Here is a 57,671-nt window from a genome sequence, read left to right on the forward strand (position 1 = left end):
AGAGATGTGTATAAGAGACAGCTCCTGCAACGTCCGCATCATGCGATCGACCTTCGCCTCCATCGTCTCGGAGCCGAAGAACTTCTCGGGCGGCGTGTAGTAGACATTCTGCGAGACGGTGTTATCGGATACGACGTGCGGGTGGGTCTTGATAACGTCGTGGATGACCGATGTCGGGAACCGCTCTCGGTTGTACTGACACATGACGGCGTAGTCCTCGTTCTGGTAGAGCGGATTAAGCACGGCCTCGTACTCGACCAGTTCATCGGCGTCGGTGTCACCCTCCAGCGCCCACGTCATCTCGGCGGCCGCTCTGAGTCCCGTGTAGCCGTCCTCGTCTCTCGCCTGTTCGAGCGACTCCTCCCAGAACTCCAGCATCGTGGTCCGATCGAACTCGCCGGTTCGGCGGTACGTGTCCGTCGGTGCGAGGACGGAGAGTGCACCCGATTCGAGGGCGGCATCCACGTCGATGCCGTATGCTCGCATCGCCCTCAGGACATCGTCCCTGGCGTTGTCGTCGGCGACGTACAGACACCGCTCGCCTCGTTCGAGCCCCTGTTCGATGAACGGAATCGCCGCTGCGAACTGGTCATCGCGGTCCTCGTAGATGAGTGCGAAATGATCGTTCGAGTGGTCGTGGTCGTCGGGGTGTTCAGCGGGTCCACGAAACTCCGTGCTCTGACGCAGTGCCTCAAGCCCGCTCTCGTGGCCCAGCGCGGCCCGCTGGTTGCTGCGCTCGAGTTCGTTACTCACTAAAAGGGAGTAGCCGACGAGGATCCTTAACTTTGGTCATCACCGGAACAGGTGACAACCTCTTAGCTTTGCACCTAAACGCGCTAGTAATTCTTATACGCTGGACAGGAGCAATACCACGCCCTTAGGGCGTTAGGACGTGACTATCGGTCTTCTTCGCCATCGGCAGCGATGGAGAGAAGATGTTGAACTCGTTCACTCGTTTCCGAGGTCCGTACCAGATCTCGATCCTGATCGTATTCGACGGCCCCTGCCTCGACCAGTTTTGGAATATGTGTATGGTAGAGCGACGTATGGATAGTTCGAACTTTTTCTTTCGAGATCTCTGTAATTGCCCCTTTGTTCCCGCGGACAGCAACATCCTCGGCCAAATCAGCCAGTGCGATCGCCTCCGAGTGATCTATTAGACACATAAGAACGTACCGACGGCGCTGGTTGGCGAGGAGGCCGAAAACTACCTCAAGCGATTGATTGTCTGAGTCACTGTACCTCACCACATCTCCTTCTGGGGAATGCCCAATCATATCTACTAGGAGGGCCCAGACACGGAAGGTAACTGTGGAAGTCGTATCTTCACGTGCTCGGGATTAAACAGCTATAGTCGAGAATAGAACGAATGTAGCAGTCCGCCGGTATTTTTGATCAATTGTCTCCTGACTCTTCATCCGACGACTCGTCCGTTTTTGCTTCTGATGGTTTTATTTATTCCGTAGTGACTTGGACGACATTTAAAATGCATCAATCTTTAACTAGGTCCGCCCCAAAGTGGTTGAACGGTTGAGTGTGAAAATCATTGATGATCTGCGTGGACACGATTTCGAGATCATCAAGACCCTCAAGTCCCGCACGGGTTTCATCGGCCGTGTCGGAATCGACGGCCACCGACTCGATATGGAGATTGTGAGATCCGGTTGTCATTTCGCGGACGTTGATCACGCCGGAGAGTTCTAACGCTTCCTTCGCCAGCTCGGTTCGTCTTGCAGTCGGCGCTCGACACACCATGAATAGGTGGAGCTCGAACCCGGCTTCCTCGTAATCGAGCTCCGGATGGTAGCCACGAATCACGCCTTCCTCGAGATAGTCGATGCGGTTTCGGACTGTGCTGGCCGAGGTACCGACCATATCGCCCATCTCTGCGGCAGTCGCCTCTCGTGCGTTCCCTTGGAGAACGTGGAGAATACCTCGATCGACATCGTCGAGATTATGAACCATGGTGGGGATAACGGGTTGATCACAAAAAGTAGCGTCGTCCGGATCAGGAGGGATTCTTCTCTGTATTTGGCATGCCGCTATTAACAAACTCGGGGTCATAGAGGTGCTGGCAGAGTACGGAACTCTATTCGATAGGGACTCCACTAATTTCTCTCTGGAACTCTCTCCGGTCCTCGCCGTATGCTCGCATTCGAACTGGGGCATTGTTCGCCGACCATTACGATATTCCCGAGGGCGATATCGAGGCTCATATTGACGAGAATTGAAACGGCAGCAAGCGATAATATCTCCCTTTCTCGAGTAGCTAACTAATTCATCGGCTTTCGAAGAGCCATATCTCGGTAGTCTGGAGAACGTTCAGATTCAAAATTAACTATTTTTGAAATATATCCAGAACCGATAGAACGCCACAGACGATGGATGATTTGTCCGGCTTCCAACGGAACCTGCTGTTCGTGAGGTGGTTGTTTGCACACTCAGCCACTATCGTGGAATTGTAATTGTATATCATTATACAGGTTCGGTATCTGTTACGACGGACTGGAGAACGGTGGTCCAGCGGGCTATTTTAACCTGGAATTCAAACGAAGGAACAATGAGCCGACCCGAACGGACTCGAGCAATCACGAACCGGGGTCTCCACCGAGAGACTCACAGAGAGAGACGGACAGAGCCATCGGACCGATGAGCGGGTGCCGGCGACGGTTTCTGGCGGCGGCGGGGACGGCAGTGCTCGGCGGCTGTACCGCGCCCGTAGCCGAGCCGGCCGCGTTCGAGGACCACGAGCGCCACGACACGACAATCGGATTCGCCGGCGACACGATGCTCGGACGGGACCTCAATAGACACTACGGGCAGGACGATGTCGATCCCGCGTCCGTCTGGGGCGACCTCCAGCCCCGGCTCAAGTCCCTCGACGCCGTCTGCTGTAACCTCGAGTGCTGTCTGTCGACGCGTGGTGAACCGTTTCCCGACCGGACGTACCACTTTCGGGGCGATCCCGAGTGGGCCGTGCCCGCACTCAGCGCTGGGAACGTCCGGTTCGCGTCGCTGGCGAACAATCACGCGATGGATTACGGAACGGTTGCGCTGACCGACACGATCGACGCGCTCGAGGCGGCGGGGATCGACGTCGCGGGCGCCGGTGAGTCGCCAGCGGCGGCCCGCGAGCCGGCCACGTTTTCCGTCGGCGCTGTTACCGTCGCCGTCGTCTCGTTCGCGGATCGCTACGTCGGCTACGCCGCGACCGACGACCGCCCCGGAATCACCCATATTAAGCCCGATCCGGCGAATCCCGAAACCCAACAGGTCGTCGAGGAGGCGCTCGAGCGCGCGCAAGCGCACGACCCGGATCTACTCGTCGCGTCGGTCCACTGGGGGCCGAACTGGGCCGAGCGTCCCAGCGAACTGCTCATCGCGTTCGGCCACTGGCTCGTCGATCAGGGTGTGGACCTCGTTCACGGCCACAGCGCCCACGTCGTTCAGGCGATCGAGCGGTACGGCAACGGGGTCGTCCTCCACGACACCGGCGACTTCGTCGATGATTTCGGAACGAAAGACGACCTCGGCAACGACCAAAGCTACCTCTTCGAAGTCACGCTCGAGGACGGGCGTCTCGAGGAGATACGGCTCGTTCCCATCGCGATCAACGACGGCGTCTCTCGCGCCAGTGAGGACGAGGCAGCTTGGCTCCGGAAGACGATGCGCGACCGCTCCGAGACCTTCGGGACGACGTACGAGCGAGACGGCGACGGTCTCGTGGTCTCGCTGTGAGTCGTTTCGTTCCCGGTCGGACGAGCGAACGGGACGATCCGCGGGATTATGAGTGAAGCCGCCCCACTGCTCCCCGATCGCAGGGCCGGTTCCCGAACTCGAAGATCGAGCGGTAGCGTGTGCAAAGCGGCTGTGCGAGGCCGATCGCGTGCTGCTCGCCTCGCGCATCGACGCCGGCGGGACGCCAGCGCCGCGATCGCTGCACAGGCCCTCAAGCGGGTGGTGATTCGAACGGAAAGCAACACGTTCACAGCGGTCAGTGTGGACGTTTATTGGCCTGAACGACTAAGCGAGTAACGCAGGGTCAATGCATTGCGTCGCCGCCGTCTGGACTGAGCGTTTGGCCTGTATAATAGTCACCACCGTCTCCGGCGAGTAGTACCGCTGTCGGCACAACCTCATCGACAGCTCCAATCCGACCGAGAGGGACCTCTGCTTCCTTGTTTTCACGCCACTCTTCGGTCGTATCGCCGAGCATGTCCGTTTCAATGGGCCCTGGTGCAATGGCATTCACCTGCACGTCGGGTGCAACCTCTCGAGCAAGTGCACGTGTGAACGAAATAACACCTCCTTTTGCAGCCGAGTAGTGCGTGAGTTCCGACGCACCCTTGATCCCCAACTGCGACGCAATATTGATGATCCGGCCACTGCCCTGATCGAGCATCCCTTCAATGGTGAATCGTGTCACCAGGAACGTGCCACGGAGATCGACGGAAATAGTCTGGTCCCACGTCTCGACGTCCATCTCGTCAAGTGTCGACGGTTCGAGGACGCCTGCGTTATTCACGAGTATATCGATACGGTCAAATTCCTCATCAACCGCCTTGACAAGTTGTCGGGCTTCGTCCTCGTTGCTTACGTCGGCCTGCACGGGGATGGCAGTACCACCTTCGTTCTCGATAGTCTCAACCGTCTCTTTGGCACCCTCTTCGTTTGAGTGATAATTCACTGCCACTGCAGCGCCCTCATGACCGAACGCTTCCGCTATTCCACGTCCGATGCTTCGCGATGCGCCAGTGACTAGGGCCGACTTCTCCTCGAGCGCTCCCATAGTGTCTCTGTCCGGTTGAATCATTGTTAAAATCCACCCGGCGACTTCAGCCTCCAATCTGGAATACAGGCCGTTGAGATCCGCATGAACGATTTTAAGAAAATATTCAGTAAACGATGTGACGGAGCTAACTTTCGACCTGCGAAGGAATAACCGCCACGCCGATACGGTCGCGATGAGACCGCCGACCACTCTGCTACTAGACATGCGAAACGACGACGTGAGCAGAAAGTATTTGTCCGTGACACGTCGTTACCCGAGCGATGCCCTCTAGACGTCGCGTCCTCGTGTCTCTCACAACCGGCCTCTGCGCCGCGTTCGCCGGGTGTAGTATCGATCCGGCCGGCGTCCTGCGGATGTCTGACGCCACGACGGATGAGATCCTCGAACCAGCGACGTTCGACGTCCGCTCGAACGATGGAGGGAACGATGACGGGATCGACGAAATGCGCGAACTCGCCGCCGAGGTCCTCGAAACCGGATCGGCGACCGCATCGGGCGAGCACCCGCCGCTCCACGTCTCGTACCCGGTTCGCTTCGAAGACGAGGTGGTCGCACTCGACCGGACCGTACTGACCACCGAAACGCGCAACAATTATCACCTCCTGCTCGATTTCGATGTCGCGACCGAGGGGACCGAACGGTCGGCCGACACCCTTCCGTCCGTCGATATCGAGTGGATCGAGTCAGCCCTGTCGGATCGGCGGTCCGGCGTCGACGCCGTCAGCGGCGAGCGAACCTACACTGAGGACGAACAGGCGACCTCGGTCCTCGTCCCCGAACCGGCATTCGACGTCCTCCTGGTCGACGGCGAACGGATGGGCGTCGAGGTCGAACCGATCGAGACGACGGTGACGACTTACGAGTATACCTTGGCCGAACGGCTTGGGAGTGGCGAAGAGTACGCCGAGACCCTCGAATCACGGTATCGGTTTTCCGTCACTGAACTCTCCGATGACGAACGGGACGTCGTCGACGAGGCGGTTGCCGAGGGCGGGTACTACGCATCCTCGACTGACGACGGGGCGTTCGAAGGCGTGGCCCACACGCTCTTCGAGCACGAACCGGTCGCGAGTACCGATAGCGAAGGTCACTGGATCGTCGCCTACGAGGGAACGACGTACGTCGCGATGCTCGATCCAGGCCGGTACGAGAGTCTGCGATGAGATTTGCCGACGCCGTCGTGACCGGCGGAGTCCGCGCCGAGCGAACGAAGGAACAGTGCTACGAACAGGTCCGTCTCGGCGTCAAAGTCCTCGGTACGACTCGCGAGCCGGGACGCTCTCGCCGGACTCGAGGTTGATCTTCGTCTCGGCACACGAGACGACCGTAAGGACTGACGGGCCGCTCATCGACGAGACCTACTAAGACCGCATTTGCTCGAGGAAAGAGGAACGCATTCGACGGACGAAAATCAGCTATCTTCAGCAAGCGCGTAAAGAGATCCGTCGTCACTTCCGACGAATGCCGTTCCATCGACGACAGCAGGTGACGTACGGAGTTGTCCACCGGTTGCAAACTGCCACAGTATTTCACCTTCAGTTTGATCGATGGCGTATACAGCACCATCGTTGTTGCAAACGTACACGGCAGTATCAGTGACCGCTGGAGACGGGGTGATCCAGTTTCCAGTGTCGGCCTGCCACAGTCGCTCTCCATCGTCCGTCGCCAGGCAGTGAACCGTCCCCTGGGTATCACCAAGATAGACCGCACCACCGATCACAGCCGGTGACCCCTCTGAGACACCCGGTAGCTGTTCGGCCCAGTGGATCGTGCCATCGGACGGGTCGAATGCGCGAAGGGTCGCGTCGATATCGACCACATAGACCGTCTCGTCGGCCAGGGCAGGCGGTCCGACGAGCCCCAGTTCGACGTCGGACGACCACTTCACGTCTCCGGTCTCAATATCATAAGCAGAGAGAGACCCCTCCTCACTGCCGACGTACACCGTCTGGTCGCCGACGGCTGCAGCAGTGAGCCCTCCAGTCGTGTCGGTCGCGAACTTCGATTGCACGTCTCCGTTGCTGGAATCCAGTTTTGCAATCCCACCGATCCCGAAGGCCGCACCTTGTCGGCAGACGTAGACAGACTCCCCCTGGACGACGGTCGGATTTGATCCACCAGGAGCGACATCGACTCGCCACTGCTCCGAGCCGCTGGCGGCATCGAGAGCGAGCATCTGGTCGTGCAGACCAACGTAAAGTGTCCCGTCGACGACTGCCGGGGTCGATCGAACTGCGTCATTCGTTTCGAACCGCCACCGTTCCTCGCCGGTATCCGCAGTCACCGCGTAGATCACCCCGTCGTCATTACCAAAAAAGACGACTCCGTTGGTTCCGCCGACAACCACTGGCGAAGACCGAACAGCGCTATCAGTTTCAAACTGCCACTGTTCTCTAACGTCCTTACGTGGACCAGTCGTTCCCGCATAGCCCGTCTGTTCTGGATTTGCCTTGTACTGGGGCCAGTCAGGGCCATTCTCAGGGAGTGACTCGTCGCTGACCAGTCCCAGACATCCTACGATACTGATCAGACCAGCACTACCACAGCACTGCAATACCCTTCGTCGAGTGAAATCCAATTGTCCGCCTCCCATACTTATCATGTTCGACGAAATTCGTGTTAAAAAACTGTTCGAATTAGCTATTCAAGGGATGTCACCCGGCAAGACACGATAATGAAATCGCGTTTAGTAACATTGTGCCAGACGGCAAGTCCCGTCTCGATGCTAAGCTCTCGCCTTCCGCAGGAGGGAACGGCGCGACGGCCGTCTTCGTCTCCCACCTCGCCACCGATCTCTGCGAACGGGTTACTGAACTCGAGTACCCACCGTAGCTATTCTATTTGTGCCCGCTGTTGCGATGCATCCTCGAGCGTAAGTCCGTGCGCTTCGGCGAACGCGGTCGCGATAAGTTCAGCGCGGTAGACACGATCGAGCGATCCGATTGGGGACTATAAATTGCATTCAACAGAGCGTCGTATGAAATACATCACGTTCGTCGTCCCTCCGGTCGAGTACGAATCAGAAGATGAGACCGATTCTCCGAATGAACTTACAAGAGAAGCCGAGGTGACATACAATCTCAATCTCTCAGACGACGGAGCGACAATCGAACACACCTACCTTCATGGTGACCAGCACGTATTCGGACTGTTTTAGAAACGAATCCATTGAATGTGACACGACACAATAATCATCAAAAATTGAGAATGGCTGTCAACATATACTCCGAGCGGACTCACTGTCGATGAGACTCCCTCCTCAGTACTAACCGAATTTTCATCGGCTCGTGACACCCATCCACTCCATAAATAACAGTACAAAGACGCTATCTGAAAATTTACTGAAATAGATCACAGGAAACAGCTAATATCGCATTTCCCATCGCTCAACATGCAGCGGCACGTCACGAACGGACGAAGCGTGCCGTCTGAGGAGGTTACTAAATGGACCACCAACAGATTAACCCATGGGAGTGGCAAGACGAGTTCGGCTATTCCCAAGCGATCGAAACCAAAGACGGTGAGCGCGTTCTGTACTGCGCTGGCCAGACGTCGATGGACGCCGACGGGAACCCTGTCCATCCCGACGATATGCGTGCTCAGACCAGCAAAGTAATAGAGAACATCGAAACGGTCCTCGCTGACGCTGACTTCGGTCTCGACGACGTCGTCCGAATCGACTGTTATACCACGGACGTCGATCGCCTCTTCGAAAACTGGGACCTAATCACGGATCGCTTCGAGCAGCCGGGATGCACGCTACTGGGCGTAGAGCGTTTAGCCTTCCCAGAACTACTGGTCGAAATCAAGGCGACGGCGGTGCGATAACGTGCGAATCTTCATCGCAGGTTCGACGGGCGTCATCGGGCGACGGCTCGTCGCCCAATTCGTCGACCACGGACACACCGTCGTTGGATTGACACGCGACGACCGCGGTGATGACATCGTCGAAGCACGCGGCGGTGACCCCTACCGCGGTGACTTGTTCGACGAGGAGTCGATGATCCGCGGCGCGAAGGATGCGGATGTCGTTGTTCACGCGGCCACGGCGATTCCAACCGACGACCCAACGCCTGAAGAGTGGGCTCTCAACGACCGAGTCCGGCGCGAAGGGGCGCACGTACTTACCACAGCAGGTGCGGAAGTCGGTGCCGATCAGTACCTCCAGCAGAGCATCGTCTGGGTGGCTCGCCAGCCAGGTGGAGCGGCGTTCGACGAGGAGTCGCCACTCGATCCCGACTCGATAACGCAGTCTGCAGTCGATGCCGAGGAGATCGCGCTGGAGGCTGGCGAAAACTACGGCTTCGACGTCGGGGTGGTTCGGTGTGGGTATTTTTACGCGCCAGATGCCTATCACACTCGAGCACACGGCGAAGCCCTCGTTCGGGGGAAGCAACCGATCATCGAAGGGTCGGAAGATGCGAAAATCTCGCGTATTCACGCGAGTGACGCTGCCAGCGCATTTGTTGCTGTGGCAGAGGCGGGCGAGAGTGGGGTCTGGCACGCCGTCGATGACGAGCCGGTCAGTGCCGCCGCGTTCTCTACGTCGCTCGCAGAGCACCTCGACGCGCCCGTTCCGAAGCGAGTGTCGGCGGAGACTGCTCGTCGATCGGTCGGCGATATTCAAGTAAAATTGCTCACGAATCCGATGCTGACGTCGAACAGTAAATTACGAACCGAGGCCGGTTGGGAACCAGCGTATCCAACGTATCAAGACGGACTGAACGACGTCGTCGAAACGTGGGGAGAAGAAGGATATCTTCCGTGATTCCTATGAGAACAGTAGACTCGAAAGATGGAACTTCGATCGCATTCGACCGTTCGGAAGACGAATCGCCAGTCGGCTTAGTATCCGGTGCATTAGGAGTCCGCTCGGCGCCGGTGGTGAGACAATGGCTTCGAGTCTCGCTGTCGACTTCACGGTCGTCACCTGCGACCGACGGGGCGAGGCGATAGCGGGGACACGGAACCAATATGGTCGAGCGGGAAGTGGAGGGCCTGACCGCACTCGTGGACGGAGCGAGCGAGTCAGCGTTCGTGTACGGAATGTCATCTGGTGCGGTCCTCGCCCTTGAGGCGGCGAACCGCGGGCTCAACATCATGAAACTCGCATTGTACGAACCACCGTTCATCGTCGAGAGTAGTCGGCCACCAATTCCCGAAGAACACTTGACACGACTTGACGAATCGATTTCGTCCGATCGCCGCGGCAACGCGGTCGAGTTCTTCACGACGGACGCAGTCGGCGTTTCTCCCGAGGCCGTCGCTCAGATGCGAACCGTAATAAGCGGCTGTCGTGCGACGGCGGTCGACCCAGCCCCGATATGATCGAGCTGACGCGATGCAACAACAGCGATGCGGTTGAAGCCGATAGACTGGCTGTTCGCGACGCGAGTGCTGAAAACTTGCCGTTTCCTGATACTACGTTCACGTGCGCTACGATGACGGAGGTTCTCGGACACCTCTCAAATCCGGTCGTGGTACTGATCGAGATGTATCGGGTTCTCGAAATCGGTGGCCGAATCGTGATCGTGGTAGCGACACAGAACTGCGCGGAACGGACGCAGCACCCGAACCAGCGGCGTCCCGAATGCACTTTTACGAAAGTGATGCTCTCGAACGGTTGGCTATTGAAGCAGGATTCGGGAACGTGCAGGTCGAGCGTCGCAATTTACGACCATCCGCTCGGGACGTCGGAATCCCGGACCAGTATCTCTCTCTATTCGACTACCCTGTTCGATTTTTGCTCGCTCTGAAGAAATGAGAATGAACCAGTATGTTACTATTCTGGCATTCAATCGAGGTCGTAGCGGGCCGCCCACGCGTAGAGGAATTGGAATGCGGGGTCTAGCTCTTTCGCTTTCTGTGTCGGTTCGTATTCGACGTGCGGTGGTATTTCGTCGTAGGAGTGTCGGGAGACGAGTTCGGCATCGGTGAGTTCGGTCAGACGCTCTGAGAGGACCTTCGGGGTCGCACCGGTCGCGTCTTCTAATTCGTTGAACCGCACCGGTCGCCGTTCGCAGAAGAGAAAGTACAGGATCGCCATGGCGTGAGCGTTGGTTACCAAATCGAGAAGCTCACAGACTGTCGTATGCAGTTCCTCCGGTGTTTCATCGATGTGCGGCACATCGTCGAGCAAGTCGAGGTGCGCTTCGACCACAGCGTGAGAATCGAGGTCCGGTGGAGCCGCCGTCGACTGCTCTGGTGTTTGCGGTGACTCGGTCTCGTCTGAGCGGTTCATGTCGTCGTTTTCGCAGAGCGCGAATTTAGCTGTTCTGTGGTCGCCGTAACGACACTAGTACTCCACTCACCAGGGGGTCGCTTTCTTCGGAGTAAGTTGCATTCTACCAGGATACTTGACAATATATATTCACCGCCAGCATAGGTCATCGTAGGTAGCATGAACGAGAGCAACACTTCGAGCGTCCTCGTCACTGGCGCGAGCGGCCGTACAGGGCGTGAAATCCTCCGCGAGTTGAACGATACATCGTTTCACGTGCGTGCACTCACTCGGTCGGCGACGAACCGCGAGTCATTGAGGGAGGCCGGTGTCGACGAGGTCGTCATTGGCGACCTACTCGAGCAATCGGATGCACGGAGAGCTGTTGAGAACTGTGATGCCATCCTGTTCGCCGCAGGTTCGAGCCTTTCGACTGGGCTGTTGCGACCAAGTCGGGTCGTCGACGGGGACGGGGTACTCAATCTCGTCGAAGCCGCGGTTCGCGAGGACGTTGGTACCTTCGTATTTCAGAGTTCGATCGGCGTCGGTGACTCACGGTTGGGAATGCCGCTGTGGGCCCGACTGATCGTTCTTCGGTGGACCGTGCGCGAGAAAGAGCGTGCTGAACGAGCCCTTCAAGACTCGGGACTGGAATACGTCGTTATCCGTCCCGGCTGGTTAACTGATGACCCTGCGACGAACGATCTCCTGATCACCGAAGGTGGAGGACGCATGACTGGATCGGTTCCGCGAGCGGATGTTGCTTCGCTCATGGTAACTGCACTCTCCACCCCCGATGTGCTCAATCGGACGTATGAGGTCGTCGCTCGAGACACGGCGGAGCAGTTCAACCCGAGCAGACAAACGACCGTTGAGTGGAACCACAATGCTCCATCTCGAACGTAGTCAACAGATGGACGCTCTTCCGTAGGAGATTGCTGACACTGTTGAGTGGCGACTGTCGAGTCGAAGGGACAAGAGCACCCCCTCAGCGGTGCTCGACACAAATGATTCCGCTAGATGTGTTTGAGTCGGAATCGGTCACAGCGGACCTGTTGGCGCAGGTTCGCTGGCGCGACGGTGTGACCCGTCCTCGCTGCCGTTCTGACCTGACGGCAGAAACGGCAGCAATGGACACTTCCAGCGGTAGCTCTGTGAGAATTGCAACCGCACGTTCAATGACAAAACCGGCACAATTTTCGCTCACTCGAAGATTGCCCACCGCCGGTGGTTGTTCTCGATCTACGCGTTCCTCCGGTTTAACGCGAGTCTCCGACAACTACAGTGCGAAATCGAGGTCACACAAAACGATGTACCGGCGACCGAGTGCCCATTCGGGATGACTTTCTCGATGCCGTCGGGGTGCTATTCCTACGCGGCCCCGCTGGGCGTGACTGGACGCTTGAGCCGATCTTTGAAGCGTTGACGCGGTACGAATTGAGTGTATCGACGAACTGCGCGAGTTGCGGAATGAGGTATGCACAGTCGACGGCCCGACGGCGTCGCTCAAGCCGTTCCTAAACCTCGAGACCTACAAGCCGGTGTTCTCGTTCAGCTGACTGTCACACCCCCGACTCTGGGACGCGGTTCGACAGTGTCCAATAAAGTTGGAAAACGGAACACGTCCGAACGGCGTCCGACACCGCCGATCGCGGAACGCGAGATGTTCTTTTCTGTCTATCTCTGAACGCGGCCGCAGGATTACAAGCATATGGTTGTAATTCCAGAGGACCGATCCGTGTGGATCCGTCCCACTCCTTGTCCAATATCGTTAGACCTGGATGTGAGGGGTATTCTCGTACGCCTTGATGAACGCTACCACGGCGTTCGACCGGTTGCCGTCGTGGATTAGTCCACCCTGTACTCGTCCGCGCCCGCAAAGGCCATCCCGTGGCCCGGCTGGTCCGGCGGCTGGATCTCGCCGTCCTCGACCGAAACGGGGGCGGCGAGCAGCTCGTCCAATACGGTCGAATGGTGCTCGATGTAGGGGACGTTGTCGACGGCACGTGCGAGGTGGGCGTGGAGCGGTTCGATGTAGTGGGGCGACACGGCGAGGCCGGTCGCGGCCGCCTGCTCGGCGACGTTCATCCACGGCGTGATCCCACCCACGCGGCAGACGTCGGGCTGGACGTAGTCCACCGCGTCCTGCGCGATCGCCTGCCGGAACTGCGTCTCGTTGTAGAAGTTCTCGCCGGTGGCGATCGGGACATCGATTCGGTCCCGGAGGTCGGCATACGACGCGTAGTCGCCCTTGGGGAGCGGTTCCTCCAACCAGGTTATCGCGACGTCGTCCAGGCGCCCGGTCAGGTCCCGCGCCTCGGGCACCGTGTACGAGCAGTTGGCGTCGAGCATCAGGTCCAGGTCGGCCGGGAGCGCGTCCCGGACGGCCCGCACGCGCTCGACATCGCGGTCGACCGACGACCCAACCTTCATCTTCATCCCCGCGAACCCATTCTCGGCAATCTTCCGCGCGTTCTCAACGAGGGTGTCGGCATCGTACTGGAGCCAGCCACCGTCCGTCTCGTACATCCGTACCGGTTCCCGGCTCCCGCCGAGCAGTTCACACAGCGGGAGCCCCGTGACCTTCCCGAGTAGGTCCCAGACGGCGACGTCGACGGCCGCGGCGGCGAACTCGCTGATGCCCTCCCGTCCGATGAACGTCGTCTCCCCGCGCAGGTTCGAGCGCACGGTCCGCGGGGCGACTGGCTGTCCCTCCAGTAGCGGGACGAGTACGTCGTCGAGGAACTGCTTCGTCGCCGCGCCGCCGCGGCCGATGGTGTAGGTGAATCCGAGGCCGCGGTGACCGTCCTCCGATTCCAGGGTGACCGCGATGACCTCCAGCGTGTCGAACGACTGCGTGGCGTCCTCCAGTGCCTGCTCGTTCGGGACGCGGTAGAAGTCGGTGTCGGCTGTGCGTATCGTATCCGTCGCTGTCCAGCTCATGGCTCGTTCAGACGTCTCCTTCCCGGTACAAATCAGTTTCCCGCGGCCGGAGGCGACCCGTGGCTGCGACTACCGGCGTTCGGGGTCGAGCAGCTCGACCGGGTGGCGCGTCCCAGGGGACAGCAGCGAGTCGAGTTGCTCCATACAGGAGGTGCCGCTAGCGATAACCGTCCGCTCGGCGGCGGCCTCCTCGAACTGGTCGGCCAGCGTCTCTCCGACGTCTATGCTCAGGTCGTAGTACTCGCTCTTGTAACCGAAGCTCCCAGCCATCCCACAGCACTCGACGTCGGAGGTGAGCACGTCGTACCCGAGCCGCTCAAGCACCGCCTCAGTGTACCCCTCCAAGCCGAGCGTTCGCTGCTGGCAGTGGCTGTGGTACGCGACGCCGTCGCCGTCTCCCGCGGGCAGGACGTCGGAATCCGCACCGTTCTCCAGCAGGCCGTAGGCGTACTCCAACACCTCGTAGCTGTTCCCGTCGAGCCGCTCGTACGCAGCTTCGGGGAGCAGCTTCTCGTACTCCCGGCGGAACATCGCCAGGTCGCTGGGCTCGACGGCGACCACGTCGTACCCGTCCTCGACGTACGTCAAGAGCGACGCCGCGACGGTCTCGGCCTTCTTCTCGGCCGTGGCGATCATGCCCTGGGACAGCGGTGCGCGGCCGGAGCCGCCCACGTCCGGGACGACGACCTCGCAGTCGAGCGCCTCCAGCACGCGAACTGCGGCCTTCCCGCGCTCCGCCCGGACGTAGTTCGTGTACACGTCCGGATACAGCGCGACGCGGCGTTCCGGATCGGCGACGCGGGGCTCGCGCGACGCCGCCCACTCGCGGAGCGTCGTGCGCCGGAACTCCGGCAGGTCGCGCCGGGCGTCGATCCCCAGAACCGACTCCATCGCCTTTCGCGCGAGCCCCGTCGAGGCGACGGCGTTCGACAGCGGCGCGGTCGCGCTACCTATCCTCGCCACCGTCTCGAAGTTCCCGAAGAAGCGCTTGCGGAGCGGCGTACCGGGCTCCTCCTCGTCCGGCACGAGGCCGTCGACTAGCACGTCGTCGAAGCCGGGGTCCTTCCCGCGGTTGATGCGGTCCCGAACGACCGTGTTAATCCCCGGGATGTCGATCTTCACCGGACAGGCGTTCACGCAGCGGGAGCAGCCGGTACAGAGGTCGTTGAACTCCGCCGCGACGTCGTTGCTCTCGATCCCGGCCTCCCAGCCGGTGGCGATGCCGCCCGTGTACGTCTCGCCGCCGAAGGCGTGGCCGCCGACGGACTGGAAGTTCGAACACGAGTTCGCACAGGCCCCACATCGGATGCAGTACAGCGTCTCGCGGAGGTCGTCGTCCTCGCGCATCTCTCGCCGCCCGTTGTCGAGCAGCACGAGGTGGAAGTCGCGGTCCGCATCGCCGTTCCCGAAGTGCGGCTCGTCCCTGCCGTCGAAGCCGATCGCAGGCGTGTCGACCGGCGGTGTCAGCAGCGACAGGTACTGCGGGATGTCTTGACCCGTCGCCGACCGCGAGATGAGCTCCGCGAACGGCTCCAATTCCGCGATCGATGGGATGATCTTCTCGATCCCGGCGACGGCGACGTGCGTGTCGGGGATCGACGCGCACTTGCGGGCGTTGCCCTCGTTGGTCACCAGCGCTATCGATCCGCTCTCGGCTATGACGAAGTTCGCGCCCGTGACCCCGACCTCGGCGTCGTCGATGCACTCGCCGAGGTACTCCCGTGCAAACGCCGTCAGCTTCTCCGCGGAGTCGAGCGGCTCGTCCGGGTCGAACTCCTCCTCAAACAGCTTCGTGATCTCCTCGCGGGACTTGTGGAGTGACGGGCCGACGATGTGCGACGGCACCTCCTCGGCGACCTGAATGACGAACTCGCCGAGGTCCGTCTCCCAGACGTCGAGCCCGTCGGCCTCCAGGGCCTCGTTCAGATCCATCTCCTCGGTAGTCATTGACTTCGACTTCACGACGCTGTCGGCGTCGACGTTGTCGGCCACCTCGGCGATGTACCGGTTCGCGTCCTCGGCGTCGTCGGCGACGTACACCGTCCCGCCGTTCGCCTCGACGGCCTCCCGTGTTCGGTTGATGAGTTCGGGGAGGCGCTCGATCGCGTCCTCTTTTATCGCTCGCGCCTGGGAGCGGTTGTCCTCGTGTGCGCCTTCCCCGACGGCTTTCACCGCGTCGTACCGTTCCGTGTTGAATAGGCGCGTGTTCTCCTTTATCTCGTCGCCTTCCGATTCGAGCAGCGTGCGGATGCGGTCGGCATCCAGTTGTTGTGAGTCACTCATTATCCCTGACGATGATGACGTGGACCTCCTCCGGTCCGTGGACGCCCTGGACGAGCGCGCCCATGTCGCCCGTCGAACTCGGCCCCGTCGCGAGGATGAACGACTGCCGATCCGCCTCGAACTCCGCCCGGAGCCAGCCGAAGGCGTCCGACAGATCCGTCCGCAGGTCGCTCGCCCTGACGACGACTACGTGCCGCTCCGGGTACAGCGCGACGAACTCGTCGCCCTCGGCCCGGGACTCGACCGCGACGGTCCCCAGCGAGGCGATGCCCATGCGCGACCCGCTCACGCCTGTCACCGCCTCCCTGAGCCGGGAGGGCGACGGATCGAGCGTCACCGGCGCATCCGCGAGCGAGAGACCGTCGAACGGTAGTTCGGCCCCGACTGCGGGGGGCTCGATCAAGTCGGCCACCGTCGACGCCAGCTCGTCGGGCACAACGGCGGTCGACGCCGTATCTAGGCGTGACAGCGACTGCTGAAACTGCTCCACCGAACCCGTGCTCATACCTTCTCCATGGATTGTATCGAAATAAGTCTTGCATTGTTCCCGTCCGTCCCGTCCAAGGGTCGGCCCACTGGACCAACGGTTCGTGGCGACTTCACAGTCGACCCCACGGCCGCCTACTCCGCCTCCATGACAGTGACGACCGGGCGCTCTGTGTTCAGCAGGATCGACTGCGTGACGCTGCCGAACAACGCCTTCCCGGTCGGGGACCGCGCCCGCCCGCCGACGACGACGTACCGCGCGTCGGCCTCGTCGGCGTACTCGACGACCTTCTTTCTCGGAGTTCCAACCCGGCCGACGACCTCGTAGTCCGCGCCGAGTGCCTCGTCTATCCCCCCGGCCGCGGCGGCCGCAGCGTCGTCCTCGATGGAGCCCTCGGACCCGGTCTCCCGCACGCTGGACCGTTTCTCCACCAGCCGCGTGTACTCGGTCTCCTCGATGACGTGGACGAGGTGGAGTTCGGCGTCGAACGCCCGCGCGAGTTCGTCGGCCTGCGCGGCGATCGCCGTCGACTGATCGGAACCGCTGATCGCTGCAACGATGACCATGCTGAATGGAGGTATCCATTCGAATATAAATGTTAGCCTGGGGGTCGGCCTCAATCCATCGAGATCATGCCCTTGACCACGACCGGCTCCGCGGCCCGCTCGAACGCGTCGCTCACGCGGTCGAGCGGCAGGTCGAAGTCGATGATGTCCGCCGCGTCCACGTCACCGCCCGCTATCAGGGATATCGCCGTCGGGTACGCGTTGGCGAACCGGTAGCTCCCCCGCACGTCGACCTGCCGCCGAACCAGTTCAAACGTGTCCACCGGCACCTCGGCGTCGGGCGCGAGGCCGACCAGAACGACGGTGCCGTCCGGCCGCGTAACGTCGAGTACCGACTCGATCGCCGGCGGGGCCCCGGTCGCCTCTATCGCGGCATCGACGCCCGTGCCAAACGCCTCGCGGACCGCCGCCGCGACATCCGCCTCGCGGCCGTCGATAGCCAGGTCGGCCCCGCGGTCGACGGCCCTGTCGAGTTTCGAGTCGACGACGTCGACGACGGCCACGTCCGCCGCGCCCGCCGCCCGCGCCACGTCTGCGGCGAGCAGCCCGATCGGACCCGCGCCCATGACGAGCACCGAGTCTCCCATTCCCACGTCGGCGCGCCGCACGGCGTGGACGCCGACGCTGGTCGGCTCGCACAGCGCCCCCTCTCAGGCGGAGACGGCGTCCGGGAGGCCGTAAGCGTACTCTGCGGGCCAGGCGAGGTACTCCCTGAACGCGCCGTCAGTGCCGGGCGTGGCCATGAACTCGACGTCCCGGCAGAGATTGTACGTTCCCCGCCAACAGTACTCGCACTCGCCGCACGGGACGCCGGGTTCGATCGCGATCCGGTCGCCGACAGCGTGACCGTCGACGTCCGCACCGGCTTCGACAACCGTGCCCGCGCTTTCGTGGCCGAGCACCAGCGGCTCCTCGACAGCCCGGTCACCCATCCGGCCGTGCTCGTACCAGTGGACGTCGGAGCCGCAGATGCCGACATCGCTCACCTCGACGAGCACCTCCGACGGGCCGGGCTCAGGGCGCTCCCTGGCGTCCAGTTCGAACGTCCTCGACTCGACGAGCGACACCGCTCTCACGCTCGCCACCCCTGCACCGCAGAGACATCTCCGTGGATCCGTTCCGTCGCGTCGTCGCCGGGCGTCGGCTCCCGGCGCTCCCGCTCCGCCGTTGCCTGCCGTTCGAGCAGTACCATCTCATCCAGTACTCCGCGAGCGGGCGTCCTAAGCTTTGTGTCCGGCCGCCGCCCAGCGGTACATGGCCTCTACAGCGACGGCCCGATGCGGCTGATGGCGAACGACGTGAGCCCGTGCTCCTCGCTGGCCGTCCGGCCGCCGGCGGCGACGCGAGCGATCTCGGACAGCAGCGCATCCGCGTCGGCCCCGCGGGCGTCGAGGTCCACGTCGTCGGCGAGCGCGTCCGCCGTGGTCCCGTCGCCGGTCACCTTGAGGACCGGGACGACCGGGTGGCCCGTCGGCACCCCGTCGGCCGTGACGTGGATGACGACCGACGCCCCGGCCGCCGCGAGCGTGGTCGCCGCCTCCTCGAAGCGGGCGGGAGAGTCGACCAGCGTCACCCCGGCGTCGGCCGACGCCCGGCCGCCGTACGGAACGAACTCGTCGACGCTCGCGCTCCCCCACACGCCGACGACCTCGTCGAACGGTGCGTCCGCAGCGTGGCGGGCGATCCGTCGTACGTTCCCGGGGCGGCCCGCGTGGCGCTTTCCGACCTCGCGGATCGCGTCGGCGACGTCCGCCGTCGTGGCGCGGTCGGCGGCGGCGTCCGCGTGGGGGGCGAGCCGCTCCGTCCCGGCGACGATGACGCGCGCCCCGGCGTCGACCAGCGCGTCGACGGCCTCGCCCACGAGCGGATCCGCGACCGCGCGCGTCGAGCCATCGAGGTCCGAACTCACGACGCCGACGGTGAGGTCCGCGAGCCCAGCGCCAGCGCGGTCCGCGTCCGCCGCGGCGTCCGCGAGGTCGGCGGTCGCGGCGACGCCCTCCTCGACGCAGGGCTCCGTACCGCCCGCGTCCTGGATCGCCGTCTCGCGGACCGCTACACCCCGCTCCCCGATCCTGTCGGCGAACGGGCCGCTCTGGAGGTGTTCGCAGCCCAACCCCACGACGGTCGCGCCCGCGATGTTCGGGTTGCGGGCGAGGTTCAGGAGCGTCCGCTCCGTGCGCTCGTGGTCATCGCCGACCTGACCGCAGCCGTGGTCGTGCGGGGCCGCGACAGCGTCGTCGTGCTCCGCGGCGATCCGCTCGGCGACGAGGTGCGAGCAGATCACCGACGGGACGACCAGCACGCGGTTCCGCACGCCGACGCGCCCGTCCGATCGCCGGTACGCGTCGAACGACGTCCGCGGGACGCGCCGCCGTGAGGTTCCACTCGGCGACGACATCAGGCCGCCTCCCTGTCCGCGGTGCGGTCGCCCCGACCGCGCCTGCTCTCGCAGTTGTGCGTGTGCACCCACTCGCCGGGGGCGATCGGCTCGACGGCCTCGCCGATCGTCTCGCCGTACTTCATGACGGCATCCCCCGGCTCCAGTGGGACCAGCGCGACCTTGTGACCGAACGGGATGGCCTCCGCGAGTTCAACCGTCCGGTCGTCGTACGGTATCTCCGTTCCTGCATCTAGGTCGTCGATGGCCGTGACGACGTTGTCCTGCGCGGCCATGTGCAGCCCCGCGTCGCCGAGGACCGCCCCCTTCATGCGTCCCCCCGCAGCTCGGCGAGCTCGTTCGGCTGGAGCTCGTTGACCGCGAACTCCTCCAGTTGGCGGCGTTCCGCGGCGGTCCGCTCGCCGCTGGCGACGTCAAGCAGCGTCCGGTAGATCCGCTCGCCGACCGAGTCGATCGGCTCGCCGTCGATGACGCCGCTCGCGTCCACGTCCATGTTCGCCGCGAGCCGGTCCGCTGTCTTCGGGTTCCCGGTCACCTTGATCACCGGGGCTAGCGGGTTCCCGGTCGTCGACCCTCGCCCGGTGGTGAAGGCGACGACCTGCGCCCCGCCCGCGACCTTGCCGACGACGCTCTCGATATCGTACCCCGGCGTGTCCATCAGCACCAGGCCGCCGCCGACCGGGAGCCGCTCGGCGTAGTCCACGATGCCGCGGACCGGGGTCGTCCCACCCTTCGAGATGGCCCCGAGGCTCTTCTCCTCGATGGTCGTCAGGCCGCCCTCCTGGTTGCCGGGGCTAGGCTGTGCGCCCCGCAGGTCCACGTCCATCAGTTCGGCCGTCGCCTCCCGGCGCTTGACACGCTCCAGAAGCCGCTCGCGGACCGCCTCGTCCACACACCGCTCCGCAAGGACGTGCTCCGCGCCGATGAACTCCGGAGTCTCCGAGAACGTCGCCGTGCCGCCGTCTCGGATGAGGCGGTCACAGGCCGCACCGACCGCGGGGTTCGCCGCGATCCCGCTCGTCGCGTCGGAGCCGCCGCATTCGACGCCGAAGACGAGTTCGCTCGCGTCGCGCTCCTCCCGGCGTAGGTCGGCAATCTCGGCGTGGAGGTCGCGGGCCAACTCGGTTCCCTCGTCGACCGCTGCGGCCGTTCCGCCCGTCTCACGGATCGAGAGGGTCTCGACGGCACGCCCGGCGGCCGCCGCCGCATCGGCGACGGCGTCGGCGTCCACTGTCTCCGTGCCCAGCGACACGACGAGCGCTGCCCCGACGTTCGGATTTCGGGCGACGCCCGACAGCGTCCGCTCGACCTGTTCGCGAGCCGCCTCGGGCGGATCCGTCCCCATCTGGTGGGGCGTGGCGCTGACGTTTTCGGCCGTCCGGTCGGCGACAGCCTCGGCGACCGGCGACGCCGTGACCGATATCGGTATCACTGCGACGTAGTTTCGTACCCCGGCGGGACCGCTCTCCCGTGGGTATCCATCGAACGTTGCCATGGTTGGGTCTCGCCGTCAACCAGGAAAAACGTTTCCGTCAGCGCAGCCGTCGCCGGGTGACGGGGCGAACGACCGAGGGTGATCGCCGCATCAGGCGCCCATCAGCTTGGTTACCGGGTACGTGACGATCTCCGGGATGAAGATGGTGAGCAGCAACACCAGGAGGATCGGCACGTAGTAGGGCAACACCGCTTTCATCGCCTCCTCCAGTGTCGCGTCGGTCACCTTCTCCAGGACGAAGAGAATGACGCCGAACGGCGGGGTCAACAGCCCGAGCATCAGCGTGAGGATCATCACGATGCCGAAGTGGAGCGGATCGATGCCAGTGATGCCCAGGATCGGCATGAAGATAGGGACGAGAATCGTGATCGCGGCGATCGTCTCCATGAACGTCCCGACGACGAGGAGAAGCCCGACCAGCAGCAACATTACGACCGTCGGATCGCTGGAGAAGTTCGTGATCGAATCGGCCATCAGGATCGGCAGGCGGAGCTGGAGGGCGACGAGGCCGTACAGCGACGCGACGCCGACGATGAACGTCAGCGAGAACGTCTCGACCATCCCGTACTGGAGTTCCTCGAAGAGTCCCTCGAGGGTGAGATCTCTGTAGACGAACATTCCGAGGAGGATGGTGTATACGACGGCTATTGCGCCCGCTTCGGTGGCGGTGAATGTGCCGGAGAGGATCCCGCCGATGATGAGGAGCGGCGCGAACAGCGGGAACACCGCCTCCTTCAAACTCTTCCAGAAGTCAGCGAGGTCGAAGGAGTCCTCGGTCTCGTACTCCCGCAGGTACACGAACAGGAAGACGAGCGCCATCAGGAAGACGCCGATCAGGATACCGGGGATGATCCCGCCCAGGAACAGCTTGCCGATCGACTCCTCGGCCAGCACGGCATAGATGATGATAGGAACGCTCGGCGGGATGATCGGACCGATGATGGCCGACGACCCGGTGACGCCGAGCGAGATGTCTTTTTCGTACCCCTGGTCGCGCATCGCGGCGTACTCGACGCGACCAAGCCCCGCAGCGTCGGCGACAGCGAGGCCCGACATCCCGGAGAAGATCATGCTCGCGACGATGTTGACGTGGGCGATCCCGCCGCGGAACTGTCCCACCATCGAGTTCGCCAAGTCGAAGATCCGCTGAGTCATCCCGATCCGGTTCATCAACCGCCCGAGAAGGAGGTAGAACGGGATCGCGAGTAGCGTGAAACTGTTGAGCCCGTAGAGCAACTGCTGGGAGATGAGGCCGTAATTGAGGCCCCTCCCGAAAGGGGAGAGCATCACTGCGACGCACGTCGCGCCCATCGCGATCCCGACCGGGACGCCGAGCGCGTACAGGACGAGGAGTATTCCGAGGAACAGGGCGCCGATTACGAGCAGTTCACTCATCGGCTATCCCCTCCTCGAACTGGCCGGCGGCGTTGTCGGTCCTGGACGCCGCTATCTCGCGGACCAACGTTACGATGTCGACCAGAGCGTAGATCAGCATCAGCGCGATGCCGATCGTGATCCCGAGATAGAGGTGCCCCGACGTAACGGCCTCGATCCCGCCGATCGACGTCGTCCAGTCGCCGATGGTTGTAAGGACGGCTCCCCAGAGGGCGACCGACAGGAAGCCGATGACGATCAGTTCGCCCAGAATTTGGACCATCAGACCGACACTGGAGTTCCACCTCGTAAGGCGTTCGAGGAGGAATCGTATCGAGATGTGTTCGTTGTTCCGGACGGCAACGGCAGCACCCAGGTACGTCGCGACGATGAGTACGAACCGTGCCGCCGGTTCGGTCCAGTGAAGGAACCCGAACGTGGGGAGGCTCAACAATCGAATGAACACTTGAAGCGTGGTCAAGACGATCGTGAACGTAAACAGTCCCGTCGCGCTGTAGAGCACGATCCTGTCGAAAACGTGATCGCGCTTCAGATCGAGTGATTGGTCGATTTCCATGATGAGTGAAAGGATGGTAATTGTAGGTACGTAACGTGCGTCGCCGGTTCACAGTTACATGTTCCGGACGGTTTCCCAGTCGAAAGCCCACGTCTCGTCGAACAGCTGTTCCACGGCGGGCGCCGCCTCCTCCTGAAACGCTTCAGTGTCGACGTCTTCGATGAGCTCCATATCCTGACCGAGCTCGTCGATCAGTTCTTGCTCGCGATCCTGGGACTTCTCGGCGGCGGACTGCGTCGTTTCTTGGCCGATCTCCATGATCAGGTTCTGGTGAGTCTCGTCGAGTCCTTGGTAGAAGGACTCGTTGATGTAGATATTCCCGTTCGCGATCAGGTGGCTCGTCAGGCTCAGGTGGCTCTGGACCTCGTGGAGGTTGAACGAACTGATCTGTTCCGCGCCGCCCTCCGAGGCGTCGGCCGTTCCCTGTTCGAGCGCGCTGTACAGTTCGTCCAGCGCGACCGGAGTCGGCGAGGCGCCGACCTGCTCCCAGGTCTGGACCCACGGGTCGAGTTCCGGGAGACGCAGATTGAGCCCGTTGACGTCGCCCGGTTCCCGGATCGGCGTGTTCGACGTGAAGTGCCGAGCGCCGCGGTAGATCTGCTGGCCGATCGGCCGCTGGTTTCCGTTCTCGATGAGCGTGTCGTGGCCCTCCTGCATCTGATCACTGTCGAGCACCGAGAGCAACTGATCGTAGCCCGAGAGGACGAACGGGCAGCCAAAGAACCAGTACTCTGACGCAAACTGGTAGTAGGGGAAACTACCTGCGGAGTGCGCCTCGACACCGCCTTGGCTGACGACCTCGCCGATCTCGTCTTCCGACCCGTAGGAGCCGCCAGGACTGATCTCAACGGAGATATCGCCGTCGGACTCCTCCTCGATCTGCTCTTTGAAATTCTCGGCGGCCTGGACCAGGATGTGACCCGGCTCGAATGTGCTGGCGATCGTCATCTCGACGCCGCTGCTGCCGCCGCCGGCACAGCCGGCTGTTGCCGCGATTGCGCCTGCGCCGATGCCGTTGATTACCGAGCGTCTACTGACACCGGAAGCTCCATCTAACATGGTTCATCACACAGGTTCAGCCTTAATAGTAAAAAACTTTCCCTCATGGTGAATTTCGCCACCACGATCTCGAGGGTAGCGCGTTCGATGCCGCTACGCGCGGTTCTCGCTGTACCGCCACGCGTCCGAGGTCCACCCGCCGTCGGCCCGGAGCACCTCGCCGGTGACGTAGTTGTCGGCCCGCGCTAGGAAGCTCACGCAGTCGGCCATCTCCTCCACGGTGCCGTATCGCGCCATCGGCGTCCGCCGTCGGATATCGGTGTCGGTGTACTTCGCCGAGTCCTGCGTCTGGTCCGTGATGGCCGTCTTGATGAATCCCGGCGCGAGCGCGTTCACGCTGATGCCGTCCTCCGCCCACTCCACGGCGAGGGTTCGGGTGAGGTTGATGACGCCCGCCTTCGCCGCGCAGTACGGCGCTCGCATGTGAAAGCCCATCTCTCCCATCATCGACGCGACGTTGACGATCGCCCCGCCGTCGTCCTGGGAGAGCATCTGTCGCCCCGCGGCACGGCTACTGATGAACACGCCCGTCAAGTCGACGTCGATCACCCGCCGCCAGTCCGCAACGGTGATCTCCTCCGCCGGACCAAGCGTCGTCATGCCCGCATTGTTCACCATCACGTCCAGCGAGCCGAAGCGGTCGACGGTCGCCTCGACCATCGCCGCCACGTCGTCCTCGTCGCTCACGTCGGCCTGCACCGCGACGGCCTCGCCGCCCCGGTCGGCGATTTCGTCGACGACCGACTCCGCTTGTTTCTCGGAGGAGCGGTAGTTGACCACCACCGACGCCCCCTGCTCCGCGAGCTTGGTTGCGATCCCGCTACCGATGCCTCTCGATGCGCCCGTGACGATGGCCGCGTCTCCTGCGAATGTGTCGCTCATGTGTGGTCCATCGAAGACTCGCACGGCGGGGAGTTTCTATTTTTCCCCTATGTTCCCCTGTCCTGACCGTTCCGCTCGCATACCGCGAACCCGCTCGCTCGCCACGCCTCAGCTCCCCGCCGCCCGTTCGGCAGCGCCTTCGACACCAACCCGGCTAAAAGAAAGCTATTTAACCGTGGTTCCAATTCGTCACGCTATGGTCGACTTAGCGGTAGTCCTACCGCCACAGCCGGACGAGAGATGGCAGATCGCCAAGCAGATGGGCGTAGAAAACGCCGTCGTACACACCCTGGAGATCGGCGACGGCAAGACCACCTGGTCGTATCACGATCTGCTACATCTCAAGAACTGGTACGAGGACGCTGGGCTTGACGTCAACGTCATCGAGGGGAGCGTCCCCCTGACCGACCGCGTCAGGCTCGGGATGGAAGGGCGCGACGAGGACATCGAGGAGTTCAAGGAGTTCATCCGGCACTGCGGACAGCTCGATATCCCGGTCGTCTGCTACGACTGGATGGTCGGCATCCGCTGGGCGCGCACGGAGGCCCACGTCGAGGCTCGGGGCGGCTCGCTGGTGACCGCGTACTCGAACGACCGGATGCACAGGGGCAGGGCGGGACCGGCGATCGACGCCTCGCGCGAGCAGATCTGGGACGCACTGGAGTACTTCCTGCAGGAGGTGACGCCGGTCGCGGAGGCGGCCGGGGTGAAGCTCGGCCTCCACCCGGACGACCCGCCTCGGGAGTCGGTGGGAGGCGTCCCCCGAATCATCAACAGCCCCGAAGCGTACCAGCGCGTCCTCGACAGCTACGACAGCGAGCACAACGGCATCACGTTCTGCCAAGGCAACTTCGCCGCGATGGGCGTCGATCTCCCAGAGACGATCCGGCGGTTCGGCAACCGCATCAACTTCGTTCACTTCCGGGACGTCGAGGGCGACGCCGACGACTTCGTCGAGACGTGGCACGACGAGGGCCCTCGCGACATGCTCGCGGCGATGGAGGCTTACCAGGATGCCGTCGACGACGACGTGGTGATGCGCCCCGACCATGTCCCGACGATGGTGGGCGAGGATAACTCTAACCCCGGCTACCACACGAAGGGGCGGCTGTTCGCGGTCGGCTACATGCGGGGCCTGCTAGAACAGGCTCAGCGGTAGTACGACTGACGCGTCGTCGGCCTGCCGCGTCGGCGCGCAAGCGCACAGTTTCTTTCTCCCGTCCAGTGTGACGGCTATTCGTCGGTCCGCCATAGTCGCCTCTCCTCGTGTCCCTCGGCCAGTCGCTCGTGCTTATCCGCCGCTTCGCTGGCACCTCACGGCGGCCGCTGACTCCCCACCCGATAACGGATATCGGTCCTGGATGCTGGAGATACGGTTCCAGTATCGTTGGACAAATTTCGAAAGGAATATTGATGGTTATCACGTGACACAGACACATACAATGACGAACGGTCCGAACCGGATCAAGGCGGTCGAGAACGTATTCGAGATCGTCGAGAACGTGGGGAAGCTCGACGGCTGCCGGGTCCGGGAGCTGGCGGATCACATGGACCTCCCGAAGAGCACGGCCCATATCTACCTCAAAACGCTGGAGGACACCGGGTACGTGGTCAGGCGGAACGAGAAGTACCAGCTCAGCCTCCGATTCCTGAACGTAGGGGGACAAGTCAGGCACAACAACAGTCTCTACCAGGTGGGCCGCAACAAGGTCGACGACTTGGCCCGGACGATAAGCGAGGTTGCCACCATCGGCTGTGAGGAGAACGGCTACCGGGTGATGCTGTACCGGACCGAGCCGACCGGTGCCATCTTCAACAACGCGTCGACCGGCGAGTACACTCGGATGCACTGGACGGCGCTCGGCAAGGCGATACTGTCACAGAAGTCCGACGGGGAGATCACTGAGATCGCCGACCGCCACGGGCTCCCGCGGGCGACTGAGCACACGATCGTCGACCGCGACGCCCTGCTCGACGAGATCGAGACCATCAGGTTGCAGGGGTACGCCATAGAGGACGAAGAGCGCGTCAAGGGCGTCAAGTCCGTCGCCGTCCAAGTCGAAAGCGACGGTGAGACGCCCGATGCCGCCATCTCTGTCGCCGGGCCGAAACACGAGTTCACCCCCGATCGCATCCAGGAGGAGCTGCTCCCGGCGCTCCAGAACACCGCGAACGTAGTCGAACTCAAGACCAAACACTACTGAGCCCCGCCGCCCTCACGCGGTCGATCCGCCGTCGACGTGGATCACCTCGCCGGTAAGGTAGTCCGACTGGTCCCGCGCGAGAAACGCCGCGAGGTCGCTGATGTCCTCCGGCGTCCCGAGGCGGCCGTACGGGACGTTTTCGGCCCGCTCCTCGACCCACGACGGGTCCTCCACCCTGACCACCTCATTCATCGATGTCTTCGTTGTTCCTGGGGCTATCGCCACCACTGAGACACCGTCGGAGCCGTAGTCGACCGCGAGCTGCCGGACCGCTGCATCGAGGCCGCCCTTACTTGCGCAGTACGAGGGGAGCTCCGGGACGCCGACCGACCCCGCTTCGGAAGTGACGTGGAGAAGCGTCCCCTCCGTCTCCATCAGCGCTGGCAGGACATGCTTGCTGACCCGGAGCGCGCCGAGGAGGTTCACGTCGATCACCGCGGTCACGTCCGCCTCGTCCGCCTCGTGAAGGCGTCCTCGCGCGATCGTTCCCGCGCTGTTGACAGCCACGTCGATCGCTCCGAGGCAGTCGGCCGCGGTCGTGACAGCCCGCTCGACGGTCGCGTCGTCCCGGACATCGCACTCGATCGGCACGCACTCAGTCGGCAGCGACGCGGCGAGGGTCTCCAGGTCGTCCGAGGACCGGGCGACCGCGGCCACGTCGGCTCCCCGGTCAGCGTATTCCTCGGCGATCGCCTTCCCGATCCCGCGGCTCGCTCCGACAACGAACGCGCTCTTGCCGTGCAGGTCTCCCGACATCGCCCCCACATCCGTCCGCCTGCGGAATAATTCCTGGGGTTGGACCGGAACTGAGCCGCGGATCCAACGTCGTTGTACACGGCTGGTTCCACGGTCAAATCGGTTCGACAGTGGCCGTCGGAGAAAGGCATTCATGCGCCGAACAGCTCGGATACAGGTTGCGGCTGGCCGACATCGTCACCGGGAACGTGCGGCGGCTAGATGACGGGGACGGGTCTGACCTTGAAAGCCTGGTTCGAGCCCCGACGCGACCACGAGTGCGCGAGCGGCCCCGCGGCTTGCGACGCGTCCGATCTCCCTCTGGGGGAACGTGGACGCGGCCAGCGGCACCGTCGGCAGGGTATCGTCGCACCCACTGATGTCCACCATGGTTGGATCCTGTCTCCGTCCACATCGCTCTATCCGCTCCAGTAGGTGCGGCCCGAAGTGTTCTCCCGGCACGACTGCGCTTCGGCGACGCCTCAACGGGGACAGATGGCTCCCCGCAATTAATTACGAACGTATGTTTGTAAATCTGGCTGCAGGCCGCTGACACCATTGAGGAGGAGATACAGAATTTCACTCTCGATCCACTATGAACAGTTTTCGTCAAGTTCCGCACCGGTGAATCGCCGTCAGATCAATTGGTAGTGAGATCACGTCACTCGTCCGTATGATCGAGTGATTGTACCCGACAATATCTCAAATCTAAATAGAGTTCCTCCAGCACCGTCTTCGATAACGCGAGTGACAGTGAGAAGGTGGGATTGGTTGATGGATAACAGCTGTTTGGTGGTGAGGTCGAGTTTCCCAATAGAGAACAGTCGTGTGCTTTCTCGCAACCATCTGGAGCCCATCCTCTGTGCGCCCCTTTACAATAGTATGTCTGTAATTAAGCGCGTGAGTAGCCGCCGAGTCAGCGCTCAATATTACCGTATACACGGCGAAAGCGTCGTCGGCGTTCGGTCGGTTCGAACCGCTTTTGGACGATATACGCGGCAATTGGTACCGTATCACATTGGAACACGTCTCATAGCCGGGCATCCGAGAGCCCATCGTTGTAGCCTCATCCAGACATTCACTCTTCAGTGAATGACTTTCTATTACAGAACACAATTCTGTATAGTAGTTACTACTGGAGGTGGTCGTTCTACAGTATCAGTCGAAGTAGCCTCTCTTCGAGTTCAGAAGCGAGGATAGTGGCTGGGGACGAAAGGAGTCGAGTTCGGAACCAGTTGACGAAAGGTAACGAAAGTGCAGGCGATCTCGGATTACAGGCGGTGGCCGGACCCCGTCGGAACGACGAACCGAGTTCATCGGAGCAACCGTGTTCGGCGATCCGTGGAGCAGCGCTTGTGTTCTCTCACCGATACCGACGCCGATAAACGCTCACTCGGCACGCCGAACCCGTGTTCGTTGACCGCTTCCCAAGCGCGGTTCGGACGGAGTCGTTTCCGGGAAGCATTCCGAAACCCCCGGATGCCGACAAGGCGTTCAATTCAGCGAACCCGGTCGAAAGGCCGGGTAACGATGTCTCAAGCCGATGTACTGCGGAGGTCGTTCACCGGATGGAGACGGCGGCAACCGTCGCCGGCGGCAACGCTGCGGTGAGCGCTCCGTCGCCGTCGACCGAGATCGCGAGATCATCGGCGGTGAACTCGTCGGCGTTATCGGGACCCACTTCGAGTTCGGGCTCCTGATCGGCGAACAGGATTTCGGCTGTGACAGCCCCTTCGTCCAGGGTCGTGCCTTCGAGGGAGATATCGATGTCGTGTGCGCTGCGACAGTCGAGGTTCGTGAGGGTGACGTATGTGCCGTCGTCACCGGTCGAAGAGGAGGCGCCGATCAGCGGCAGTTCGCGGTCGTCGTCGACCGCACGCGCCGGCGTCGACACGGTAGTCCGGACGGCGTCGTTACCCTTGTGAGGGGCATAGAGATCAAAGACGCGGTAGGTTGGGCGAGCCCAGGCGTCGTCCGCGTCGGTCTCGACGAGACACTGAAGAACGTTGACGGTCTGGGCGATGTTCGTCATCGTGACGACGTCGCTGTTGTCGTTAAAGATGTCGAGCACGGCCGCCGCCGAGAGCGCGTCGAGAACGGTTCCCGGCTGTTCGAGGCCGTTATCCGCGGTCGCTTCGGGGTGCCAAGCGCCCCACTCATCGATGATGACGCCGATGTCGCGAGTCGTGGCGACGGCGTTGATCGCACCGGCCATCCGCTCGATGTGGCGCTCCATCTCGAGCGCGTCCGCGAGGAAGCGATCGTACTTGTCCTCGTCGGCCTCGGCGACGGTCATCGTCCGCCCGTAGTAGTGGTGCAGCGTGAGGTGATCGAGCGGGAACTCCGCTCCCCACGGCGAGCCGTTTACCTCCTCTAAGAAGCGGCGATTCCACTCGTGGCCCTCGAACCCGCAGGCGATCAGTTCGAGATCGTGATCGAGCAGCAAGTTGTCCGTGGTTCCGACGTAGGTCGCAAACCGCCGGTACTCGCGGGCGTACTGCTCGGGAGTCATCTGGCCGCCACAGCCCCAATTCTCGTTACCGATGCCCCAGTAGCGGACGCCGTAGGGTTCTTCGTGGCCGTTCTTGCGCCGGCGGTCGGCCAGTTCCGTGTCACCATCGTAGTTGCAGTACTCGACCCAGTCGGTAGCCTCCTGGGGATCGCCTGAACCGACGTTCGCCGCGAGGTACGGTTCGGTACCGATGCGCTCGCAGAGTTCGAGGAACTCGTCGGTCCCGAACGCGTTCGACTCTTCGGGCGTCTCCTCGGGTCCCTGCGCCCAAAAGAGGTTGCGACGGCGGGGACGGTCCTCCTGCGGGCCGATACCGTCTTCCCAGTGATAATCGTCGGCGAAACAGCCGCCGGGCCACCGCAGCACTGGCAAGTCGAGTTCAGCGAGCAGGGAGACGGTGTCCTCGCGGAACCCGCTCTCGTCGGCGCGGTCGCCGTGCCAGATGCCGTCGTAGATGCAACGGCCGAGGTGTTCGGCGAAGTGACCGTGCACTTCGGGAGCGATTCGATCGATCGTCGCCTCAGTATGCACCGTTATGTGTGCGTCTGTCATGCACGAGTGCTGTGTGTTCCCGACGGGACCATAAGTGATACGGTTACCGACACGTATCGCGGATAGTTCATTTCGCTCTATCGCTCCGTATAAGCCGATAGACCGACGAAATAAGCGGTGTATTCCCGTTTGGGTAGCGAACGGCCGAAAATGGATGTATTAAAATATATAACTTCGGAATATTTCCGAAAATTGTATATACCATCGTTCAGTTTTGATGACGTGTGCCAACACATGACGATGGACCGCCGATGCCGAGCGGCGACTCGGGCGATCAACTGAACTCGAGTTCGCCTGGGCGGCGGCGGTTCCTACAGATGACGAGTATCACGGGCCTGGCCAGCCTGGCTGGCTGTACGGGCTATATCGGGGCATCGCGTGATGGCGTCGAATACTGGACGCTTTTCGGCGGCGGTGACGGCACCGTGATGGAAGCGATCGTCGACGAGATAAACGCGGGCGATACGTACGACGGGCTGCAGATAAACAAGCAACGGGTACCGTGGGAGGAATACTACGGCCGCCTGTACACGTCGATGGTCGGGGGAAATCCCCCGGATATCGGCGTAATGCACTCCCGAATGATGCGGGACTATCAGGACAGTCTCGTGTCCGTCACCGACGAAATCGGCACCGAACCGTACCTCGACGAAATGGCCCAGGGTGGGGTCGTCGACGGCGAACAACTCGCCGTGCCGATCGATACGCACCCCTTCGGGCTTTACTACAACAAGGAAATCTTCGAGGAGGCCGGACTGGATCCGGAGGATCCGCCGAACACGCCCGAACGGTTCGCCGAGGTCGCCGAGACGATCGTCGAGAACACGGACTACTGGGCGTTAGATTTCCCCGAAGGACAGTACGCCGCCGAAACGATGCGGATGCTGTTACACAGCCGCGGCGGGCAGCTCCTGACGGACGACTACGAACCCGCCTTCGAGACTGACGACGGCCTGGCGGTCGTCCGGGAGATGCACGACTGGGTGCACGAGCGCGAGTGGGCACCGGTGGACCCGACAAACGGCTGGGACGCGTGGAATCGCGGCGAAGTCGGCATGAAAATCGAGGGGACGTGGCACATCACCGTCGTCCGCGAGGCGGGATTCGAGTTCGGATTAACCGAGCCGTTCGTCATGCCGGACGCGGACGATCCGGTCACGGTCGGGGATAGCCACATGCTGATTATCCCACAGAGCAACGATCGAAACCGGGAGCGACTCGAGGAGACGATCGAGACCGTCCGCTTACTCTCGCAGCGATTCAACGACCAGTGGGGATACGACGCCGGTCACCTCCCGGCCAGCGAGGTCGCACTCAACAGTGATACGCTCCGGGAATCGGATACCTGGGAGCAGACACTCGAGACGTTTTACGGGATGGTCGAGGAGGAGCAGATCGTTCGACCGCCCGCGACCCCGAACGTCGAAGAGTACACCGAACAGATCTATCAGCCGCTCGATGACATGCGCGCGGGCAATCTGACGCCGGAGGCGGTCATCGAAACCGCCGCGGCGGGCGTCACACAGACATTCGAGAGGAGGTAATATGGGACAAGCAAACCGACAACGAGACGCAAACGCAAATGGATCGACGCTCGTCGACCTCTCGAAGTCGTCGACTCGCGAGTGGATTGCCGGGTCCGCGTTCGCGCTCCCGTACCTGCTGATTGCCGGAACGTTCCTGTTCGGGCCGTTACTCCTCGCGTTGTACATGAGTCTGTACGACTGGAACGCGCTCGATCCGGCTCAGTCGCAGTTCCTTGGGCTGGAGAACTATCGGATTCTGCTCTCGGATCCTGACTTCTGGAACGCGCTGTGGAATACCGTCTACTTCGTCGTCCTCACGGTGCCGCCAATCGTCGTCGGGTCGTTATTGCTGGCGCTCGGCGTCAACCGCGAGGTCAGGGGACAGTGGCTGTTGCGGACGGTTTTCTTCAGTCCGTACGTGCTGACCGTCGCCGTGGTCGGGTTATTGTGGACCGAACTGTTCAACGCCTCGGGACTCGTCTCGTACTACCTCGGGGGCGGTAACTGGCTGACCTCCCACGATCTCGCGATGCCGGCGATCGCCGTCGCGACCATCTGGTGGCAGCTCGCGTTTAATTTCATCATCCTGCTGGCCGCGCGCCAGAACGTTTCGGATCGGCTCTACGAGGCGGCAAAGCTAGACGGCGCGAGCAGTTGGCGGATGATGCGCGATATCACGATCCCGCAGATGCAGAACCCGCTCGTCTTCGTCGTCATCGTGACGTTCGTCAATTCGTTCCAGGTGTTCGGCCAGCCGTTCATCATGACCGACGGCGGACCGTCGTTCTCGACGACGACCATCGTGTTGTACCTGTACGACACCGCCTTTACCGGCCGCCAGTTCGGCTACGCCGCCGCGGTCGGGTACGTGTTGTTCATGATCCTGATCGCCGTCTCCGCGACCAGTTACTACTTCCTCGGAGGTGACGACTAATGAGTACGAAATCCCGAACTCGAGCTCTGTTCGACGACGTGTCGCTTACCGGCGACCGACTCCGCACGATCGGACTCTACGCCGCCCTCTACGGGACGGCGTTCCTGTTCATGCTCCCCTACTGGTACATGTTCGCCACGTCGTTCATGACGCGAGACCTGGTCTACGCCGAAGTGCCACACCTAATCCCGTGGGACCTCACGTTTTACTGGTACGAGTACCTGCTCAACAATTCGTTGATCGTCCAGTGGACGGCCAACACGGTCATTCTGGCCGCGATCACGACGCTCGTCGTGATTCTGATCGACGCGATGATCGCGTACTCGCTGACCCGGCTCGACTGGCCGGGACGCCGTGCGATCTTCGCGATCATCGTAGCCAGTTTCATGGTACCCGGAATCGTCAATCTCGTCCCGGTGTACATCATCGTGAGCGAACTCGGGTTGGTCAACTCCATCTGGGGTGTCGTCCTTCCGAGCGCCGCCAACCCGCTCGGCGTGTTCATGCTCGTCCAGTTCTTCAAGGATATCCCGGAGGAGCTAGAGGAGGCGGCCCGGCTCGACGGGTTCTCGCGGCTCCGCGTGTTCACGCACATCGTGTTGCCGCTGATGCGGTCGGCGCTTGCGGCGCTCGGACTGTTCATCTTCATCTGGACGTGGAACGCCTTCGTCTGGCCGCTGCTCATCTTCCAGGACGATTCGATGTACACGCTTCCGATCGGGCTGGTGACGCTACAGGATAACCTGGGTGTCACAGAGCCGGGCGTGATCATGACCTCGGCCGTGGTCGCCTCGGTACCGCTTCTATTGGTCTTCCTGGTGATGCAAAAACACCTCGTTCGAGCCGTCGAAATGCAGGGGACGACGAAGTGACCATGTCAGGAACACAAACGCCCCCGCAGTCGGAAACGACGGTGCGTGCGAAATCACAGAGTTCAGGCGTGGATCCGTTGTACGCCGCGTGTCGGGGGACCACTCGGTTCGTCTGGGACCACCTCGTCTCGGTGATCGGAATCAGCCTCGCCTGGTTCCTCGCGTCGCTGCCGATCGTGACGATCGGACCGGCGACGGTCGGCGCGTACCGCGCGGTGCTGTCGCTGCGCGAGGACGGCGCGGATCGCGTCGACTGCGAGGCGGTCGCCACGACCGTCCGTCGCCAGTTCGTCCACGCAACGCTGCTCGCGCTCGTTCCGCTGGCGCTGCTCGCAATCGCGACGAATTACGCGCTCGCGTTCCTCGCCACCGGAACGGTCGCGGCGGGACTTCTCGCGCTCTGCTGTACGTACGTAGGTCTGTACGCCGGACTCGTACTGATTCCGACGCTGCTCGAGTTGGCCGCGGGTACGTCCGCGACCGCCGCGTTGGCAGCTGGGTATCGCTGGACGGCCTCCCACCCCGTCGGCGCGGTTTCCCTCGGCGTCGTGACGGGCGCCCTGTTTCTCGTCACGGTGGTATTGACCGTCGCCGTTGCCCTGCTGTTCGCCGGCGTCGCATTCGGGCTTCACACCGAGTTCATCGCCGACGTTTCCGAGCCCGCCGAATCGAACCGCGATCACCACGGCGAACGTACGATAGCCACATCATGAGTCGCAATACAGCCACCCGACATCCGCGCACCGCCACCCCGACGACGGGCGAATCGACGCACCGGGTCGTTTTCCCGGTTCAACGGAGGATTCACTATGGTTAACACGGACGAGACGACCGCAGCGGTATCGTTCGACGACGTTCGAAAGGTGTACAACGACTACTTCGTCGCCGTCGACGAGTTCAACGCCCACATCGAGGACGGGGAGTTCATCACCGTCGTCGGGCCGTCCGGGTCGGGGAAGTCGACGCTGCTTCGGATGATCGCCGGTCTCGAGACGATTACCGCCGGCGACATTCGGATCGGCGACGAGAGTATCGCGGGAGTCGAGCCCCAAGACCGGGGTATCGCGATGGTGTTCCAGAATTACGCGCTGTATCCGCACATGTCCGTCGAGAAGAACATGGCCTACGGGCTCCGACTGACGACGGACCTGGCCGACGACGAGATCGAACGGCGGGTCCGCGAGACGGCCGACATGATGGGGATCGAGGACGAACTCGACAGCAAGCCGAGCGAACTCTCGGGCGGCCAGCAACAGCGCGTCGCGACGGGTCGGGCGATCGTCCGCGATCCGAAGATCTTCCTGATGGACGAGCCGCTGTCGAACCTCGACGCGAAACTCAAGGTTCACATGCGGACCGAACTCCAGCGGTTGCAGGAAGAACTCGGGACGACGACGATCTACGTCACCCACGATCAACACGAGGCGCTGACGATGAGCGACCGGATTATCGTCTTGGACGAGGGTGAACTCCAGCAGTTCGCGCCTCCCGATGAGGTGTACAACAATCCGGCGAACCGGTTCGTTGCGGACTTCATCGGGAGCCCCGCGATGAACTTCTTCGAGGTCGCCTCGAACGGATCGACGCTCGTCGGCGACGGATTCGAGTACGATATTCCCGCGCGGATCGCCGACGAACTCGACGGGTCCGCCGGTGACGACCTGGAACTGGGAATCCGTCCCGAGGATATCGATTACGATGCGACCGGCACCAATACGGTCCAGGCGACCGTTGAGGTGGTCGAAGTCGCGGGCAGCGACAACTTCGTCTACCTCGACATCGAGGGGACCGAGTGCCGCGTTCGAGTGCCCGGCGACGTAAAGCCGGCCGTCGGCGAGCAGGTTACGCTCGCGTTCGATCCCGCCGATATCCATCTCTTCGACGAGCGAAGCGGCGAGAACCTGTTGGCCGACCTGCGGACGACCGAGCCAGGCACCGCCGAAGCCGATACCGGCGCCGACGCCGCAGCGGCGGAGCAGGAGACCGAAGAAGTCGCGTGAGGAATCTCGCTTGTCTCTCGAGAGCGTGAGAAGGCTGCTGGAGTGGCGAACCCGCTCGGGTGTCCGGGACGAGGATAGCGGACCCATCGGGGAGTTCCACAGCGGTTTGTCATCTAGCTACGGCATCCGTTCTTTCCGAAATTTACAACCATTAGCTATTATTAGATAGGACAACGATTGAGGGCACATGGTTGAGAATGACAACCGATCGTCAGCGAATCGTTCGATGAGACGGCGGCGGTACCTCGGCATCCAGGCCGTAGTTGCGGCCGGTCTAGCGACCGGCGGTGGACTAGTAGCCGGTAGCGATACCGCGAATGCCGACCGAAAAGCCGGCAACGAGGACCGGGTCGACGATGGCGGCCCGACCGATTCGTTCACGACGACGGTCACGATGGACGCCGACGAGCGCGGTGAGCGAGCGGTCCCGGAGACGCTGTTTGGACGGTTCGCCGAGCACTACGGCGCACACGAGATCTATCCCGGGATCTACGCGGAACACGTCACAAACACGTCGTTCGTCGCCTGGGGACAGGTTCAACCGGATCACGTCTCCCACGTCTACGGGTTCGACGAAGTCGGACGGTACGACGGACTTCCATTTCCCTGGGAACCGGTCGGCGACGCCGCGTTCGAGCGACCGTCCGAGGGCGGCGTGCGCGGTCTCGGGACGTGGGAATCCGACGGCGGGTGGCCGACCGTCGACCAAGAGCCCCGGAACGAACACCAGCGAGTCGCTCTCGACGACGCGGCCGGCGGAGTCAAACAGCGGCTCGCGCTCCCCGACTGGCGGACGCTCACGTACGAGTTCGCGTTCTCGGCCCGCACCGAGGGTATCGACGCGCTCACGGTTCGACTGACAGCACCCGACGGCGACGTGCTCGCGAGTACGACGGTCGAGACGCTCACCAGCGAATGGACGCGCTACGATGAACTCGAATTAGCGCTCACAGACCGTAGCGGGAGCCAACTCGCCGGCGGCGCTCTCGACGATATCGCTTCCCCCTACGGCGAGTACGTCCTCGAAATCGTCGCCGAGGGGACGGGTCACGTCGATCTGGACTGGATCTCGCTGCTCCCCGCGGACGCGGTCAACGGGAAGTTCAACCCGACGACGATCGACCTGATGGACGACCGGAACGTCTCCTTGCTAAAGTGGCCGGGCGGGAACGTTACCAGCACCTACAAGTGGGAAAACGGGATCGGCCCAGTCGAGGAGCGGCCGATCAGGCCGAACGTTGTGTGGAACGGTCTCGATCCGAACCTCATGGGCACCGCGGAGTACGTCGAGTTCTGCGAGCTCACCGGCGTCGAACCGACGATCACGGTCGGCGTGACCGTCGAGGATACCGACCGCGAGTTCCAGCCGCCGGAAGCGATCACGCCCGCGGACGCCGCGAACTGGGTCGAGTACTGCAACGGGTCGACGGACACCGAGTACGGCGCGCTTCGAGCCGAGCACGGCTACGAGGAGCCGTTCGACGTGGAGGTGTGGGAGATCGGCAACGAGGTCTGGGGCGGCTGGCAGGCCGGCGGCACCCACGACCCGGCGCAGTTCGCCGAGCGGGCGACCGAGTTCGTCGCGGCGATGACGGGCGTCGACGAGTCGATCACGGTGATCGTCGACGGGATGGATCCTATGTACGGCGACGAGAACCTCCCCGACCCCGAACGCTGGAACGAGACCGTGTTCGACGTGGTCGGAGCGGACCTCGACGGGATAGACATGCACCGGTACAACTGGGGGATCCGCGAGGAAGACCCCGGCAGCGTCGAGGAGTGGAAAGCCGACCACGACGCCGACGGGATCGATTACAACGAGGTCCTGATCATGTTTCCGACCCAGTTCGGGGGACTCATGGCCGAAACCGCCGATATGGCGGCGTCGCACGGCCTCGAAGACCCCGAGTTCGTCATCGGGGAATGGGGGCTGTATCCGACGGTCGCCGACGGCGATCCGTGGCCGGGAATGCCGACGATGGCGGGTGCCGCCTACGTCGCTGGGATGTTCAACGCCTTCATCCGCCAGAGCGACCACGTGCGGCGGGCGAGTCACACGCATCTCCCCGTGCGGATGTTTCCGCCGGAGCACGTCGATCACCCGGCGGATCCGAATCCGTTGCTCCCGGTGGGGTACACGCTGGCACTGTACGCGTCCGTCTTCGACGACGATCGGACGTGGGAGGTGATCGACGCGTCCGTCGACGGCGAGACGCGTGACATCCCCGAAACCGGGGTCCGGATCCGAGCCATGGATGATGTCCCGTACGTCGACGCAGTGTCGATGGCGACGCCGGACGAGGCTGCACTGTGTACGTTCCTCACGAACCGAAATCTCCGGACGGACGCGGCCGTCACGATCGAGGTTCCCGATTCGTTCGCCCCGGGCGAGGCGACCGTGACCGTCCAGCGACCGACCGGAGATCCGCACGATCCGCAGGATGAACTCGGCGACGTGCCCGACTCATGGTACGACTGGGAGGCGGACGTCTACGAGGTCACAACGGAAGCGATGCCGGTTCGTGGAAACGGAACGCTCGACCTTCAATTGCCGCCGTCGGCCGTCGCGCGTATCGAGATCGAGAGCGGTGCCGCCCGGGGGCCGCCGGAGTGCGAGGAGGGCGTTCCCGGGCGAAAACCGCCAAGCCGCGGAGGTGACAACCCGGGCAGCGGGCCGAAGAACCGCGCGAGGTCGGAGGAAGCGACTGCGCGCGACGAGTAACATCGAGCGGATCCGCGTGACCGGTCACCGGGAAGAGTTACGGTCGTTGCACTGAACTGTGTCATTCGATGGCATCAATTCGACGCGCTGCGTCGGTCGCCCCGACCGATGTGACCATCGACGACGAGTTCTGGAATCACTGGCTCGAGACGACCCGCAGAGGACTGCTCGGGCACCACTACGAGCAACTCGAGGAGAGCGGTTGCCTCGAGAACTTCCGCCGAGCGGCCGACGGTGCCGCCGGCGGATTTCGGGGGATGTGGTTCGCCGATTCGGACGCATACAAGTGGCTCGAGGCGGCGAGTTACGTCCTCGCGTCGCGCGACGGTTCCGGTTCCAGTCCCGATCTCGCTCCCGATTCTGACCTCCGCCGGCGGATCGACGACGTGATCGACCTGATCGCGGCCGCACAGGCCGAGGACGGCTACTTGAACACCTACTTCGCGCTCGAGGAACCCGAGAAGCGGTGGACGAATCTCAACATGATGCACGAGTTGTACTGCGCGGGCCACCTCATCGAGGCCGCCGTCGCCCACCATCGCGCGACGGGCGAACAGTCGCTGCTTTCCGTCGCGACGGCGTTCGCCGACCATATCGATGAGCGCTTCGGCGACGACATCGACGGCGTTCCGGGCCACCAGGGGATCGAACTCGCCCTGGTGAAACTCGCGCGGACGACCGGCGAGGGGCGGTACCTCGACCGCGCCCGGTACTTCGTCGAACGCCGGGGTCGCGACGACCGTCTGGCGCGGGAACTAGAGCGGCTCGAGGAGCTCGGCGGCTACGATCCCGAGGACGGAGGCGTCGCCTCGGACGCCCGCGAGGTCTTCTACGAAGACGGCGTGTACGACGGACGCTATGCACAGGACCACGCGCCGATCCGCGAACAGGAGTCCGTCGAGGGCCACGCGGTGCGCGCGGCGTACCTCTTCGCCGGCGCGACCGATGTCGCCGCCGAAACAGGCGATAACGCCCTCCTCGATCACCTCGAACGCCTCTGGGAGTCCGTGGCTCACCGGCGCATGTACGTCACCGGCGCGATCGGTTCGAGCGCCCACGGCGAGCGGTTCACGGAAGACTACGACCTGCCTAACGACACCGCCTACGCCGAGACCTGCGCGGCGATCGGGAGCGTCTTCTGGAACCGGCGGCTGTTCGAGTTCACCGGCCGAGCGCGGTACGCCGATCTCATCGAGCGGACGCTGTACAACGCCGTCCTCGTCGGCCGCTCCCGTGACGGGACCGAGTTCTTCTACGACAACCGCCTCGCGAGCGACGGCAATCATCACCGTCAGGAGTGGTTCGAGTGTGCGTGCTGTCCGCCCAACATTGCGCGAGTGCTCGCCGCCCTCGGGCGTTACCTGTACGCGACCGGTGGCGAGTCGGACGAACGGTGTCTCTACGTGAATCAGTACATCGGAAGTTCGGCGACGGCGACGATCGGCGACACTGTCGTTGAACTCGACCAGACCAGCGGGTTCCCCTGGAACGGCGAGGTGACGCTCGACGTCGAGCCGGCGACGCCGACCGAGTTCGCCCTTCGGCTCCGGGTTCCGTCGTGGTGTGAGGACGTATCGATTCGCGTTAACGGCGAGGCAGTTCCAACGGCACTCGGTGATGACGATTCAGGCAGGAACGGCGAGCGTACGGACGACGGGTACCTCGTCATCGAGCGCGAGTGGGACGGCGATCGAGTCGAGATCACCTTCGAAGTACCCGTCGTCCCGGTCCGAGCCCACCCTGCCGTCGCGGCCGACGCCGGACGGGTCGCGCTCACGCGCGGGCCGCTGGTCTACTGTCTCGAGGGCGTCGATCACGACCGTCCGCCCCACCAGTACCGGATCGAGACTGGGATCAAGAGCGACGCTGAGACCGAATCGAGCTTCGACGCCGACTACCGGGACGCCCTCCTCGGCGGCGTCGTCGTCGTCACCGCCGCCGCGACGGTTCCCGATCTCGAGGAATGGGACGGAAAACTGTACCGGCCGGCTGCGGAGCCGAGTCGGAGCCTGGAATCGGTTACCGCCATCCCGTACTACGCGTGGGACAACCGCGCTCCCGGCGAGTTGCGCGTCTGGCTCCGCGAGCGCTGATCGACGAACGCGACTCCCTCACGCCGGTCGAGGCGACGAACTCCTCGACGCTAACGGCGCCTACCGAGTACACGCACAACTCCGCGGCCGAGCGGTCGGTGTGATATGACCGAAACGCGTAAATTCGGCCTCGTAGATGAGTTGTCTATGACTGTGACAGCCGCCGTTATCGGCACCGGTACCGAGCCGGAGAACCCGGACCAGGACGGTTACGCGATGGCGTACCACCATGCGAGGGGGTACGACACGACCGAGAGCTGCGAACTCGTCGCCTGTGCGGACATCGTTCGCGCGAACGCCGAAGCGTTCGCCGACGAGTTCGGACTCCGGGACGACCGTGTTTTCGAGGCCTACGACGCAATGCTTGCGGCCGTCGAACCCGACATCGTCTCCGTCTGCGTCCCGCCCGCCGTCCACGCGCCGATCGTACTCGATTGCGTGCGATCGGGGGTCGTCGACGCCGTTCACTGCGAAAAGCCGATGGCCGAAACGTACGGCGACGCTCGTCTGATGGTTCAGGAGGCCGCCCGTCACGATGTCCAGCTCACGTTCAACCACCAGCGCCGTTTCAGCGACGCGGTCCGAACGGCGAAGGAACTGCTTGCGGACGGAGAAATCGGCCGTCTCGAGCGCGTCGAGTTCGCGGCACCGGTCGGCATCTTCGACTACGGTTCGCACTCCTTCGACCTCTGTAACTACTTCGTCGGCGAGACCGCCGGCGAGTGGGTCATGGCACAGATCGATTACCGGGAGGAGAACGTCCAGTTCGGCTCGCACAACGAGAACCAAGCCGTCGTCTGCTGGGAGTACGAGAACGGCGTCTCCGGACTCGGAACGAGCGACAGCAACCGCGGAGAACGAGGTCCGATGGGTGTGACCGGCTGTCACAACCGGCTGTGCGGCACCGAGGGGACGATCGAGATCGGGCCGTCTGACGAGGAAGACGAACCGTTACGAATCCGCCGCGCGGGAGACGCCTCGTGGCGGACCGTCGACGTCGACGACGACCTCCACGACTGGGTCCTCGTCCACCGCGCGATCGCCGACGTCGTCGACTGTCTCGAAACGCGAACCGAACCCGAACTCGGCGCGCAAAACGCGTTGAACGCGACCGAGCTCATCTTCGCCGCCTGGGAATCTTCGCGCCGGCGGGGTCGCGTCGATCTGCCGCTCGAAATCGACGACAATCCTCTCGAGGCAATGGTCGAGAGTGGCGCGCTGACGCCCCAATCCGATGGAGACGATTCCGTGGACGGAGATGGAACGGGGGCGCAAACGGAGGGAGAGTAACGTGTCGGCCCTTCCCGTCTCGGTCTGTCTCGAGATGGTCTACGACGATGAACCGTTTCACGAACGGGTCGCCCGCGCCGCCGACGCGGGTGCCGACGCCGTCGAGTTCTGGGACTGGCGGGAGAAAGACCTCGACGCGATCGCAGCCGCTGCCGACGAGCACGGACTGACGCTCGCCGCCTGTACCGCAGGTGGAACGCTCACCGATCCCGACCGGTCGAGCGCCGCGGTCGAGACCATCCGCGAGTCGATCGGGACGGCAGCCGACTACGGCATCGAGGCGCTCATCGCGACGACCGGTCCCGAGCAGGCAGCGTACGGACGAGAGATCCAACACGAGACCGTCGTCGATGTGCTCTCGCGGGTCANGGGTCGCCCCGGCCGCCGAACGAGCGGGCGTGACGATCGCGCTCGAACCGCTGAACACGGCGATCGATCATCCGGAGTACTTCCTCTCGTCCTCCCAAGAGGGATTCGAGATTGTCAACGCGGTCGACTCCCCGGCGGTGGCGTTGCTGTACGACGCGTACCACCAGCAGATTACCGAGGGAAACGTCATTCACACGCTCACGGACGGCATCGATCGCATCGGCCACGTCCACATCGCCGACGTTCCAGGTCGCCACGAACCGGGAACCGGTGAACTCGATTACGCAACCGTACTCGAAGCGCTTGCAACAGCCGGTTACGACGGGTACATCGGCTGCGAGTTCACGCCGACCGGAGATCCCGACGATGCGATGGCTGCCGTCGGTGCCCGTCTCCCCGAGTCGTCCTCGTGATCGAACGAGAATACATCGCGATTACGATCGGGTAGTTTCCCAGAGTCGATCCGCGGTTCGATGACAGGGTACTACTCTCTGAATATCGATGGTTCATGGGAATTGTTCAGATGTAAACACATACTAGTTGGAGGTACTATCTAGTTCTGCACCGCCTCAGCTAGCGACTTTCCGTCAAGCGCTTGCTGCGGTCTCTGATGGTTATAGTAGTGCATAAACTGTCCAAGATACTCGCGGACGGTCGCCCGACTGCCCACCCGCGAGTTATGGAACGGTCGATCCGCATTTCGAGGGTGTGAAACCACTTTTTGACCAGGTTTTGTACGGTATAGTTGACCTGGCCGTTCAGTCCTAATCGAGAGTGGGAAGTCCGATAGCCGAACTGATCGCCGAGAAGCTAATCCTCCGAGAAATCGTGTTTCTCGGTGGTTCTATGCAGAACCGCAGCCGCTAGATCGATGCCGTGCCGACCAAACAGCGTGGCGTCGAGAATCAACTTTGTCTCGATGTATATTGTATCGTATAACCAATATCATTCGTCGTTGATTTTGACAGCGGTCTCGTCAACCGCGACCCTTGACGGCTTCGCCGTCCGCAGAGCGCGGAGCGTTCTGATGGGCCGCGCGAGAACTTTGCTCTCGTGGACGACGGCGGGCTGGAACGTCACTTCGCCAGTCGAGGATTTCTTGGAGCGTTGCCTCTACGGGAAGACGGAGAACGTGAAGAGCAGCGTGCTTCCACCAGCAGCAAAGTTGCCGGCTGGAAAACTGATCTGTGTCAGCGTTGTATCAGTGATTTCCGCGCTATCATGACAGTTTGTTTGACGGAACGGACGAGAACAATTTGTATGAAAGGTACTTTTCCGCTTCAATTCAACCGTTCTAACGGCTTACCCCGACGCTGTCGTGAATTCACTAGAACCGTTCCTTCTCGCTTCATCGATCCACTCAGCAAGACCGCGAACTGAATACTGCTGCGTGGTCAAGACGCCTGTCTGTGCTGTCTTCGGCAGCATTGTACTCGTTCGCTGTTTGTCCGGTCAGGAACATGGCCCCCGTTGGTAACGAACGTTTTGCGTCCCCCTTACCCGACGACCATCGCCCGGTCGACGACATCCTTACCGTAGAGTTCCTCGAGTTCTTCGTGCTGATCGGGACGGTTCTCGTAGACGTCTTGGAACAGGGTGATAGGTGTCTGGGCCGCCTGATACGTCGCCTCGTCCCACATCCGATCGTTGCTGATCTCGACCTCGACGCTGTCGACGAGCAGGGTCGCCGATCGCTTCATGGCGATGGCACCCTTTCCGGCCTCCTTGGCCGCTTCGAACTCCTCCATCGAGTCGACGATATCGTTCAGACTCGGGATGTAGGACGCGAGATCGAGCAGTTCCTCGGTCAGTTCGTCGCCGTCGAGTTCGCGCTCGTCGCCGCCGATCAGGAGTCGGTACCTATCGTCACCGGTCGTTTCGAGGGTTACGTCGTCGCCGTCGTAGACGTATCGACCGTCATCCGCGTCGAGTTCGACCTCGCGGCCGTTCACGTCGAGGAGCCAGCTGCCGGTCTTCGGCGGTAGCGGCGATTTGTTCGCTTCTTTGACCTGACCGGGCGTCAGCGACCAGATGCCGAGCATCCCCTTCGCCTGGTTGTCGGTCATGCGTTCGTGGTAGCCCTCGATGTCGCGGATGTCGTCGTAGGGGCCGTCGATCGCGATGAGGCCGGCGGCGCTCGCGCCGCGGGACGTGTTGTGGCGTAGTTCCTCCCACGGCGGCAGCCCGCCGGTGGGGGTGATCGCGCGCATATCCTTGGTGTAGTCGACTTCACCGTCGACGAGGAGGAACAGCCGTTCGAGGTTGTTCGAGGGCTTGCCCATCTCCTCGCGAAGGTCGGCGAGCGCGAGTTCGGCCTCGGCGCTCTCGACGATAACCGACATGGCCAGGCTACCTTCCGCGAGGCCGTGCTCGGTTTCGACGATGGTGATGAACTCGTCGGCCTTCTTCCAGTCGTCGATGTCGCCGACTTCGGGGATGACGAAGCCGTCGATGTGCTCGATCGCGTCCTTTTCCGGGTCGGCGATCTCGAGGAGGTGCTCGAAGCACTGATACCGGGTTGCGGGGCTGTCCCGGTGCCAGACGATACGCGGGTGGATCTCGCCGGGGAACTCGGCACCGTGTTCGGAAATCACGCTGATGATGTTCTCGGCCCCTTCGTCGCGCATCGAGGGTGCGGTCGCGTCCTCGTTGTCCGGCACCCAGACGTCGGGTGCCTGCATGCCGCGCAGCTGGACCGCTCGTCGAATCATCTTCGCGGAATCGTCTTCCCCTTCAACCGCCGTCGGGGAGGTAAAGAAGGTTCTCACGAACTCCCGGTCGTGCCGTCGTTCGAGACTCATGGGTACGGTTCCCAATAGTGTGTTCTAATATTAAAGTTGTGTGGTGGATTCGGCGACAGCGGGCGAAGTGGACCGAACCGGCGTGGTTCAGCTGGTCGGCCCCGGCACGTCACCGTGAGCGGACGGTGCCGACGCACTGTAATTCTGCATACGAAAACGCGACGGCGAGCCGTGAACGATCACCGTGGCGACGCCCTCAGACCTTGTACTTGTTGAGTTCGATCACGTTCGCCGCTCGACAGAGTTGATCGACGAACTCGTTGTTCTCCCAGGTATCGTCGATTCGCGCGGTCGGTCCCGAGATGCTAATCGCTCCGATGATGTCCGAGTCGAACCGAATCGGTGCGGCGATACAGCGCAGGCCTTCGAGGCGCTCTTCGTCGTCGACCGCGAAGCCGCGGTCCCGGGTTCGTTCTAATTCCTCTTCGAGTTCGTCGCGGGACGTGATCGTCCGGGGCGTCACTTCCGGAAGGCCGTGCTGATCGATGATTTCGTCGACGCGCTCCCGCGGGAGGTGCGCGAGGATCGCTTTGCCGAACGCGGTGCTGTGCATGTGGTGTTTGCAGCCGACGTACGTGTCCAGATCGACCGCTCGCTCGCCTTTCGACCGGGAGAGATAGACGCCCATTCCGTCTTCCTCGACGACGAGATGGACCAGTTCTCCGGACTCCGTTGCCAACTCCTCGACCTTCGGTTCGGCGACTTTGTAGACGTCGATCTCGCTGCGGATCTGGCCGCCGATATCGAGGAATTTGAGACTGAGACGGTAGGTTTTGGTGTCCTCGTCTTTGATCACGTAGCCGTGCTCTTCGAGCGTACTGAGATGGTTGTGGACGGCACTTTTTCCCATCGCGAGTTCGTCTGCCAGCGTCGTCACCCGCGCTTTCTCGAGTCGATTGAGCGTCGCGATGACCTCCAGCGATTTCTCGGTCGTTCGAACCGGGTGTTTGGCCCTGTCTCCCATACGACCTACCAGTATATCTGAATCCATAAATATTGTTCTATCATAGAAAACAGATCCCGTCTCGGAACGGTTCTCGGAATGGGCGACGTGGCGGGATGGAATCAATACCCCGTTTGATGCGGCTTTTTGGACGAGACGATCTCAATTGCGGTGGCGAAGACGGAATCGATTCCGATATGGAGAACGACTCGCGCTGAAGTTGTCCTTCGATCGCTACTCACAGCCAGTCTCCGCTGAAGATGGACGAGACTCAATTCGTGTCCCCTCTGTCCGAAATCGCTGACGCCGGTTCGAATCCCGGCGATACCTATATACTCGTGTGGTTTGTCATCAATAACTGTGTGATGATACCGCAAGAGTTCGCAGCCGGCGACACAGACGCATCACCGATCGGCTTCGGCCTCCCCGGCGTCGGAATGACCGCGTTCGAAGCCGCGGACGACCGATCGCTCCTCGCACTGTTGGAAACGGCCGCGGAGCGCGCCCTCCAAGACGCGGCCGTCGATGCGACCGAGATCGATTCGGTCCACGTCGGGAACATGGCCGCGGAAGCGTTCAACGATCGGTCCGGGCTCGCGAACGCGCTGACCGCCAGCCTCGGCGCGGACCGGGCGTCGGCGCGGCGTATCGAAAACACGAGCGCCAGCGGTGCGAGCGCGTTCCGCGACGCGGTTGACGCCGTTCGCTCCGGCGGATCGACGGTCGCGATCGCGGTCGGCGGCGAGAAGATGTCGGCGGCCGATACGGCGACCGCGACCGAGATCATCAGTCGCATTACTCACGAGCGGGAGTACCAGCAAGGGGTCACGCTCCCGTCGTTCGCCGGTCTCGCGGCCGATCGATACCTCGCCGAGTACGGCGCCGACCGACGGGATCTCGCGCGCATCGCCGTCAAGAATCACGCGAACGCAACGAACAATTCGTACGCGCAGTTCCGAACGCCGATCACGGTCGACGACGTGCTCGAGTCGTCCGCGGTCGCGACGCCGCTTCGCCTGTACGATTGCTGTCCGACCTCGGACGGTGCCGCGGCGATCGTGGTTACCGCGGACGCGGCATCCGTCACCGTGGAGGCCTGCGAAAGCGCGGTCGGCGTCCACGCGATCGCGGATCGCCGCGATCCGCTTCACATCGAAAGCGCGCGGGCGGCCGGCCGAGCGGCCTACGAGACGGCGCGGATCGAGCCGGAAGACGTCGACGTCGCGTGTATCCACGACGCGTTCACGATCCTCGAGTGGCTGGAACTCGAGGAACTCGGGTTCGCCGAGCGCGGCACGGCGTGGACGCTCACCCGCGACGGACGAACGGCGATCGACGGCGATCTGGCGGTCAATCCCGGCGGCGGGCTGAAGGCTCGCGGGCACCCGCTCGGGGCGACCGGCATCGCCCAGCTCGTCGAACTCGTCTGGCAGCTCCGGGGCGACGTTCCGGACGAGCGATCGACCGGGTCACCAGAGTACGGGCTCGCGATCAACGTTGCCGGCTTCGGGAACAACAGCGTCTGTACGGTCGTGGGGGCGAACGCATGAGTCGAGTACTGGAATGTGTCAATTGCGGGAGGCGGACGTTCTACGAAAAGCGCCGGTGTGCTGACTGCGGAGCCGAGACGTTCCGCGACCGTGACCCGGGCGTTGGGACGCTGCAAGCGGTCACCGCCGTCCACGTTACGCCCGACGACGTCAGCGAGCCGAATCGACTCGGCCTCGCATCGTTCGACGGTGACGCGAGCATTATCGCGCAGTTCGACGGTGCGCTCGAGGCGGGTGACGCCGTCGCGATCGCGGAGGGAGCGTCTCGAGACGGTGCGGATTCGACAGTGACGCTCGTCCCGGCTGCGGTGAATGACCGCCGATGACGACCCGTCTCCCAATGCGCGCTCGGGAGCGGGATTACGTGTGGACCGAGTGCTCGATGTAGAGCTCCAGTTCGTTGACGGCACTGAGGACGCGCTCTGGCAGTTCCTCCGTTAATCGGGCCCCCTTCACGCGGTGGGCGGGTCCGGAGACGCTCAGCGCGCCGATCACCTCTCCGTCCGAGTCCGTCACGGCCGCGCCGACTGCGTGGACGCCGTCGGTCGTCTCCTGCCGGTTGAAGGCGTACCCTCGCTCGCGGATGCGTTCGCACTCTTCCGCTAACTCCTCTCGAGTCGTGATTGTGTTTTCGCTCACTTGCTCGAGTCCGCGGGTCGCGATAGTCTCATCGAAGCGCTCTCGCGACATATTCGCGAGAATCGCTTTTCCCGCGGCGCTCGTGTGGAGCACGCCCCGCTTGCCGATGTGTGCACCGGTCTGTACCGCGCTCTGGCCGACCTCCGTGTACAGGTACACGCGCTCGCCGTGCTCCTCGACGATGAACTGGGCGCGTTCACCGGTTTCGGCGGCCAGCGAATCCACTTTCTCCTTGATCATGGGATACGCGGTGGTCTTTCGCTGGGCGTACCCGCCGACCGTCAGAAACTGGAACCCAATCCGATAGATTCCGTCTTCCTGCGTTACGTACTTGTGTTCCCGAAGGGTGACCAAGTGACGGTGAATGGTACTCGGGGCGAGTCCGATATACTCGGATAATTCGTTCATCGTGGCGCCGTCCAGGTCGCGAATGGCGTCGACGATCGACAGTGATGTTTCAGTCGTGCGCGCACTGGATTTGGGTTTGTTTGACACGCGTGCCATTCTCTCACGAAGGGTAATAAATCATACGACATTCGGGAACATTCCGGGCCGTAGAACCCGTCAGCGGCCGAATACGAGCAAACGGGATTCGGCCCGGTCAAGGCGAGTCGTCGGTACTGAGTTGTGTGGGCGAGTCGCACACGCCCTCAACGCTGCGCATTCGGCGGAGGAAGAATACACCCGGTGATGATCGATCGAGTTTACAGTGATACGATTGTAACGAGTTGGCCGACGGTAGCGACTGGCGGCGAGCCGCGAGCACAGCGAAGACAGCGGCCGATATGCGCCACACCGATCGGAACGTACGATTTCGGAGGGTGGTTCGCGTTCGGCCCGCCGACACTCCCTCGCGGAATGCGCCGTCCCCGCTTCGAACGTGAACTCGCGCGTTACCCCGTACTTTCGGTTTCGATTACTCGGATGGGAGCCGTTGAACGCCCTTCATCCACGTACCGCCCCCGAGAGAACCAAGGGATACCGAACCCAGCATAATTTCCCCTAAAATGCAGGAGAAGAATGGCGTTTTGGCCGTTCATACCGGGAATACGCATATACGGGATGGACTGGGCTCGAGACGTCTCGAGTCGATGTCGACTGCGGGAAATCCATTAAGTGGTTCGTCCGATTCCGTAGTCGTAATGATAATTGTGTGCCGCCGCACGCCTCATAGGGTGGCCGGGCATGAATGAGAACGATCGATCGATCACGGGCTTTACGATGCTCGCCCACGGGATTTTCCACACGTACGAATTGAGTATCCCCATCTTCATCGTGGTCTGGTTGGACGCGTTCGACGTCTCCGCCTTCGTGTTGGGTATCGTCGTCAGTATCGGATACGGACTGATCGGCGTCGGAGCGATTCCGAGCGGCGTGCTCTCCGACGCGTACGGTTCGCGCCGACTGATCGTCGCGTCCGTGATCGGAATGGCCGGCGGGTTCTTCCTCCTCGCACTCGCGCCGAACGTGGTCGTCCTCGCTGCGGCGGTTATCGTCTGGGGCGCCGCGGCGAGCGTCTATCACCCCGCCGGCCTCTCGCTCATCAGTCGCGGGGCGAACCAACGCGGAACGGTGTTCGCGTACCACGGCGTCGGCGGAAACGTCGGAACGGCGTTCGGTCCGCTCCTCACGGCGCTCCTCTTGCTCGTTCTCGACTGGCGGGCGGTCGTCGCCCTTCTTACCGTCCCCGCGATCGGCGTCGTCGCGCTGGGGTCGCTGATCGAGTTCGACGAGGACGCGGCCGTATCGACGACGGACGGCGGCACCGCGCCGACGACTCTCGAATCGGTCGTCTCGGACTCCAAACTGCTGTTCAGTACCGGCTTTTTGCTCACCTTTCTCACCATCATGATCTACGGGATATACTACCGCGGACTGCTGACCTTCCTCCCGGACATGATCGGCGATCTCCCGCAGTTCGGCGCGTACGCCGCCCTCGGCCAGGCAGTCGAACCCGCACAGTACATCTACACCGGGATACTGACGATCGGTATCGTCGGCCAGTACGCGGGCGGGCGGGTCACCGACCACGTTCGGACGGAGTACGCATTCTTCGGGACCCTGCTCGCACTCGGCATCCTGGCGTTCGTCTTCATCCCGTCCAGTGGTTGGGGACTCGCGCCGTTCTTGCTCGTGTGCGTCGGGCTCGGATTCTTCCTGTACGCGACCGCACCGATCTATCAGGTCGCGATCGCAGAATACGCGGCGGCCGACGTCCACGGGCTCTCGTACGGCTACGCCTACCTTGGAATGTTCGGATTCGGAGCGGGCGGTGCCGCTCTGGCTGGCTCCCTTCTCACGTACGCAAGCGAGACCGCGCTGCTCGCGACGCTCGGTGTGCTCGCGTTCGTCGGCGCGGGGATCGTCCTGTCGCTCCTGACCGTCGTCTCTGACAGTGGGTAACTAACACCAAGCTTTAATATCGGATTCTCGTATGGTCTTCGTATGGCAGCTCGTGATAGCAGCGCGATCCTCGAAGACATTACTGTCGTTGACATGACAACGTTCGTCACCGGCGGCTTCGCGACGTTGATGTTAGCGAACCAGGGCGCGGACGTGATCAAGATCGAACGCCCCGAGGTGGGCGACGACAGCCGCCACTCCGGGCCGCCGTTCGTCGAGGTCGACGACTACGACGGGCCGGGAAAGTCGGCGTCCCGACACGGTGAGTCCCCGTACTTCTGGACGGTGAACTACGATAAGCGGAGCGTCGAACTCGACTTGAAGTCCGACGAGGGGGTGGAGATTTGCCGGGAGTTGATCGCCGAAGCCGATGTCGTAGTCGAGAACTTCCGACCGGGGACGGCCGAACGGCTCGGGCTCGGATACGACGACCTCCGCGACGAGCACCCCGAACTCGTCTACTGCTCGATCTCCGCGTTCGGCGAGTCGGGCCCGTGGAGCGACCGGCCCGGGTACGACCTGCTGATCCAGGGGATAAGCGGCATCATGAACGTGACCGGTCCCGACGGCGGTGATCCGGTGAAGGTCGGGTTGCCACAGACGGACCTGATCACGGCGATGTGGGCGGCGTTCGGCATCGTCAATGCGCTCTATCGACGCAACCGAACCGGCGATGGCGAACGCGTCGAGCTCGGGATGTTGGATTCGACGTTGCCGTGGCTCACGAAACAGGCCGCGAAGGCGTTCGTCGGCGAGGAGCCAGATCGGATGGGCACGAAAGACCCCGTGATCGCCCCTTACCAGAGCTTTCCGACCGCAGACGGGTACCTGAACGTGGCCTGTGCGAACCAGAAGCTCTGGAAACAGCTCTGTGAAGAAATCGGATGTCCGGAACTCGCCGCGGACCCGCGGTTCGAAACGAACGCCGACCGCGTCGAGAACATGGCGGCCCTCGAGGAAGAACTGTCCGAGACGTTCACCGAGCGCCCCACCGAGGAGTGGGTCGAACGACTGGCCGAGGAGGCCGGACTCCCGGTCGGCCCCGTCTACGACGTCACCGAGGCATTAGAAAACGAACAAGTGGACGCGCGGGACGCCGTCGACTCGGTTTCCCACCCCGCGGCCGGCGACATTCCGATCCTCGAACATCCGCTGAACTTCACCGCGGCCGAGAGCGGATTCGACGACGCGCCGCCGATGCTCGGCGAAGATACCGAGGCGGTCATCGAAGAGTTGGGATACACCCGGTCCGAGATCAGAGAGTTCCGGGACAAGGGGATCTTCTCCGGATGAGCCGATTCCGCTCGATCAGCGCCCGCCGGTAGTATCGCGGTCTCGGGCGGATAGCGTCGCGTTCAGCCTCGTCCGATCCGTCGACCCGGACACGGCCGATCGCCGCTCGTCACGGCACAGCGGTGCGAACTGCTGTCGATCATTGCGGGCGGACTTCGCCCGGACGACACGTGCCCGCACCGCGCTCCCTCATGATCTGGCACGAAACGTTCTATTTCACCGGCACCTTTATCACCCTGGTCAGAAGACAGAGTAGGTAATTCGCGACCCGGAGAGAAGATCATGGACGTCACTCACGCAATCGCAACCATCCTGAAAGAGGAAGGAGTAGAGTACCTGTTCGGTTTCCCGAGTAACCCGCTTTTGGACACCGGAGCGGCCGAGGACGCCGGTATCCGAACCATCGTCACCAGGCAGGAACGGACCGCAGTCCACATGGCGGACGCGATCGGTCGACTGTCCTCCGGTGACGAAATCGTCGCCTTCGCGTGTCAGCACGGCCCGGGAACGGAGAACTCGTTCGGAGGCGTCGCGCAGGCGTACGGCGAGTCGGCACCGCTCGTCGCGATCCCGGCCGGATACGACGAAGCGAAGACGGACGTCGATCCCAAGTTCAACTCTCGCGTCAACTACCAGCACGTGAGCAAATCCTGCGAACAGCTGACCAGCCCGGAGGCCGTCGGCGAGACGATGCGGCGCGCGTTCAGCGCGGCGCGAAACGGCCGTCCGCGGCCGGCCGTCGTCGAGGTCCCGAAGGACGTCTTCTACGAGGAGATCCCCGATGAACTCGAGTACCACCCCTCGTCGTCGAATCGAAGCGGTCCCGATCCGGACAGCGTCGAGGAAATCGCCGAGGTGCTCCTTGAGGCGGAGCGGCCGGTTATCTACGCCGGACAGGGAGTCCACTACGCGAAAGGGTGGGATGCCCTTTGGGGGCTGGCAGAGACTCTTGAGGCGCCGGTTGCGACCAGTCTCAACGGGAAGAGTTCATTTCCGGAGACCCACCCGCTGTCTCTCGGTGCCGGGAGCAAGAGCGAACCGGGCCAACTCGCGCACTTCCTCCGGGAAGCGGACGTCATCTTCGGGATCGGGTGTAGCTTCACGGACACTGCGTACGGGATTACCGTCCCGGACGGGACGACAGTCGTCCACTCGACGCTCGATCCGACGGACATCGACAAAGATGTCGAGTCCGAGTACTCGCTCGTCGGCGACGCCGGGCTCACCCTTGAAGCGCTGGTTAACTCGATCGATCGGCGCCTCGACGGGGAATCCCGCGGTCGGTTCGACGACGTTGCCGCGGAGATCGAGTCGGTCCGCGAGGAGTGGCTCGACGAGTGGCGTCCGAAACTGACCGCGGACGAGGTGCCGATCAACCCGTACCGGGTGATCAACGAGCTGACGACCGTCGTCGACGCCGAGGATGCGATCATCACGCACGACGCGGGGAACCCGCGGGACTTCCTCGCTCCGTTCTGGGAGTCGACCGAACCGCTCTCGTACATCGGCTGGGGAAAGACCACCCAGCTCGGCTACGGGCTCGGCCTGGCGATCGGCGCGAAGATCTTCCGCCCGGAGAAGCTTTGCATCAATATTATGGGAGACGGCGCGATCGGGATGACCGGCCTGGACTTCGAAACGGCCGTTCGGGAGGACATCCCAATTCTGACAATTCATTTGAACAACTACGAGATGGCGTCGTACGAGACGCCCTTCTCCGGCGACTTCGCCGACGTCGGGACGGCCCTGGGCGGCTACGCAGAGCGGGTCGAGGACCCGGACGAGGTGGCGCCGGCCCTCGAGCGGGCGATCGAGAAGACCGAAGCCGGAACGCCGGCGCTCCTCGAGTTCATCACGGCCAAAGAGACCGAACTCTCGCGGCCGGATCTCGAGGAGTAGCGGAGACAGCGAGCGGAGTAGGGGGAAATTCTATCGGTTCGACGGCGAACTCGCGTCACGAACCACTCGATCGATTCTCAACCTCGGAATTGAATCGCGACCTGCGAACCGGAAATCGAAACGCGACGGATACTGGACGATCGAACGAAAAGCGCAGCCGGTTCAGTTCTCTCCGAACGCGCCGTCCTCGGTCCACTCTTCCAGCGTCGTCTGATCGTCTACGACGTCTGCGAACACCGCTTCGGTGTGTTCGCCGAGCCGCGGTGCCGGCGATCGGACGTCGGTATCGTAGTCGGGAAAGTTGATCGGGTGGCCCGGCAGCACGCACTCGCCCCAATCGGGATCCTCGTGGGGAACGACGAGGTCGCGGGCCGCCGTCTGGTCGTTCTCGACGACGTCGGCCACGTCGTTGATCGGCCCGCAGGGGAAGCCGTACTCGGTCAACCGATCGAGCCAGAACTCGGCCGATTCCGATTCGAGTTCGGCCTGGATGATATCGATCACCCGAGCAGCGTTCTCGCGGCGCGCCTCGTTCGTCGGGTACTCGTGGAGCTCATCGCGTCCGAGCAGGTCGACGAAGTCGTCCCACCGGTCGTCGCTCGGAACCCCGGTGACGATCGCGCTGTCGGCGGTCTCGAACCGCTGGTAGGGCACGAGCGTCTGGTGGGTCACGCCCTGTGGCCCCGGCACGGAACCGTCCATCGAGTACTCGGTGAGGTACTCGTTCAGCAGCGCCACGATGGAATCGAACAACCCGATGTCGAACTTCCCGGTGAAGTCGTCGGCGCGATCGCGCTCGTACAGTCGCGCGAGGACGCCGAGCGCCGCGAACATCCCGGTCGTGAGATCGCCGATCGCCTGACCGACCTTGACGGGAGCCCCGTCCTCGGGACCGGTCACGCTCATGATTCCGCCTTCGGCCTGGAGGATGAGATCGAGCCCCGGTTTCTCCTTCATGGGGCCGGTCTCGCCGTAGCCCTTGATGCTCGCGTAGACGATGTCCGGATTCCGCTCGCGAACGTCGTCGTATCCGATGCCGAGCTTGTCGGTGACGCCGTACCCGAAGTTTTCGACGAACACGTCCGCGTCGGCGAGGAGTTCGAGCGCCGCCTCCCGTCCGGCGCTCGATTTGAGATCGAGCGTCACCGAGCGCTTGTTGCGGTTGTTCGCCATGAAGTAGCCCGACTTGCCCTCGGGGCCGATACCCTGTGATCGTGCGGGATCGCCGACGCCGGGACGTTCGATTTTTACGACGTCCGCACCCATGTCGGCGAGAAGCGCGCCGCAGAAGGGGCCCGCACGGTGGCCGGTCATCTCCACGACCGAAACGTCGGCGAGTGGTCCGTCGCCCATCGTTACTCCGCCTCGTTGAACTCGTCGACCAGCGTGCGACGTTCGTCGGTTGCAAACTGTTCCCACCAGAGTTCCGCCTCCCGATCGCGCGCTTCCTCGAGGGTTTCGGCGCGCGAGGCGTAATTGAACGCTCGCTTCGAGTTCTTCACCGCCTTTCGGCCGGTGTCTTGGATTCCAGCGACGATCTCGGCGACGGTGTCGTCGAGTTCCGTTCTCGGAACGGCGCGGTTGATCAGCCCGATCCGTTCCGCTTCGGCTGCGTCGATCATCCCCGCCGTGTACACGAGTTCCTTCGCCTTCGCCTCGCCGACGAGTTCGACGGCTCGCCACGTCGAGCCGCCGGTCGGGATCTGTCCGATGTTGGCGGTCGGGACGCCGAACTGCGCGCCCTCGACCGCGATGCGGATGTCGCAGTACATCGCAAAGATCAGGCCGCCGCCGACGCAGTACCCGTTTATCTTCGCGATGACCGGGGCGTGACACTCGTAGGGCTTTTGATACATCTCGTAGAACAGTTCCTGCCGGTCCCGCTGTAGCGGATCGTGCTCCGCCGCCGGGCCGGCGTACTGTGAGATGTCCGCGCCGGCGGAAAACGCATCGTCGCCCTCTCCCGTGATCACGACAGCGTCGATGGCGCGGGTTAACTGAATCTCGTCGAATGCGCGTTTGAGATCGAGCATGACCTCGTTGTTGAGGGCGTTGTAGACCTCGGGCCGGTGAAACTCGATCGTCGCGATGCCGTCTTCGATAGTGAGAGTGATACTCTCGTAGGCGCTATAGCTGACCATACCTCACGTCGTATAGTGTGAAATACAACAAAAAGGTTTGTGTTACAATACCAACCACACAGTCGGACCGAGCTGCTAGGCGCTCGTTCGGTCGCGGCGCGAGCGCGAAAACCGGCCGCGCTATTGAACGGACGATCCGATAGGGACAGCGCCCGCAATCGGGGATTCGGCTCGTCGGACTCATCGGGCGTCACTCGACACGGATCGAAACGACGGGGACGGACGCGTTGAGCAGCACCGACTGGGCGACGCTTCCGAACAGAGCCTTTCCGACCGGCGAGCGCTTCCGTCCCGCGACGACGATATAATTCGCCCCGTTGTCGTCAGCGTAGCTGTCGATCTCGTCCGCGGGATCGCCCATGAGACCGACGGGCGTCGCGTCGACGTTCGCCCGGTCGATGGCTTCTGCAGCGATGTCCGCCGCGATCTGCACCACGTCTTCGGTCGGGATCGTCCCACCCGTTTCGTTCACGGTCGTCCGCTCGAGCGAGACGAACTCGTCGCGAGTGAGAACGTGAACGATTTCGACCGGCTCGTCGAACGCTTCGCCCAGTTTGTGTGCTTGCCTGACGATACCCGACGCTCTATCGGATCGATCGACTGCTCCGATGACAGTCATAGCTACTCTCTCGTTCTCCATCCATAAAGGATTTACTCGGGTTTTGATCCCAGTACCCGCGGAAACCGCGCCGCTTGGACCGAGCAGCCGTCGGATCGCTGGTCTCCGGTTCGACGCTGGTTGCAGGACGTACCATCGTTGAATGCTGGCGTTCAGTGGTTGACGAACGATCCGGCCGAACGCCTCGCCGAATAAAATTGCAATATAACATCATGAGTAATCAAGGGGTATCTTTATGTCTGTACTCTTTGATCATGGTATTGTGAACCTGGCACACGACGTTACATAACACATACCAGGGTTCGTGGCTCGATAAGCATGTTCGAGAGAAAGCAACGGCGGCAGGTGGTAGCAACAAGCACATCAACCAGGCGGCGGTTCCTTCGAGTGGCCGGCGCCGGGACGGCCGTATCGTTAGCAGGGTGTCTCACAGAAGACGGGCCGGGTGTCGAAGCCGGCGAAAATTGGGAGCCGTCCGAGACGATCCGGTACATCGTT

At 62.6% G+C, this 57,671-nt stretch carries 50 protein-coding genes and 6 pseudogenes (1 of these 56 running past the window's edge); 28 read left to right on the plus strand and 28 right to left on the minus strand.

Annotated elements, in window-relative coordinates; genetic code table 11:
• From C481_RS00015 to C481_RS00025, 3 genes are all read right to left on the minus strand, one after another.
• The coding region (locus C481_RS00015; protein ID WP_006106682.1) for an MEDS domain-containing protein at nt 1–753 on the minus strand (753 nt) is incomplete at its 3' end.
• Between the two features lie 143 nt (nt 754–896).
• The gene (locus C481_RS23265) at nt 897–1,277 is read right to left on the minus strand and encodes a DUF7344 domain-containing protein (RefSeq protein ID WP_006106683.1); all 381 of its coding nucleotides are present in this window, start codon (nt 1,275–1,277) and stop codon (nt 897–899) included.
• Between the two features lie 214 nt (nt 1,278–1,491).
• Nucleotides 1,492–1,965, minus strand: coding sequence for an Lrp/AsnC family transcriptional regulator (locus C481_RS00025; protein ID WP_006106684.1), 474 nt, complete (start codon nt 1,963–1,965; stop codon nt 1,492–1,494).
• A 684-nt stretch (nt 1,966–2,649) separates the two neighbouring features.
• On the opposite strand from C481_RS00025, the gene C481_RS00030 reads away from it, so the two are divergent.
• Nucleotides 2,650–3,738, plus strand: coding sequence for a CapA family protein (locus tag C481_RS00030; RefSeq protein WP_006106685.1), 1,089 nt, complete (start codon nt 2,650–2,652; stop codon nt 3,736–3,738).
• 76 nt (nt 3,739–3,814) lie between these two features.
• A pseudogene (locus tag C481_RS23115) lies at nt 3,815–3,978 on the plus strand (recombinase RecJ); the annotation flags it as partial.
• A 64-nt stretch (nt 3,979–4,042) separates the two neighbouring features.
• Here the strand turns inward: C481_RS23115 and C481_RS00035 are convergent.
• Nucleotides 4,043–4,996 carry a 3-oxoacyl-ACP reductase family protein gene (locus tag C481_RS00035; RefSeq protein WP_006106686.1) on the minus strand — a complete coding sequence of 318 codons (954 nt, stop codon included), beginning with the start codon at nt 4,994–4,996 and terminating at the stop codon, nt 4,043–4,045.
• Nucleotides 4,997–5,052: 56 nt separating this feature from the next.
• On the opposite strand from C481_RS00035, the gene C481_RS00040 reads away from it, so the two are divergent.
• Nucleotides 5,053–5,955 (plus strand): hypothetical protein, encoded by a 903-nt coding sequence (locus C481_RS00040; RefSeq protein ID WP_049904257.1) that lies wholly within the window; start codon nt 5,053–5,055, stop codon nt 5,953–5,955.
• Nucleotides 5,956–6,203: 248 nt separating this feature from the next.
• On the opposite strand, the gene C481_RS00045 is transcribed toward C481_RS00040, so the two are convergent.
• On the minus strand, nt 6,204–7,394 hold the full coding sequence (locus tag C481_RS00045; protein ID WP_083860858.1) for an outer membrane protein assembly factor BamB family protein: 1,191 nt from the start codon (nt 7,392–7,394) through the stop codon (nt 6,204–6,206).
• Nucleotides 7,395–7,489: 95 nt separating this feature from the next.
• Between C481_RS00045 and C481_RS22855 the strand changes: the two genes are divergently transcribed.
• From C481_RS22855 to C481_RS23120, 6 genes are all read left to right on the plus strand, one after another.
• Nucleotides 7,490–7,624 (plus strand): hypothetical protein, encoded by a 135-nt coding sequence (locus C481_RS22855; protein WP_275040041.1) that lies wholly within the window; start codon nt 7,490–7,492, stop codon nt 7,622–7,624.
• 145 nt (nt 7,625–7,769) lie between these two features.
• Nucleotides 7,770–7,949, plus strand: coding sequence for a hypothetical protein (locus tag C481_RS00050; protein WP_049904259.1), 180 nt, complete (start codon nt 7,770–7,772; stop codon nt 7,947–7,949).
• A gap of 287 nt (nt 7,950–8,236) precedes the next feature.
• Complete coding sequence (locus C481_RS00055; protein WP_006106690.1) at nt 8,237–8,620, plus strand: RidA family protein; 384 nt, start codon at nt 8,237–8,239, stop codon at nt 8,618–8,620.
• Nucleotide 8,621: 1 nt separating this feature from the next.
• Nucleotides 8,622–9,560 carry an NAD-dependent epimerase/dehydratase family protein gene (locus C481_RS00060; protein ID WP_006106691.1) on the plus strand — a complete coding sequence of 313 codons (939 nt, stop codon included), beginning with the start codon at nt 8,622–8,624 and terminating at the stop codon, nt 9,558–9,560.
• 206 nt (nt 9,561–9,766) lie between these two features.
• Nucleotides 9,767–10,120, plus strand: a complete 354-nt coding sequence (locus tag C481_RS00065) for a hypothetical protein (protein ID WP_006106692.1) — start codon at nt 9,767–9,769, stop codon at nt 10,118–10,120.
• The gene (locus C481_RS23120; RefSeq protein WP_006106693.1) at nt 10,117–10,548 is read left to right on the plus strand and encodes a class I SAM-dependent methyltransferase; all 432 of its coding nucleotides are present in this window, start codon (nt 10,117–10,119) and stop codon (nt 10,546–10,548) included. Before C481_RS00065 ends, C481_RS23120 begins: the two co-directional genes overlap by 4 nt.
• Nucleotides 10,549–10,586: 38 nt before the next feature.
• Here the strand turns inward: C481_RS23120 and C481_RS20920 are convergent, their stop codons facing one another.
• Nucleotides 10,587–11,033 carry a winged helix-turn-helix transcriptional regulator gene (locus tag C481_RS20920; RefSeq protein ID WP_006106694.1) on the minus strand — a complete coding sequence of 149 codons (447 nt, stop codon included), beginning with the start codon at nt 11,031–11,033 and terminating at the stop codon, nt 10,587–10,589.
• Between the two features lie 159 nt (nt 11,034–11,192).
• Here C481_RS20920 and C481_RS00080 point away from each other — a divergent pair, with 159 nt between their 5' ends.
• Nucleotides 11,193–11,918 carry an SDR family oxidoreductase gene (locus C481_RS00080; RefSeq protein WP_006106695.1) on the plus strand — a complete coding sequence of 242 codons (726 nt, stop codon included), beginning with the start codon at nt 11,193–11,195 and terminating at the stop codon, nt 11,916–11,918.
• Between the two features lie 101 nt (nt 11,919–12,019).
• Nucleotides 12,020–12,334, plus strand: a pseudogene (locus C481_RS20925) (transposase); the annotation flags it as partial.
• Between the two features lie 526 nt (nt 12,335–12,860).
• On the opposite strand, the gene C481_RS00085 reads toward C481_RS20925, so the two are convergent.
• The 12 genes and pseudogenes from C481_RS00085 to C481_RS00140 all read right to left on the minus strand — a co-directional run bounded on the left by C481_RS00085 (nt 12,861) and on the right by C481_RS00140 (nt 25,076).
• A complete protein-coding gene (locus tag C481_RS00085; protein WP_006106696.1) occupies nt 12,861–13,955 on the minus strand; it encodes a mandelate racemase/muconate lactonizing enzyme family protein in 1,095 nt (364 codons plus the stop codon).
• 69 nt (nt 13,956–14,024) lie between these two features.
• Entirely contained in the window at nt 14,025–16,238 is a 2,214-nt protein-coding gene (locus C481_RS00090) for an LUD domain-containing protein (protein ID WP_006106697.1), read from the minus strand.
• Nucleotides 16,231–16,743, minus strand: coding sequence for an LUD domain-containing protein (locus C481_RS00095; protein ID WP_006106698.1), 513 nt, complete (start codon nt 16,741–16,743; stop codon nt 16,231–16,233). The genes C481_RS00090 and C481_RS00095 overlap by 8 nt, the downstream gene beginning before the upstream one ends.
• A 116-nt stretch (nt 16,744–16,859) precedes the next feature.
• Nucleotides 16,860–17,291 (minus strand): universal stress protein, encoded by a 432-nt coding sequence (locus tag C481_RS00100; protein WP_006106699.1) that lies wholly within the window; start codon nt 17,289–17,291, stop codon nt 16,860–16,862.
• A 50-nt stretch (nt 17,292–17,341) separates the two neighbouring features.
• Nucleotides 17,342–18,367 (minus strand): annotated as a pseudogene (locus tag C481_RS23125) (NAD(P)-dependent alcohol dehydrogenase).
• 185 nt (nt 18,368–18,552) lie between these two features.
• Complete coding sequence (locus tag C481_RS00110; RefSeq protein ID WP_006106700.1) at nt 18,553–19,689, minus strand: UxaA family hydrolase; 1,137 nt, start codon at nt 19,687–19,689, stop codon at nt 18,553–18,555.
• Nucleotides 19,689–20,000 (minus strand): UxaA family hydrolase, encoded by a 312-nt coding sequence (locus C481_RS00115; RefSeq protein WP_006106701.1) that lies wholly within the window; start codon nt 19,998–20,000, stop codon nt 19,689–19,691. Before C481_RS00115 ends, C481_RS00110 begins: the two co-directional genes overlap by 1 nt.
• Complete coding sequence (locus tag C481_RS00120) at nt 19,997–21,184, minus strand: UxaA family hydrolase (RefSeq protein ID WP_006106702.1); 1,188 nt, start codon at nt 21,182–21,184, stop codon at nt 19,997–19,999. The genes C481_RS00115 and C481_RS00120 overlap by 4 nt, the downstream gene beginning before the upstream one ends.
• A gap of 90 nt (nt 21,185–21,274) precedes the next feature.
• A complete protein-coding gene (locus C481_RS00125) occupies nt 21,275–22,579 on the minus strand; it encodes a TRAP transporter large permease (protein WP_006106703.1) in 1,305 nt (434 codons plus the stop codon).
• Complete coding sequence (locus C481_RS00130; RefSeq protein WP_006106704.1) at nt 22,572–23,135, minus strand: TRAP transporter small permease; 564 nt, start codon at nt 23,133–23,135, stop codon at nt 22,572–22,574. Before C481_RS00130 ends, C481_RS00125 begins: the two co-directional genes overlap by 8 nt.
• Before the next feature lie 54 nt (nt 23,136–23,189).
• The gene (locus C481_RS00135; protein WP_193787826.1) at nt 23,190–24,194 is read right to left on the minus strand and encodes a TRAP transporter substrate-binding protein; all 1,005 of its coding nucleotides are present in this window, start codon (nt 24,192–24,194) and stop codon (nt 23,190–23,192) included.
• Nucleotides 24,195–24,287: 93 nt separating this feature from the next.
• A complete protein-coding gene (locus C481_RS00140) occupies nt 24,288–25,076 on the minus strand; it encodes an SDR family NAD(P)-dependent oxidoreductase (RefSeq protein WP_006106706.1) in 789 nt (262 codons plus the stop codon).
• 196 nt (nt 25,077–25,272) lie between these two features.
• On the opposite strand from C481_RS00140, the gene C481_RS00145 reads away from it, so the two are divergent.
• Together C481_RS00145 and C481_RS00150 are read left to right on the plus strand one after the other, a co-directional pair.
• Nucleotides 25,273–26,235 carry a mannonate dehydratase gene (locus C481_RS00145; RefSeq protein ID WP_049904260.1) on the plus strand — a complete coding sequence of 321 codons (963 nt, stop codon included), beginning with the start codon at nt 25,273–25,275 and terminating at the stop codon, nt 26,233–26,235.
• 283 nt (nt 26,236–26,518) lie between these two features.
• Entirely contained in the window at nt 26,519–27,280 is a 762-nt protein-coding gene (locus C481_RS00150; protein WP_006106708.1) for an IclR family transcriptional regulator, read from the plus strand.
• Nucleotides 27,281–27,292: 12 nt separating this feature from the next.
• On the opposite strand, the gene C481_RS00155 is transcribed toward C481_RS00150, so the two are convergent.
• Both C481_RS00155 and C481_RS00160 read right to left on the minus strand, forming a co-directional pair.
• Entirely contained in the window at nt 27,293–28,036 is a 744-nt protein-coding gene (locus C481_RS00155) for an SDR family NAD(P)-dependent oxidoreductase (RefSeq protein ID WP_006106709.1), read from the minus strand.
• A 1,540-nt stretch (nt 28,037–29,576) separates the two neighbouring features.
• Nucleotides 29,577–31,079: an alpha-N-arabinofuranosidase gene (locus C481_RS00160; protein ID WP_006106710.1), complete on the minus strand. Its 1,503-nt coding sequence runs from the start codon at nt 31,077–31,079 to the stop codon at nt 29,577–29,579.
• 224 nt (nt 31,080–31,303) lie between these two features.
• Between C481_RS00160 and C481_RS00165 the strand changes: the two genes are divergently transcribed.
• The 9 genes and pseudogenes from C481_RS00165 to C481_RS23270 all read left to right on the plus strand — a co-directional run bounded on the left by C481_RS00165 (nt 31,304) and on the right by C481_RS23270 (nt 43,298).
• Complete coding sequence (locus C481_RS00165; RefSeq protein ID WP_241434604.1) at nt 31,304–32,623, plus strand: extracellular solute-binding protein; 1,320 nt, start codon at nt 31,304–31,306, stop codon at nt 32,621–32,623.
• Nucleotide 32,624: 1 nt separating this feature from the next.
• Nucleotides 32,625–33,539, plus strand: coding sequence for a carbohydrate ABC transporter permease (locus C481_RS00170; protein ID WP_006106712.1), 915 nt, complete (start codon nt 32,625–32,627; stop codon nt 33,537–33,539).
• The gene (locus tag C481_RS00175; RefSeq protein WP_006106713.1) at nt 33,539–34,411 is read left to right on the plus strand and encodes a carbohydrate ABC transporter permease; all 873 of its coding nucleotides are present in this window, start codon (nt 33,539–33,541) and stop codon (nt 34,409–34,411) included. The genes C481_RS00170 and C481_RS00175 overlap by 1 nt, the downstream gene beginning before the upstream one ends.
• A 2-nt stretch (nt 34,412–34,413) precedes the next feature.
• On the plus strand, nt 34,414–35,124 hold the full coding sequence (locus C481_RS00180) for a DUF624 domain-containing protein (protein ID WP_241434605.1): 711 nt from the start codon (nt 34,414–34,416) through the stop codon (nt 35,122–35,124).
• A gap of 96 nt (nt 35,125–35,220) precedes the next feature.
• Complete coding sequence (locus C481_RS00185; RefSeq protein ID WP_006106715.1) at nt 35,221–36,411, plus strand: ABC transporter ATP-binding protein; 1,191 nt, start codon at nt 35,221–35,223, stop codon at nt 36,409–36,411.
• 187 nt (nt 36,412–36,598) lie between these two features.
• Nucleotides 36,599–39,133 (plus strand): hypothetical protein, encoded by a 2,535-nt coding sequence (locus tag C481_RS00190; RefSeq protein ID WP_006106716.1) that lies wholly within the window; start codon nt 36,599–36,601, stop codon nt 39,131–39,133.
• A 68-nt stretch (nt 39,134–39,201) separates the two neighbouring features.
• A complete protein-coding gene (locus C481_RS00195; protein ID WP_006106717.1) occupies nt 39,202–41,226 on the plus strand; it encodes a glycoside hydrolase family 127 protein in 2,025 nt (674 codons plus the stop codon).
• Nucleotides 41,227–41,373: 147 nt separating this feature from the next.
• On the plus strand, nt 41,374–42,516 hold the full coding sequence (locus tag C481_RS00200) for a Gfo/Idh/MocA family protein (RefSeq protein ID WP_049904261.1): 1,143 nt from the start codon (nt 41,374–41,376) through the stop codon (nt 42,514–42,516).
• Nucleotides 42,517–42,550: 34 nt separating this feature from the next.
• Nucleotides 42,551–43,298: pseudogene (locus tag C481_RS23270) on the plus strand (TIM barrel protein).
• A gap of 140 nt (nt 43,299–43,438) precedes the next feature.
• Here the strand turns inward: C481_RS23270 and C481_RS22480 are convergent.
• The 4 genes and pseudogenes from C481_RS22480 to C481_RS00220 form a co-directional block, all read right to left on the minus strand.
• A pseudogene (locus tag C481_RS22480) lies at nt 43,439–43,887 on the minus strand (IS6 family transposase); the annotation flags it as partial.
• 70 nt (nt 43,888–43,957) lie between these two features.
• A pseudogene (locus C481_RS22485) lies at nt 43,958–44,147 on the minus strand (IS5/IS1182 family transposase); the annotation flags it as partial.
• A gap of 234 nt (nt 44,148–44,381) precedes the next feature.
• On the minus strand, nt 44,382–45,686 hold the full coding sequence (aceB, locus tag C481_RS00215; protein ID WP_006106719.1) for a malate synthase AceB: 1,305 nt from the start codon (nt 45,684–45,686) through the stop codon (nt 44,382–44,384).
• Between the two features lie 196 nt (nt 45,687–45,882).
• The gene (locus tag C481_RS00220; protein WP_006106720.1) at nt 45,883–46,650 is read right to left on the minus strand and encodes an IclR family transcriptional regulator; all 768 of its coding nucleotides are present in this window, start codon (nt 46,648–46,650) and stop codon (nt 45,883–45,885) included.
• Between the two features lie 344 nt (nt 46,651–46,994).
• Between C481_RS00220 and C481_RS00225 the strand changes: the two genes are divergently transcribed.
• Both C481_RS00225 and C481_RS00230 read left to right on the plus strand, forming a co-directional pair.
• Nucleotides 46,995–48,179, plus strand: a complete 1,185-nt coding sequence (locus C481_RS00225) for a thiolase family protein (protein ID WP_152422115.1) — start codon at nt 46,995–46,997, stop codon at nt 48,177–48,179.
• The gene (locus C481_RS00230) at nt 48,176–48,505 is read left to right on the plus strand and encodes a Zn-ribbon domain-containing OB-fold protein (protein WP_006106722.1); all 330 of its coding nucleotides are present in this window, start codon (nt 48,176–48,178) and stop codon (nt 48,503–48,505) included. Before C481_RS00225 ends, C481_RS00230 begins: the two co-directional genes overlap by 4 nt.
• A 34-nt stretch (nt 48,506–48,539) precedes the next feature.
• Here the strand turns inward: C481_RS00230 and C481_RS00235 are convergent, their stop codons facing one another.
• A complete protein-coding gene (locus C481_RS00235; protein WP_006106723.1) occupies nt 48,540–49,322 on the minus strand; it encodes an IclR family transcriptional regulator in 783 nt (260 codons plus the stop codon).
• A gap of 681 nt (nt 49,323–50,003) precedes the next feature.
• Between C481_RS00235 and C481_RS00240 the strand changes: the two genes are divergently transcribed.
• From C481_RS00240 to C481_RS00250, 3 genes are all read left to right on the plus strand, one after another.
• Nucleotides 50,004–51,221 carry an MFS transporter gene (locus tag C481_RS00240; RefSeq protein ID WP_006106724.1) on the plus strand — a complete coding sequence of 406 codons (1,218 nt, stop codon included), beginning with the start codon at nt 50,004–50,006 and terminating at the stop codon, nt 51,219–51,221.
• A 42-nt stretch (nt 51,222–51,263) separates the two neighbouring features.
• Nucleotides 51,264–52,514 (plus strand): CaiB/BaiF CoA transferase family protein, encoded by a 1,251-nt coding sequence (locus C481_RS00245; RefSeq protein ID WP_006106725.1) that lies wholly within the window; start codon nt 51,264–51,266, stop codon nt 52,512–52,514.
• A gap of 213 nt (nt 52,515–52,727) precedes the next feature.
• Nucleotides 52,728–54,413, plus strand: a complete 1,686-nt coding sequence (locus tag C481_RS00250) for a thiamine pyrophosphate-requiring protein (protein ID WP_275040047.1) — start codon at nt 52,728–52,730, stop codon at nt 54,411–54,413.
• Between the two features lie 162 nt (nt 54,414–54,575).
• Here C481_RS00250 and C481_RS00255 read toward each other — a convergent pair whose 3' ends face one another.
• The 3 genes from C481_RS00255 to C481_RS00265 all read right to left on the minus strand — a co-directional run bounded on the left by C481_RS00255 (nt 54,576) and on the right by C481_RS00265 (nt 57,173).
• Nucleotides 54,576–55,766, minus strand: a complete 1,191-nt coding sequence (locus C481_RS00255) for a CaiB/BaiF CoA transferase family protein (protein WP_006106727.1) — start codon at nt 55,764–55,766, stop codon at nt 54,576–54,578.
• A gap of 2 nt (nt 55,767–55,768) precedes the next feature.
• A complete protein-coding gene (locus tag C481_RS00260; protein ID WP_006106728.1) occupies nt 55,769–56,554 on the minus strand; it encodes an enoyl-CoA hydratase/isomerase family protein in 786 nt (261 codons plus the stop codon).
• Nucleotides 56,555–56,744: 190 nt separating this feature from the next.
• The gene (locus C481_RS00265; RefSeq protein ID WP_006106729.1) at nt 56,745–57,173 is read right to left on the minus strand and encodes a universal stress protein; all 429 of its coding nucleotides are present in this window, start codon (nt 57,171–57,173) and stop codon (nt 56,745–56,747) included.
• A 387-nt stretch (nt 57,174–57,560) separates the two neighbouring features.
• Between C481_RS00265 and C481_RS00270 the strand changes: the two genes are divergently transcribed.
• Nucleotides 57,561–57,671, plus strand: partial view of a Bug family tripartite tricarboxylate transporter substrate binding protein gene (locus C481_RS00270; protein ID WP_006106730.1) — the 5' end (the start) only. It continues 894 nt past the right edge of the window; the window shows 111 of its 1,005 coding nt (coding positions 1–111); the start codon lies at nt 57,561–57,563; its stop codon lies off the right edge, out of view.

Source organism: Natrialba asiatica DSM 12278 (genome assembly GCF_000337555.1).
GTDB classification, from domain to species: Archaea; Halobacteriota; Halobacteria; order Halobacteriales; family Natrialbaceae; genus Natrialba; species Natrialba asiatica.

Bases quoted from the DNA above. Each gene is read 5' to 3' on its own strand.
- C481_RS00065 (WP_006106692.1), top strand. From the start codon at position 9,767: ATGGTCGAGCGGGAAGTGGAGGGCCTGACCGCACTCGTGGACGGAGCG.
- C481_RS23265 (WP_006106683.1), bottom strand. From the start codon at position 1,277: ATGATTGGGCATTCCCCAGAAGGAGATGTGGTGAGGTACAGTGACTCA.
- C481_RS00045 (WP_083860858.1), bottom strand. From the start codon at position 7,394: ATGATAAGTATGGGAGGCGGACAATTGGATTTCACTCGACGAAGGGTA.
- C481_RS00155 (WP_006106709.1), bottom strand. From the start codon at position 28,036: ATGTCGGGAGACCTGCACGGCAAGAGCGCGTTCGTTGTCGGAGCGAGC.
- C481_RS00150 (WP_006106708.1), top strand. From the start codon at position 26,519: ATGACGAACGGTCCGAACCGGATCAAGGCGGTCGAGAACGTATTCGAG.
- C481_RS00240 (WP_006106724.1), top strand. From the start codon at position 50,004: ATGAATGAGAACGATCGATCGATCACGGGCTTTACGATGCTCGCCCAC.
- C481_RS00170 (WP_006106712.1), top strand. From the start codon at position 32,625: ATGGGACAAGCAAACCGACAACGAGACGCAAACGCAAATGGATCGACG.
- C481_RS00135 (WP_193787826.1), bottom strand. From the start codon at position 24,194: ATGTTAGATGGAGCTTCCGGTGTCAGTAGACGCTCGGTAATCAACGGC.
- C481_RS00115 (WP_006106701.1), bottom strand. From the start codon at position 20,000: ATGAAGGGGGCGGTCCTCGGCGACGCGGGGCTGCACATGGCCGCGCAG.
- C481_RS00055 (WP_006106690.1), top strand. From the start codon at position 8,237: ATGGACCACCAACAGATTAACCCATGGGAGTGGCAAGACGAGTTCGGC.
- C481_RS00025 (WP_006106684.1), bottom strand. From the start codon at position 1,965: ATGGTTCATAATCTCGACGATGTCGATCGAGGTATTCTCCACGTTCTC.
- C481_RS00140 (WP_006106706.1), bottom strand. From the start codon at position 25,076: ATGAGCGACACATTCGCAGGAGACGCGGCCATCGTCACGGGCGCATCG.
- C481_RS00035 (WP_006106686.1), bottom strand. From the start codon at position 4,996: ATGTCTAGTAGCAGAGTGGTCGGCGGTCTCATCGCGACCGTATCGGCG.
- C481_RS00100 (WP_006106699.1), bottom strand. From the start codon at position 17,291: ATGGTCATCGTTGCAGCGATCAGCGGTTCCGATCAGTCGACGGCGATC.
- C481_RS00220 (WP_006106720.1), bottom strand. From the start codon at position 46,650: ATGGGAGACAGGGCCAAACACCCGGTTCGAACGACCGAGAAATCGCTG.
- C481_RS00255 (WP_006106727.1), bottom strand. From the start codon at position 55,766: ATGGGCGACGGACCACTCGCCGACGTTTCGGTCGTGGAGATGACCGGC.
- C481_RS00080 (WP_006106695.1), top strand. From the start codon at position 11,193: ATGAACGAGAGCAACACTTCGAGCGTCCTCGTCACTGGCGCGAGCGGC.
- C481_RS00050 (WP_049904259.1), top strand. From the start codon at position 7,770: ATGAAATACATCACGTTCGTCGTCCCTCCGGTCGAGTACGAATCAGAA.
- C481_RS00095 (WP_006106698.1), bottom strand. From the start codon at position 16,743: ATGAGCACGGGTTCGGTGGAGCAGTTTCAGCAGTCGCTGTCACGCCTA.
- C481_RS00130 (WP_006106704.1), bottom strand. From the start codon at position 23,135: ATGGAAATCGACCAATCACTCGATCTGAAGCGCGATCACGTTTTCGAC.
- C481_RS00120 (WP_006106702.1), bottom strand. From the start codon at position 21,184: ATGGCAACGTTCGATGGATACCCACGGGAGAGCGGTCCCGCCGGGGTA.
- C481_RS00190 (WP_006106716.1), top strand. From the start codon at position 36,599: ATGGTTGAGAATGACAACCGATCGTCAGCGAATCGTTCGATGAGACGG.
- C481_RS00085 (WP_006106696.1), bottom strand. From the start codon at position 13,955: ATGAGCTGGACAGCGACGGATACGATACGCACAGCCGACACCGACTTC.
- C481_RS00200 (WP_049904261.1), top strand. From the start codon at position 41,374: ATGACTGTGACAGCCGCCGTTATCGGCACCGGTACCGAGCCGGAGAAC.
- C481_RS00160 (WP_006106710.1), bottom strand. From the start codon at position 31,079: ATGACAGACGCACACATAACGGTGCATACTGAGGCGACGATCGATCGA.
- C481_RS00180 (WP_241434605.1), top strand. From the start codon at position 34,414: ATGTCAGGAACACAAACGCCCCCGCAGTCGGAAACGACGGTGCGTGCG.
- C481_RS00125 (WP_006106703.1), bottom strand. From the start codon at position 22,579: ATGAGTGAACTGCTCGTAATCGGCGCCCTGTTCCTCGGAATACTCCTC.
- C481_RS20920 (WP_006106694.1), bottom strand. From the start codon at position 11,033: ATGAACCGCTCAGACGAGACCGAGTCACCGCAAACACCAGAGCAGTCG.
- C481_RS00145 (WP_049904260.1), top strand. From the start codon at position 25,273: ATGGTCGACTTAGCGGTAGTCCTACCGCCACAGCCGGACGAGAGATGG.
- C481_RS00090 (WP_006106697.1), bottom strand. From the start codon at position 16,238: ATGAGTGACTCACAACAACTGGATGCCGACCGCATCCGCACGCTGCTC.
- C481_RS00195 (WP_006106717.1), top strand. From the start codon at position 39,202: ATGGCATCAATTCGACGCGCTGCGTCGGTCGCCCCGACCGATGTGACC.
- C481_RS00230 (WP_006106722.1), top strand. From the start codon at position 48,176: ATGAGTCGAGTACTGGAATGTGTCAATTGCGGGAGGCGGACGTTCTAC.
- C481_RS00245 (WP_006106725.1), top strand. From the start codon at position 51,264: ATGGCAGCTCGTGATAGCAGCGCGATCCTCGAAGACATTACTGTCGTT.
- C481_RS23120 (WP_006106693.1), top strand. From the start codon at position 10,117: ATGATCGAGCTGACGCGATGCAACAACAGCGATGCGGTTGAAGCCGAT.
- C481_RS00265 (WP_006106729.1), bottom strand. From the start codon at position 57,173: ATGACTGTCATCGGAGCAGTCGATCGATCCGATAGAGCGTCGGGTATC.
- C481_RS00260 (WP_006106728.1), bottom strand. From the start codon at position 56,554: ATGGTCAGCTATAGCGCCTACGAGAGTATCACTCTCACTATCGAAGAC.
- C481_RS00040 (WP_049904257.1), top strand. From the start codon at position 5,053: ATGCCCTCTAGACGTCGCGTCCTCGTGTCTCTCACAACCGGCCTCTGC.
- C481_RS00225 (WP_152422115.1), top strand. From the start codon at position 46,995: ATGATACCGCAAGAGTTCGCAGCCGGCGACACAGACGCATCACCGATC.
- C481_RS00030 (WP_006106685.1), top strand. From the start codon at position 2,650: ATGAGCGGGTGCCGGCGACGGTTTCTGGCGGCGGCGGGGACGGCAGTG.
- aceB (WP_006106719.1), bottom strand. From the start codon at position 45,686: ATGAGTCTCGAACGACGGCACGACCGGGAGTTCGTGAGAACCTTCTTT.
- C481_RS00185 (WP_006106715.1), top strand. From the start codon at position 35,221: ATGGTTAACACGGACGAGACGACCGCAGCGGTATCGTTCGACGACGTT.
- C481_RS00175 (WP_006106713.1), top strand. From the start codon at position 33,539: ATGAGTACGAAATCCCGAACTCGAGCTCTGTTCGACGACGTGTCGCTT.
- C481_RS00235 (WP_006106723.1), bottom strand. From the start codon at position 49,322: ATGGCACGCGTGTCAAACAAACCCAAATCCAGTGCGCGCACGACTGAA.
- C481_RS00110 (WP_006106700.1), bottom strand. From the start codon at position 19,689: ATGTCGTCGCCGAGTGGAACCTCACGGCGGCGCGTCCCGCGGACGTCG.